Source organism: Roseospira visakhapatnamensis (assembly GCF_014197915.1).
GTDB classification, from domain to species: Bacteria; Pseudomonadota; Alphaproteobacteria; order Rhodospirillales; family Rhodospirillaceae; genus Rhodospira; species Rhodospira visakhapatnamensis.
Genome location: NZ_JACIGK010000031.1, coordinates 1 through 51,701, shown reverse-complemented (window position 1 = coordinate 51,701; position 51,701 = coordinate 1). Strand labels below are relative to the sequence as shown.

Sequence of the window (51,701 nt, the reverse complement as noted above, 5' to 3'; positions counted from 1 at the left end):
GCGGACCGACCTCCTAACGGTCAGTCCGTTGAATCATAAAATCGATCCCATGGGAATCCCTGGCGACTCAACCCGACCCCAGAGCACTCTAGCAGCGCCGCCACCACGGCCTCGGGGGCATCCTCCAGGATCATGTGCCCGGCGCCGGGTACGCGGGCGGGGCGGTCCACGCCGAGCATGTCCGCGAGGTGGTCTCCCTGGGCGACGGGGATGAAGGTGTCGTCCTCTCCCCACAGCAGGTCCACCGGGCATCCAAGAGGCCCGTAGCGCAATTGCGCCTCGGCGATGGCGCGCTCGCTGGCCTGGGCGATCTGGCGGTAGAAGGCGGCCTGGCCGAGCGTGCCGCGCCAGGGCTGACCGTAGATCGCCACCGCCTCGTCGGACAGTGGCCGGGCCGCCGCCTGGCCGATGTAGGCGCGGAACAGCGCCTCGTGGGCATAGGGCGGCAGGCCGGCGAAGGCGGCCTCGTGGTGGCGCACGTGGGCGAAAAAGGGCGATCCCGACGGCAACACAGCCACGGCGTCCATCAGGGTCAGGCGGCCATAGCGCGCGCCGTCCATGACGTATCCGCGCAGGGCGGCCAGACCGCCGAAGTCGTGACCCACCACATGGGGGTGTTCCAATCCCCAATGCCGCAGCAGCGCCGTCAGCAGGGTGCTCTGCACGGCCGGGGAGACGTCCTGGCCGTCGTGCTTGTCCGACCGGCCGCAGCCGATCATGTCGAACCAGTAGACGGTGTGCCGGGTGGCCAGGGCGGGGGCCACGCGCCGCCATGCCTGGGCCGACCAGGGGAACCCATGCACCAGAACCAGCGGGTCTCCGTCGCCCATGCATCCCCAGGCGACGGCCTGCCCCTTGTGAACAAAGGTCTCTGTCATCGGCAGCATGGCACGCTCTCTCCATAACCGTTATTGACGATTTATAGGTTATAACCGGGAGATCTGGCCGACAACCGTTTTTTTGGGTAGAAAAGGTTGCAGCGGACGCGGGAGGGCCGTTTCGACATGCATGCCTGGCAACGCACGGGGTTTTTCGGGGGGCACGTGGCCCTGGACTTCGTGAATACGGTCAATGACGAGGGCAAGACGCGGGACCGCGACGCCTTGCCGGACTGGCCGATTGCCGTGGCCTGGGCGGTCGAAGCCGAGGTGATCACCACGACCGAGGCCGAGGCCCTGGCGGAGGTCTCCGACGCGGACCGGGCGCTCGGCGACCTGGTGGCCTTCCGCGAGGCCGTGTGGCGCCTGCTCAGCGCCGTGGCCGGGGACGCCGCTCCGGCGCCCGAGGATGCGCGGGCCGTCTCGGCGGTCATCGCCGGGGCCCATGGCCTGGCGGCGCTCGGCATCGAGTCGCGGGTCGCGCGCTGGCGGATCGGGCTGGACCGCGCCGGCGCCGACCTGATTCGCGCCCGTCTGGCGCTGACCCTGGCGGCCCTGCTGGCGAGCCCGGAACTGGCCCGCGTGCGGGAATGCGGGCGGTGCACCGGGCTCTACCTGGATCATGGGCGCGGTCGGGGCCGGCGCTGGTGCCGCATGAGCGGGTGCGGCAACCGGGCCAAGGCGGAGCGCTTCCGGGCGCGGGCGTAGCGGGCCGCCAGGACGATAGGGCGGCAATTCCGTTACGGATGCGACCGATGTACAGTCGCCGCCATCCAGCAGCGAGAGGGAGGGTCCGGTCATGACCGGCGCCCCGGTGTTCGCCAGGGACGGCGGCAAGGGCGACGTGCCCGCCTGAGAGCCTGGCGCCGGCCGTGCTCAGGTGTCTTCGGCGCGGGGCCGGCCATGGGTCTCGCGGGTCAGCAGGGCGGCGGTCACGGCGACGCCCTGCATGAGCACCAGCACCCAGACCGCGTCCTGGAAGGCCGCGGCCGAATAGACCCGCCGCCCGGCTTCCATCACCCCATCCCAGCCCTGGTCCAGCAGCCACCCCAGCAGCGGCTGGAAGATGGCGCCGCTCGACATGGCGAGCATGTTGACCACGCCCAGCGCGGCACCGGCCGCCCAGGCGGGATTGTGCTCGCGCCCGGCGGCGAAACACAACACCATGCCGCCGCCGAACACGCCATTGGCGACCAGCAGCACCGCCACCGCCTCGAACGGCAGGCCCGGCGCGTACAGGGCGGCGGCCAGGGTCAGAAGGGATCCGCTGGAGGCCAGCAGCATGACGCGCCGCCGCCGGCGCAGGCGGTCGGACAGCCAGCCCATCAGCGGCGCGCCGATGGCCCAGCCGATCATCATGGCCGAGGTGGCCAGCGCGGCGACCTCGCGCTCGACGCCATGGAGCCGTTCCAGGTAGGGCACGCCCCACAGGCCGGCGAAGGCCAGCATGGGAGAGGTAAGGGCCGCCCCATAGAGGCCGACGGTATAGGTTTGCGGATTGCGCAACACCCGGGCCAGTCCGGCCACCAGCCCCTTTCTGGGGGCTTCGGGCGTGGCCGGGTCCGGGCGCGCCAGGAAAGGCCCGTGGTCGCGCACGACCAGCGCGATCAGCGCCGCCAGCACCAGGGCCAGCGCGGCGGCGATCCCCAGGGCGCCGCGCCAGCCGACCTCGGCGATCAGCAACGCCAGGGGGGCCTGGCCGCCGACGCCACCGGCCATGCCCAGGGCCAGGGTCAGGCCGGAGATCATGGCGAAGCGCCCCGACGGGAACCAGCGCGAGATGATCAGAAGCGCCCCCACCCAGGTGAAGGCCACCGCGCCACCGATCATCAGGCGTCCGGCATAGGCCATCATCAGGCTGTCGGCCAGGGCGAACAGCGCGCTCCCGGCGCCGGCCAGGGCGCAACTGACCGCCAGCACCCGGCGCGGGCCGAATCGATCCAGGATCAGGCCCACCGGGATCTGGAGCCCCGCGTAGGTATAGAAGTACAGGCCCGACAGGGTGCCGGCCAGGGTCGCGCCCACGGCGAACTCGCGCATCAGCTCGTCCACCATGACGCTTGGGGACGTGCGCTGAAAGAACCCGTAGCAATAGAACAGGGCGCCGAGGCCCCACATGATCCAGGGTAGGGCGGGCGGCACCGGAGGCGAGCCCCGCCGGCTAGGCTGAGTTGTATCCATTGCCGTATAGTTGCCAGATTGGGGAGATCGGTCAAGCACCGGTAAGCGGGCGGGCCTCGGGCGTGAGCGCGCCCTGTGCCGGATCGGCGCCACCGGCCACCACCGCCCGCACGGGCGGCGGGACCGCCGTTCCGCTGGCAAGGCACTCGGCGCGCAGATCGCCGAGCAGGCGATCGACATCCTGCGGCGTCTGCTTGGCGTCACGCAGCAGCAGCGCCCCCAGTTGCAGGCTCGATTCCAGGGCCTCGGAGACACTGGCCGTGACCCCGTGGCGGGCCAGTTCGGCGGCGTGGACGGGATCGCGGGCGCGGGCGAACACCGGCACGTTGGGGCGAATACGACGCACCGCTGCGGCGGCGCGTTCGGCATGATCCGGCTGGTCCAGGGTGATGACCACGGCGCGGGCATCGTCCAGGCCGGCGCCCCGCAGCACATCGCCCCGGCTGGCGTCGCCGTAGTAGACGCGCTGACCGTCCCGGCGCGCGCGCGAGACACGGTCGGCCTGGAGGTCGAGGGCGTGGTAGGGGATGTCGGCGGCCTCCATCAGGCGGGCCACGGTCTGCCCGACGCGGCCGTACCCGGCGATGATGACCGGTCCCCCCGGCCCGGACGCCTCACCGGACGCGCCCCCTTGCGGCGCCAGCGCGCGCATGGCCCGGTCCGGCCGGCGCGGGATCAGCAGCGGCAGGGCCTTCACCATGAGCGGGGTCAACGCCATGGTGATCGACACGGTCAGGATCAGAATCTGCGCGGTGGCGCGGTCCAGCAGGCCGGTCGACGCCGCCAGGGTGAACAGCACGAATCCGAACTCGCCGCCCTGGCACAGCAGCACCGAGGCCCGGATGGCGTCGTCCCGGCCCAGGCCGAAGCGGCGTGTCAGTCCGTAGAGCAGGGTCACCTTGATCAGCAGCAGGCCGAGCACCAGCATGATCACCATCGGCCCCGCTGCCATGGCGGTGCCGAAGTCCATGCTCATGCCCACGGCCATGAAGAACAGGCCCAGCAGGAATCCGCGAAACGGCTCGATATCGGCGCGCACCTGGTGGCGGAATTCGGACTCGGCCAGCAGCAGGCCCGCCATGAAGGCGCCCATGGCCATGGACAGCCCCACCGCCTGCATCAGGTAGGCGACGCCGAGCACGATCAGCAGGCTCAGCGCGGCGAAGACCTCGTGGTTGCGTGCCCCGGCCACGGCGCGGAACAGGCCGCGCAACAGGAACCGGCCGCCCAGGATGACGCCTAGGATGGCGGCCACCGCCAGACCCACGTCGAGGGCGACCGCCTCCCAGCCCTCGCCGGCGTCGGAACTGGTCGACAGGATGGAGACCAGGGCCAGCAGCGGGACGACGGCCAGATCCTGCAACAGCAGAATGGAAAAAACGCTGCGGCCGTGGCGGGTGCCCAGCTCATTCCGGTCGGCGAGGATTTGCAGCACGATGGCGGTGGACGACAGCGCCAGACCGAAGCCGACGATCACCGCCGCTCCCGGGGCCAGCCCCCAGGTCCAGGCGATGCCGCCAAGCACCAGACCGGAGAGCATGACCTGGGCCGAGCCCAGGCCGAACACGTCCCGCCGCAACATCCACAGGCGCGCCGGCCGCAACTCGATCCCGATCAGGAACAGCAGGAAGACCACGCCCAGTTCGGCGAAGTGCAACAGGCCCTCGCCCTCGACGATCAGGCCCACGCCCCAGGGTCCGATCAACAACCCCGCCGTGAGGTAGCCCAGAACCGAGCCCAGGCCGAGGCGCTGGAAGATCGTGACGAACACGATGGCGCAGGCCAGCAAGGCCAGGATGTCGATCGCCGTGACATGAAGCACCCGTGTCGTCCTCCCGTTTCCGCGCCACCGGTCCGGTGAGCCCGGCGAACCCGCGTCGTCGTTCCCCCGAGTCTAACCGGCCGAGCAGAGCGGGACCAGACGGTTGACACGTCACGCGTGCTGCCGGCGTTCGGACGCACCGGGGGGCACCGCGCCCGAACCGGGTCGATCACCACGCCCTGGGCATGCCCATTGGCCGCGCCATGCACCCGCACGGCCGTCTTGGTGGCCGCCGTCCCATGATCCGCGACGGGGTGCGCGCCGCCCCTGGCCCATGGCACAGTGGGGACGCGCGCCGATCGTGTTACCGGATTCGGGAGGGCCTCGTGCGGACCAACACCTACATCGCCACCCTGTTCCCTTGGAACAAGCCGTCGCGCAAGGTCGCCCTGGCCAACCGCCTGCTGGAGACGCTGGGGGTGCGGGCGCGCCTCGTGGAGCCGCTGGACTCCTGGCACGACATGACCAACCAGGACCAGCGCATCAACATCTATCATCTGGTCAGCCAGGTGTTGCGCGCCGGCGTGCCGGGGGCGTTCGTGGAACTGGGCTGCTTCGTGGGCGAGACGGCGGCCATGATCCAGACGATCAATCAGGACGAGGGGCAGCCCCCCCGGCCGATGCATCTGTATGACAGCTTCGCGGTGCCGTTCTATCTGGACCGGCCGGTGCGCGCGGTCCTGGAGGAGAACTTCCGGGCGCGCCACCTGCCCGTGCCAGAGGTGCACGCGGGGGCCTTCGACGAGACGCTGCCCGACGCCCTGCCGGACACCATCGCCTTCGCCCACATCGATTGCGGCTTCGGTGGCGATCCGGACGATCATGCCCGTGTCGTCCGCCGATGCCTGGAGCATGTCTATCCCCGCCTGGCGTCCGGCGCGGCGCTGCTGCTGATGGACTACGCGGCGCCGGAGATCTGGCCGTGCGTGGACGTGAATCCGGGCGTGCGCCGGGCGGCCGACCCGTTCTTCGCCGACCGGCCCGAAACCGTGCGGATCCTCTACGCCGGCGAGGCCGCGCAGGGCGTGGTATTCAAGGTCTGAGGGGTGGCGGCGCGGTGCGTCAATCGTCGCCCGATCCGGCCGGACCGGGCTGGGCCGCGCGGCCGACGCGACGAACGCGCCAGGACAACGCGCGGCCGGCTTTCATGGTCCGCACGGCCAGGGCCGTGGCCAGGATCACAAGGGCGATACTCAGGATGTCGAAGACAAGGAGATACAGAAGGAAGACCCAATTGACGTCCAGGTCCGCCAGCGCCTGGACCCAAGGGTGTTCATGAAACGCAAGCCCCCCGCGCACGACCTTCAGATAGTACACGATCACGATCTGTAGGCTGAAAGCGATCAGGCTGTTCTGCCCGATCATCACAAGGACCTTCCTGCACCGCAACCACGGCCGCAGTGTCGGCAGGATCAGCGAAAACAGCAGAAAGACACAGAGGATGTTCAGCAGGCGGCCGATCTCCAGCCGGTCCCGATGGAACAGCGCGTGGCGGAGGGAGACGCTGCCGACATCGATCACGTTCCAGCGGATACAGAAGAACAGAACGGCCAGCACGGCCGCCAGGCCGTACACCCACGCCGGCAGGGACACCACGCGCCCCTGCATGTGAAACAGGCCGAGCGACAGACCCAGGGTGAACACGGCCTGCCAGTAGAGGGGCTTCAACAGCGCGCTTTCGCCCCAGGGGTGAAGCTCTTGCGGAATGATGTCGGACGCCAGCCAGACGGACAGGCCGATCAGCGCCACCAGACCCGGTGACTTCAAACAAAAGATCAAAAGGAAACCGGCCATCACCAGAAATAATATGTATAATGGGATGATATTGAAATATACGCTTAATTCAGTCAGAAGTGCAGCCGACAGAAATGTTTCCAGGTTGGCTATGCCTTCGTGAAGATGTTCGACATACGGCAATAAAAATATAGTGCCGCCAATTACGACCGTGACCGAAGCGATGTGCCAGATGTATATTTGTATGACTCGATAGAATATTCGTCGAATCCCGACCAGTATCCCATGCTTCAGGATCGCGCCGCCGTATGCCCTCGCGACAATGTACCCGGAAATGAAAAGAAACCCCGGGAGCACGGTCACGAAGCCGAACGTCTGCCACGTGAGCTTCACGATAAGCCCATGCATGTGGTCGACCGTCAGAATGACAATGAAGATGCCCCTGATGGCGTCCAGCGCGAGATCCCGACGCGTCGTGTCCGAGGGGTTCGCGTGCGGAGAAGGCTGTCCGGACCATCGCGACGAGCGCAGCACCATGTCGTGTTTCGCTTCCGATCAAGCATGCCGCATGGGGTGTGACCAGCGCTTTCCAGACAAGCGCTCGGACCGGTTTGGTCCCCCTGGTTCCGGCGGCCGTATGATGGTGGTGTTCCTTGGACAAGGCACGCGCCCCAGGACGCGCCAGCCCGAAACAGGGGGGTAACCCTTCGCTCGGATCGAGGTCGCGTACACGCGCCTCGCGACAAAGACCACAGATATCCTTCGTCTTGATGATCCTGTCGAGTCCGATCGTCATGCGATCGGGCCGTTTCGCCGGATCGCATGACGATGTCGTGGAGAACCTTCCGTGGTGTCCGCGCGGGCACGGACGGGGCCCCGTCGCCCCGTCCGCCGGCGCCACCGGTCTAGACGGCCACCTTGGGAAGCGTGGCCAGCGACGCGTCGAGCGCCGCCTGATCGAACGGCGTGTCGGTCATCTTGCCGCCGAAGTAGTCGGTGTACGCCTGCATGTCGAAATGCCCGTGGCCGGACAGATTGAACAGGATGGTATCGGCCTTGCCCTCGGCCTTGCAGCGCAGGGCCTCGTCCATGACCGCCTTGATGGCGTGCGAGGATTCCGGCGCGGGCACGATGCCCTCGTTGCGGGCGAACGTCACGGCGGCGGCGAAGCACTCGGTCTGCTGGTAGGAGCGGGCCTCCATCAGCCCCTTTTCCATGGCCAGGCTGACCATGGGCGCCATGCCGTGATAGCGCAGGCCGCCCGCGTGCGTGCCCGGCGGCATGAAGCCGGAGCCGAGGGTATGCATCCGCACCAGCGGGGTCAGCTTGCCGGTGTCGCCGAAGTCATAGGCCACCGCGCCCTTGGTGAGCGTCGGGCAAGACGTGGGCTCGACACCGATGCAGCGGACCGCCTTGCCTTTCAGTTTCTCGCGCATGTAGGGGAAGGCCAGGCCGGCGAAGTTGGAGCCACCACCCACACACCCGATGACGATGTCCGGGTCGGCGTCGGCCATCTCCATCTGCATCATGGCCTCTTCGCCGATGATGGTCTGGTGCAGGCAGACGTGGTTCATCACGCTGCCCAAGGCGTACTTGGTGTCGTCGCGGCTGGCGGCGATTTCCACGGCCTCGGAGATGGCGATACCCAGGGAGCCGTTGGAGTCGGGGTTGGCCTCCAGGATGGCGCGGCCGGCGGCGGTCTCGGAGGACGGGCTGGCGATGCAGGTGGCGCCATAGGTCTCCATCAGCGCCCGGCGGTAGGGCTTCTGATTGAAGGAGATCTTCACCATGTAGACCCGCACGTCGAGATCGAACAGGTCACCGGCGAAGGCGAGCGAACTGCCCCACTGCCCCGCGCCGGTCTCGGTCACCAGCCGTTTCACACCGTCCTGCTGGTTGTAGAACGCCTGGGCGATGGCCGAGTTGGGCTTGTGGCTGCCGGCGGGGCTGACGCCCTCGTACTTGAAGAAGATGCGCGCGGGGGTATCCAGGGCCTTTTCCAGCCGTCGGGCGCGGATCAACGGCGACGGTCGCCACAGGCGGTAGACCTCGCGGACCGGTTGGGGGATGTCGATCCAGCGCTCGGTGCTCATTTCCTGCTCGACGACGCCCGTCGCGAACAACCGCGTCAGGTCGTCCGGCCCCATCGGCTGGCCCGTGCCGGGGTTGACCGGTGGGGCGGGTGCCTCCAGGTCGGCGGCCAGATTGTACCAGGCCTTGGGCAGGTGCTCTTCATCAAGCAGGTACTTGGTGCTCTCACTCATCTTGGCGGCTCCCCCTGGTGCTCTGATCCAGACAAACAATGCCGTCTGCACGCGTTTGTCTGGATCAGGGCCCTCAATTCAAGATCATGTGCAACGACCCAGGCCATCAGGGATGAGCCCTTGGCGGCGTCGCCGCACCGGGTGCGGTTCATGGCCGGTGGCGTGGCCTGTGACGGGCGCAGGGACCGGCCGCGCCGTTCTACTCCCCGGATCGGGGCCATGCCAAGGGGGAGCGGACGAGGCGAGGCCCGGGGCGGCCTACCGGCGGCCGGTTCCTCACGGGAGCGCGGCGGGGGGCATACGATCCGGATCACGGCACGATCAGAATATCGTGCGTCTTGGTCATGAGGGCGTAGCCGGGCAGATCCTCGCCGAAGAAGAAGGACCGGTTGCGATGGGGTCGGCCGAACAGCAGCAGGTCCGGCGCCTTGTCCCGGCAGAGGCGGTCCAGCGCCTCGGGACCGGAGCCGATCACGCCCTGCACCCGGCCGCGGTCCCGGAAGCCGGGCAGGGCCTCCAGGCGACGCAGGAAGGGTGCGAACCAGTCCGTCATGTGGTCGTGCACACCGCTGTCGTCGTCGACGGTGGTGTCCTCGGACCGCGCGCCGGACGTGGGCAAGTCGATCGCGTGAAACGCCACGACCCTCGCTTCCGGACAGGTCGTCAGGGCGAAGGCCAGGGCCCGCATGGCCTCGGGGTGCTCATCAAGGCCGGCCAGGGCGAGGCCATAGGGCCCCCTGTAGGGTGTCTTGACGACCAGGACCGGGACGGAGGCGCCACGAACGACGCGCTGGACTGTTGACGAGAGCACATAGTCCTGAAGCTTGGGCTCCCGGCGTCCCCCCAGAACGATCATGTCATGATTAACGGATCTCTCGTTGATGATATCACAGTCATGCCCGGACATCACTTCTATCCGGTAGTAGATGCCCTGTGACTCTGGCATGTACATGATCTGTTGTCGCAGGTGGATATGGACGTCTTCCTTTATCCTCTTGAGGATATCTTTTGGATACGTGTCCTCCACGACGTGAAGAATCGTCACCAGCCCTTGCCCTCTGGAGACCAGGCGGAACGCGCGCACCAGGGCCCGGTCGCCACGCGCGGACAGGTCCGTGGCCACGAGGCAGCGCAGATAGGGTTCGGGATCGTCGTACAGCGGGTCGGGTGTGGTCATCGCTCGGCCTCCGGGACACCCCCCATGTCCAGGAAACGGAATGCATCGTCCCTGGTGTCCCGTGTCAGCTTGGCCACCGCGTGACGCGCGGCGTCGGCGAACGGCAACAGCACCAGATCAGCGCCGTGACCCCTGTATGTGATGACTTCCGAGGGTTGTTGAGCGGTGACCGCGATCTGTCCGGGGTATCCCTGATCCTTCAGGGTCTTCAACAGGGTCAGCACGGTGTTGGTGCCGGCCGCGCCCTCCTGGCGGACCCGGAAGGCGCTGATGATCCATTGCTTCGGACGCAGGGGCAGGTCCCGGATGAACTCCGGATCGGTGACGTCTCCGAACAGGACCGGGTGTCCCTGCTTGCGGGCCTGCCGGACCATCTGGGGATCGAAGTCGATGCTCAACACGGTCCACCCCTCCTGACGCAGCCCCCGCGCGATGTTGCTGCCGAACCGGCCAAGCCCGATGACGATGGCGTCGAAGGTCTGGTTTTCGGACAGCCGGTCCTCAAGGGCCTGTTCCTGCACCGGATTGTGTCGCTCGAACAGCCCCAGCAGGGGGTCGAGGCGCGCGTACAGGGCCTGGGAATAGATGATCATGTAGGTGGACAGGCCGATGGTGATCAGGCCGACCAGGGTGATGAGCCCCACGTGCTCCAGCCCGATGTGTCCCAGCGACAGGCCCAGGGCGGCGAAGATCAGGGAAAACTCGCTGATCTGCGCCACGGTCAGCCCGGCCAGGAACCCGGTCCGCTTGCGATAGCCCATCACCCCCATCAGGATCAGCACGATCACAGGATTGCCGATCAGGACGAACAGGGACAGCCACACGGCCGGCCACATCTGGGCTCCGATCAGGCCCATCTCCAGGCCGCTTCCCAGGTGAATGAAGAAGAACAGCAACAGGAAGTCCCGCAGGCTGACCAGACGCGCGCCAATCGCCTCGCGATAATGCGTGGAGGCCAGGCTGACCCCGGCCAGGAAGGCGCCCATTTCCTTGCTGAAGCCCATCGTCTCGCTCAATGACGCCAGGGTGACGGCCCAGGTCACCGCGAACAGCACGAGCAACTCCGGGGAGTGGGCCAGCCGGCGCAGCACCCGGTCGGCCAGGAGACGCATGAACACGGCGATGCCGGCCAGGAACAGCCCCCCTTTCAGCACCACCAGGACCCAGGCCAGGATCACGGAGCGGTCCCCGTCGCCGTCGCCAACGCCCATCGACGACAGGCCGATCATGACCAGCACCACGACGATGTCCTGCACGATCAGGAAGCCGAGCGCGACCCGGCCGTGCAGGGCATCGATCTCGCCCTTGTCGGATAACAGCTTGACGACGATGATGGTGGACGAGAACGTCAGGGCCACGGCGATGTAGGCGCTGGGCAGGGGCTCGAATCCCAGGCCCAGGCACATCACGAAGCCGATCACGGAGGTGAACAGCACCTGGCCGAGCCCGGTGACCAGGGCGACCCGCCCTACGGTTCGGATGAGGCCGAGATCCAGCTTCAGGCCGACGACGAAGAGAAGAAGGGCGATGCCGAATTCGGCCAGGACGGCGATTTGTTCCTCGGAATGCACCAGCCCGAACACCGAATGCCCGGCGAGGATACCGGCGGCCAGGAACGAGACGATCAGGGGCTGGTGAAGAAACAGGCCGACGGCGGCAATGACCGTTGAAAACAAGAGGATGACCGCCAGTTCAATGAAGACATTCTCTGCAAAAAGAGACTCGATCATTGGATGGCACCTCTCTTGGTCGAAAAGGGTGTCGGCATTCCCCCTGCCTCTGCGCCCCATGGTTGGCGCGCGAGTCCCTGCCCGCGTCAAAGTCGCATGACCCGGACGTTGGGCATGCGACGTGACCGTTCGATCCATCTTGGATCGCGGTGGACCCCCTGACAACTGAAGCCGGTCCTTCCGCGCCCGAAATCGGTCGAACCCATGACGCAAGCGCGCGGAAACCCAACACCCGCCGCGCGGGTGACGGGTGTTGCACGTTTCAGGCCCTTGCGCAGCGACGCCTTCAAGGGAGTCCCCCTTGAAGGCGTCGCTGCGCAAGACGTTGTTTTTAGTGCACTTTCGATCCAAACAAGAGAATGCGGACTGCATCTTTCGTCTGGATCAGTGCCTTAGTCGCTGTCCGCCAGCGCGTCCCTGGGATCGGCCCGGCGGACATCGCTGGGGAACAGCTTCATCATCCACAGCAGCAGCACCAGCCCGGGCACGGCTGCGAGCGTGGTGATCAGGAAGTAGCTGACCCAGTCCACGTGATCCGCCAGCCAGCCGCCGCCCGCCGAGAAGAAGGTGCGCGCGAAGCTCATCAGGCTGGAGACCAGGGCGTATTGCGTGGCCGTGTAGGCGATGTTGCACAGCGACGACAGATAGGCGACGAAGGCCGCCGTGCCCATGCCGCCGGTCAGGTTCTCGACGCTGATGGTGACCACCAGCCAGCCCACGTCCGCGCCCACATAGGCCTGCCATGCGAACACCAGGTTGGAGGCCGCCTGCGCGATGCCGCAGATCAGCAGCGCCTTGAGGAGCCCGGCACGGGCCACCAGTACCCCCCCGGCCAGACCGCCGATGATGGTCATGACCACGCCGTAGCCCTTGGAGATCACGCCCACCTCGGTCTTGGTGAAGCCGATGTCCTCGTAGAACGGCATGGCCATGATACCCAACAGCGCGTCGCCGTACTTGTAGAGCGCGATGAACACGAGGATCAGGATCCAGTGGCGTCGCGTCATGAAGTCCACGAACGGGCAGACCACCGCGCCGTACAGGAATCCCAGGGTGTCGCGGGCCCACGCGGGCATGTGAGCGCGCCGCGCCAGGAAGGCATCGACCCGCGTCTCTTCCCGCCGCGCGGAGGCGGTGGCGGCGGCGCGGTCGGGCTCGGGGCTCAGAAGGACGGTGGTCATGCCCACGGCCATGAGCCCACCCATGGCCGCATAGGCCCAGAACCAGCCGGCCATGTCGGCGATGATCAGCGCCCCGCCGCTGGCCGCCACCATGCCGATGCGATAGCCCAGCACGATGGTCCCGGCGCCGGCGCCCAGTTGGTGTTCCTCCAGGCTTTCCACGCGGTAAGCGTCAATGACGATGTCCTGCGTGGCCGAGGCGAAGGCCAGCAGCACCGCCCACACCGCGGTCCACCACAGGTCGGTGGTCGGGTCGGTGGCCCCCAGCCCCAGCATGCAGCCGATGACCAGCGCCTGCGCGGCGATCAGCCAGCCCCGCCGCTGCCCCAGCCAGGTCGTCAGCGGCGGCAGCGCCAGCCGGTCCACCAGCGGCGACCACAGGAACTTGAAGCCGTAGGCGGTGCTGGCGAAGGCGAACAGACCGATGGCGGTCTTGGAGACCTCGGCCTCCGCCAGCCAGTAGGAGAGGGTGGAGAACACCAGCAGCAGGGGGAGGCCACTGGAGAAGCCCAGGAACAGCACCCGAATGACGCGGATGTCGCGGTAGACGGCGAGGCTGCTCCACCAGTCGCGGACGGCGGCGGTCGTGGGAGGGGTCACGGTCGGGCGTCTCTCAGCCAGAAGGATCGGCCGGCGCGCAGGCGCCGGCGCCGCGAAAGCGACGACACGCCGTGACCCGGGACGTCACGGGGCACGGGGGACAGATCAAAACACCAGGGGCCATCATCCGGGGCGAGGCGGCGCGTGGCAAGCGGAGCTTCGGCGGTGCGACCGTGACGGGCTCCGGCCAACCCCGGCCACGGGGCGGTGTTTCGGGGGAGAGTCGTCGCCCCCCTCAGGGACTCAGGATGAGGGGTGCCGATTGTGACCTTGCGTGATCCTGACGGCGCGAGGCCCCCGACGGATCTCCATCTCCGGGTCCCTCGCCCCCGGTCAACCGGCGCCCGTTGCCCCGCGCCCCGCCCTTGCCCCGGCGACTCGCTGTGTTACAAAGGCGGCGTCCCGTCGCGGGGGCGCGAACAAGAGCCCAACGCCATGTGCCGCGCCGCCTCGCCCCGTGGCGGGACGCCCGGCTTGCGTCTCCGTCGATCCGGGTCGGTTCCGCATCGTATGCTGTCGTTCGTTCCAAGGAGAGGATCCGCCATGTTCCAGGGCTCGTTGACCGCCCTCATCACGCCGTTCGCCGCCGATGGGTCGGTGGACGCCGACGCGTTCCAGGCGTTCGTGGACTGGCAGATCAAAGAGGGCTCGAACGGCGTGATCCCCGTGGGCACGACGGGCGAGTCCCCGACCCTGACCCACGAGGAGCACAAGCGGGTCGTGGAGTTGTGCGTGGAGGCGGTGGGCGGCCGCGTGCCGGTGATCGCCGGGGCGGGGTCCAACGCCACCCATGAGGCCATGGACTTCGCCCGCCATGCCAAGAGCGCCGGGGCGGACGCCGCCCTGGTGGTCACGCCCTACTACAACAAGCCCAGTCAGGAGGGCCTGTACCAGCACTACAAGGCCATCCACGACGCCGCCGACATTCCCATCATCATCTACAACATCCCCGGCCGGTCCGTGGTGGACATGTCGGTCGCGACCATGGCGCGTCTGGCCAAGCTGCCCAATATCGTCGGCGTCAAGGACTCCACCAACGATCTGGCGCGTCCGCTGGCGACACGCCTGGAGATCGGCCCGGACTTCTGCCTGCTGTCGGGCGAGGACGCCACGGCGGCCGCTTTCCTGGCCCAGGGCGGGCACGGCTGTATCTCGGTGACCTCGAACGTGGCGCCGGCCCTGTGCGCGCAGATGCACGCGGCCTGGCGGGCCGGGGACCTGGCGACCTTCGCCACCGTGCGGGATCGCCTGATGCCCCTGCATCAGGTCCTGTTCACCGATACCAGCCCGGGGCCGGTGAAGGCGGCCGCCGCGCTGCTGGGCAAGTGCGCGCCCACCACGCGCCTGCCGCTGGTGCCGATCTCGGACGCCACCCGGGACTCCGTGGAAGCGGTGCTCCGCCGGGTGGGGGTGCTGGGCTGACGCCAGTGACCGGTCGGGGCCCGCGGGCGGGACGATGGGGGCGGGCCGCGCTGGCGGCTTGCGCCCGCGTGGCCTCGCGGCCTATACCAGCGCGACCATGAGCAAGGACAAGACACCACGCGGCTCCGGCATGATCGCCACCGGACGGGTCGCCGAGAACCGACGGGCACGGCACGAGTATGCCGTCCATGAGACCTTCGAGGCCGGCATGATCTTGCACGGCACCGAGGTCAAGTCGTTGCGCCTGGGCCGCGCCAACATCAGCGAGTCCTATGCCGGCGGCAAGCAGGACGAGTTGTTTCTGTTCAATTGCCATATCCCCGAGTACGGCAACGCCCGGCACTTCACTCACGAACCCCGACGGCCCCGCAAGCTGTTGATGCACAAGCGCGAGGTGCGCCGGCTGCTGGGCGCGGTCAGCCGCGAGGGGATGACGCTGGTGCCGCTGTCGCTGTACTTCAACAGCCGGGGCATCGCCAAGTTGCAACTCGGCCTGGCCAAGGGCAAGAAGACGGTCGACAAGCGCGAAAGCGTCAAGCAACGCGACTGGAACCGCCAGAAGGCGCGGATTCTCAGGGACAAGGGGTAGGTGGGAGGGCGCCGGGGCGGACGTCCAGGCTGATCCGGACGGGGCGGTTGTCCGTAAGACCGGTCAACCAAGACTGACCGGCGTGTCCCGAGAGGGGGCGGCCGGTCGCCGCCACGGAGGAACCGACTCATGTCCCATCCGTCCCTCGGCCGTCGCCTCGGGGGGCTGGCGTCCGCCGCCCTGACCGCCGTCGGCCTCGGCGCCGCCCAGCCGGATACGGCGAGCGCCGCCGGGCAGACCGCCCACGACTTCAGCTTCACCAGCATCGACGGCGAGGATCTGCCCTTCCGCCAGTTTGCCGGCAAGGCGGTGCTGGTCGTCAACACCGCGTCGTTCTGTGGCCTGACGCGGCAATACGACGGCTTGCAGGCGATTTGGGAGCGTTATGAGGCGCGCGGCCTGGTGGTGCTGGGGGTGCCGTCGAACGACTTCGGCAGCCAGGAACCGAACACCGAGGACCGCATCAAGACGTTCTGCTCGACCAAGTTCAACGTCTCGTTTCCCATGACGTCCAAGGTGCGGGTCATCGGGGCCGCCGCCCATCCCTTCTATGCCTGGGCGCGGGAGCAGGTGGGCGTCGTGGGGTCGCCGAAGTGGAACTTCCACAAGTATCTGGTCGGCCCGGACGGTCGCCTGCTGGACTGGTTCTCGTCCACGACGGGGCCGGAGTCCGGCAAGCTGACCAAGGCCATCGAGGAGGCGCTTCCGCGGCCGGCGACCGACTGAGGCGACGCCAGATCATGCCGTGCCGGCCATGGCCTCGACGCAGGTGTCCAGCACGGCCCGGAACATGGCCGGCGTGAGCCGTCCCGTGTTCTGGTTGTAGCGAGAGCAATGGTAGCTGTCGATCAGGACCCGCCCGTCGGGCAGTGCGTGACGGGTGCCATGGGCAAAGGGGTGGGCGGCCAGACGCAGGCCCAGGGTGCGCAGCACGGCATCGTGGGCCAGCCGCCCCAGCGCCAGCAGAACCACCAGCCGGGGCATGGCCGCCAGTTCCGCCACCAGGAACGGGCGGCAGGTGGCCTGCTCCTTTGGAGTCGGTTTGTTCTCCGGCGGCACGCAGCGGACCGCGTTGGTGATGCGCGTGTCCACCATGGTCAGGCCGTCGTCCGGCCGGGCCTCGTAGGTGCCCGAGGCGAGACCGTGGTCGAGCAGGGTCCGGTACAGCAGGTCCCCGGCGAAGTCCCCCGTGAAGGGACGTCCCGTGCGATTGGCGCCCCGCAGGCCCGGGGCCAGACCCACCACCAGCAACCGCGCCGACCCCGGCCCGAAGGATGGCACCGGGGCGTTGAACCAGTCGGGATGGTCGGCGGCGGCGGCGCGCCGGAACGCGGCCAGCCGGGGGCACAGCGCGCAGTCGGACGCCGGCATCGGGGCGTCGGGCGAACCTTGGTGGATGGGCATGGTCACGCGGCCCCGCCCGCCGTCAGCGTCATCGCGGGGTGGTGTCCACGTCCTGGCTGCTCAGAACCTGTTGCGAGCCGGTGTCCCGCGGCTCGCGGCGCTCGCCACGCGGCTCCCTGGGTTCCCGGGGCTCCCGCTGGACCCGGCAGATGCTGGGCTCCAGGTCCTGCAATTCCTGGAAGTTGTCGGCCTGGCGGCGCAGTTCGTCGGCCACCATGGGGGGCTGGGACCGAACCGTACTGACGACGGTCACGCGGACACCCTTGCGCTGTACCGCCTCCACCAGGCGGCGGAAGTCGCCATCGCCCGAGAACAGAACGATGTGGTCCAGGTGCTGGGCCATCTCCATGACATCGATGGCCAGTTCGATGTCCATGTTGCCCTTGATCTTGCGGCGACCCATGGCATCGGTGAACTCCTTGGTCGGCTTGGTGACCATGGTGTAGCCATTGTAATCCAGCCAGTCGACCAGGGGGCGAATCGGAGAATACTCCTGGTCCTCGACCAGGGCCGTGTAGTAAAAGGCGCGGATCAGTCGGCCTTTCGCCGCGAACAGGTCGAGCAGACGTTTATAATCGATGTCGAAACCCAACGCGCGTGCGGCTGCATACAGATTGGCCCCGTCGATGAAGAGACCGATCCGCTCCTGAGGATAGAAAATCATGCGATGATGTCCCTATATCGCGATCCGCCGGTAATGCTGATGTGGACCATCTTGGTACAGTCAATGCATACACGGACAATGATCGAGAAATACTCGTGAGAAAAGTGCCGGTTGCTCGCTGAATGACCAGCCCGACATATTTGAAGCTAGGGCTTTCCCAGCCGTTGCGCAAGCGCGAAAGCCGCGCGGTTACACAGGGAGCGGATGACGGTGACGCGTCCCTCGCGTGGCGCAGGCCCGCGTGTCCGCCCGTTCCGTCCGTTCCATCCGGGAGTGCGCCATGATCCTCGTCGCCCTTGGCGCCAACCTGCCCGGCCCGGCCGGCCCGCCCCGCGACACGCTGGCCGCCGCCCTGGCGCGCCTGCCGGCCATGGGCGTGACGGTGGCGCGCCGCTCGCCCTGGTACCGAAGCGCTCCGGTGCCCCCCTCGGACCAGCCCTGGTTCGTGAACGGCGTGGCCGAGGTGCGTTTCGACGGACCGCCGGAGGCCCTCATGGACCGCCTGCACATGGTTGAGGCCGACTTCGGACGGCGCCGCGACGGTACCCTGAATGCCGCCCGCGCCCTGGACCTGGACCTGCTGGACGTCGACGGCATGACGCGCGCCGCCGGTCCGGTGTTGCCCCATCCCCGCCTGCACCAGCGTGCGTTCGTGCTGCTGCCGCTGGCGGACGTGGCGCCCGCGTGGCGCCACCCCATCCTGGGCCAGTCGGTGACCGCGTTGATCGCCGCCCTGGGCCCGCTCGACGGCATCATGCGGGACCCGGACGATACGGGGGGGGCCGTTGCGCCACCGCCTATCCCACCGTCACCGGCACCTTGACCCCGGTTTCCAGGGCGAGGTCGATCAGCCGCAACAGCACGTCCGGCTCCTGGGCGCCAGCCACGGCATAGGCGTGGTCGAAGATGAAGGTCGGCACCCCGGCCACACCCATGGCATGGGCGCGGCTGTTGGCCGCCATCACCTCGACGACACCGCTGGATGTTCCCAGTTCGGCCTCCAGCCGCTCGGCGCACAAACCGGCCTCGGAAGCCAGGCGCCGCAGGATCCGGCGATCGCCGATGTCCTCGCCATGCTGGAAGTAGGCCCGGAACACCGTATCCAGCAGGCGTCCCGCCAACGGTCCCTGTCCGGCGGCCAGCAGCAGCCGATGGCTGTCCACCGAGTTGGGCATGCGGCGGATGGCCTCGAAATTGAAGGCGATTCCGGCCGAGCGTCCGGCCAGGGTCACCGCGTCCAGCACCCGCCGCGCCCGATGGGCGCCGCCGAACTTGCGGTCCAGGTACAGGCGCCGGTCGATGCCCCCCGCCGGCATGTCGGGATTGAGCAGGAAGGGATGGTGGCGCACCTCGACCGCCAGACCCGGGCGCTGGGCGAGCGCCTGGTCAAGCCGACGCTGACCGACGAAGCACCAGGGGCACACGGTGTCGAAGACGATGTCTATGCGCATGGTGTCCATCCGCTGACACGATCATTACGGGCGATCAAAATGAAACACCCGCGCGTCCATCCTGACGCAAACCAAGCGTGTCCGGGAGCACAAATACTGTCGCGCGGCCGACGTGGGTCCGGAGCAACATGCCCCGCTCCGGTCGACTCGCGGTGGTCCTCGTGCAGAGACGCATTCAAGGGAGTCCCCCTTGAATGCAAACGTCGCTGCACAAAACGTTGTTTCTAGGGCACTTCCGATCCAGACAAAAGAATGCGGACTGCATCTATTGTCTGGATCAGTGCACTAGCGCTGCCCGGGACCGTTCAGGAGGCGGGCCACCTCCACCGCCGCGTACGTGAAGATGGCGCAGGCGCCCGCCCGCTTGAACGCCAACAGGCTTTCCAGGAGCGCTTTGTCATTGTCCAGCCAGCCGTTGGCCGCCGCCGCCTTGATCATCGCATACTCGCCGCTGACCTGGTAGACGAGTGTCGGCACGGCAAAGGTCTCCTGCACCCGCTGCACGATGTCCAGGTAGGGCAGGCCGGGCTTGACCATGATGGAGTCGGCGCCTTCCTCCAGATCCATGGCGACCTCGCGCAGGGCTTCGTCGCTGTTGGCCGGATCCATCTGGTAGGTCTTCTTGTCTCCCTTCAGCGCGCCGTCGGATCCCAGGGCATCCCGGAACGGGCCGTAGAAGGCGGAGGCATATTTGGGGCCGTAACTCATGATCTGGACGATGTCATGACCCGCGGCTTCCAGCGCGTCGCGGATGATGCCGATGCGTCCGTCCATCATGTCCGACGGCGCGATCACGTCGGCGCCCGCCTCGGCCTGCACCAGGCTCTGGCGGACCAGCATGTCCACGGTCTCGTCGTTGACGATGACGCCATCGCGGACGATGCCGTCATGACCGTCGGAATTGTAGGGATCCAGGGCCACGTCGCAGAACAGGCCGACGTCCGGATGCGCGGTCTTCAGCGCCCGGATGGTCCGGCACATCAGGTTGTCCGGATTGGCGGCCTCGCGCCCGTCCGGGGTCTTCAGCGCCGGGTCGACGCACGGGAACACGGCCAGGGCCTTGACGCCGAGCGCCGACGCTTCCCCCGCCGCGTCCACCAGACGGTCGATGCTCAGCCGCTCGACCCCTGGCATCGAGGGCACGTCCTGACAGCATCCCTTGCCGTCCACCACGAACACCGGCCAGATCAGGTCGGTGACACTCAGGGTGTTTTCGGCGACCAGGTTACGCGACCAGGCGGCGCCCCGCAGGCGCCGCATCCGGGTTCTGGGGAACCGTCCGGTTCCATTCACGACCGCTAGTCCACTCACGACGTCTCCAATGCCTGGCTAAGGTCGGCGATAATGTCGTCGGGATGCTCGATTCCAATCGACAAACGGACATAGCCCGGTGAGACGCCAGATGCAAGCTGGTCTTCTGGCGACAATTGCGAGTGTGTCGTGGTCGCCGGATGTATCGCCAAGGTGCGGGCGTCGCCAATGTTGGCGACGTGATAAATCATCTTCAATGCTTCTATGAAGCGACGCCCGGCGTCGGCCCCGCCGTCGATCTCGAATCCCACCAGCGCGCCGTAGCCCCCCTTGAGCACCGAGTCGGCGCGGCGCCGTGCCTCGCCGTCCTGGAGGCTGGGATGGATCACGCGGGCGGCCTTCGGATGGTCGCGCAGGAAGCGACTGACGATGGTGGCGTTCTCGCAGTGCTGGCGCATGCGCAGGGGCAGGGTCTCCAGGCCCTGGATGATCTGGAAGGCATTGAACGGGCTGAGCGCCGCGCCGATGTCGCGCAGCAGGACGACGCGCATGCGCAGCAGGAAGGCGACGGGCCCCAGCGGCTTGGCCGCCTGGCTCCAGACCGCGCCGTGGTAGCTGTCATCGGGCTGGTTCAAGGTGGGGAAGCGTTCGCCCCAGGCCTCCCAGTCGAAGGTGCCGCCGTCGACGACCACGCCGCCGATGCTGGTGCCGTGGCCTCCCAGGTACTTGGTGGCCGAGTACATGACCACCGCCGCGCCATGATCCAGCGGTCGGCAGAGCACCGGCGCGGCGGTGTTGTCCATGATCAGCGGAATGCCCAGCTCGCGGCCGATGGCCGCCACCTCGGCGATGGGAAACACGTTCAGCTTCGGGTTGGGCAGGGTCTCGGCGTAGAACAGGCGCGTGCGATCGTCCACGGCGCGGCGGAACGCCTCCGGATCGGTCGGATCGACGAAGCGGGCCTCGATTCCCATCTGCCGCAGGGTGTTGGCGAACAGATTCCAGGTGCCGCCGTACAGGTCGGTCGAGGTGACGATGTTGTCGCCCGCCTTGCACAGGTTGAGAACACAGTAGGTGCTGGCCGCCTGCCCGGAGGCGAGCGCCAGGGCCGCCGCGCCCCCGTCCAGCGCCGCCACCCGCCGCTCGAACACGTCCCAGGTGGGATTCATCATGCGTGTGTAGATGTTTCCCAGGTCCTTCAACGCGAACAGGTTGGCCGCGTGTTCGGTGCTGTCGAACTGATAGGACGTGGTCTGGTGGATGGGCACGGTCACGCCGTGGCTGCCCGGGTCGGTGCGGAATCCGGCGTGCACCGCCAGGGTTTCGGGATGGTGCGAGGACAGGACCAAAGGACGCCTCCGTCGGATAGGGATCGTGAGTCACGGAACGGGCAGGATCAAACCATCGTGGAGTCGATGACTCGAACGCAGGTCAAATACGCCTTCATTTTGGTAAAATGTCAAATTATGCAGATTCAATTCGTGAAAATACCCCGCCGCCATCAACTCGGAGTTTGGTGACGGTGACGCCATCGGTTCCAACGGTCAAGGGCCGGCGCCAGGACGCTTTCATAGACCAGCCCGGCCGCCGGCCGGATCCCGGGCCGCGTGACCAGCCAGGCCAGCCACCGATACCGGGGCAGGCGGCGCCACACCTGGACGAAGGCGTCCACCCCGGCGTGCAGGTGGCCGGTCTCGTCGATGGCGTACAGCCGGCGGGTGGCGGCCCGGGCATTGATCCCGTGCGCCGACAGGGCGCCCCGTCCCGCGCTGACATCATGCCAGCCGAGCCCGAGGCCGGCGCGCGCGTCGATGCGCCGGTAGTGGTTGATCTCGGTACGGCAGACCGGGCAGGCGCCGTTGTAGAAAACGGTGAGGTCGGCGCCGGAGCCGGGATCGGCCGCGACGCCGGGCGGCGTGTCGCGCGCGGGCGTGGTCGTCGTCATGGGGCGCATATGGGCGCGCGGGGGTCCCTCGGAAAGGGACCCCCGGGGGACCTCCCCGGGGGTCCTCCATGCTCCGGCCCGGATGTCAAACGCCGTTCAGGAAGTCCCCGTGACGGGCGACGATCTCCGCCACCGCCGTTTGCACGAACCGCTCGCCATCCCGGGGCGTGGCCAGCGAGGGATCGGAGCCCATGCGCCCGTCGGGAAACCGGGTTCGGAAATCGCGCCAGTCGCTGAAGGACGACGACGTGCCGGGATGCGGGTCGAGGGGCGCGATCTTGATGCGGGTGGGATGGATGTACTGGGTGACGGCCACTTCGCTGGGCGTGGCGTGCAGGCCCTCGCGCTCGCCATACAGCTCCTGCTGCAACGCGGCCACCGCCGGCATCAGGAACCAGTTGCACAGCTCGCAGCGCAGGGGCGGGGTGGTGTCCCGCCCGGCGAGCCGCATCTCCTCGTAGATCTCGTAGAACGCCGCCGTCACAGAGGCGATGTTGCCGCCGTGACCGTTGATCACCAGGACCTCCCGGAAGCCATGGGCCGACAGCGACATCACGTAGTCGCGTAGCAGCTGGACCAGGGTGCTTGGGCGCAACGTCATGCTGCCCGGGAAGGCCATGTGGTGATGCGCCATGCCCACCGGAATGCCGGGTCCCACCAGGGTGTCGGTGCGTTGTCCGACCTCCTCGGCGATGGCCTGGGCGGTGATGATGTCGGTGCCGATGAGGCCGGTGGGGCCATGCTGTTCGGTCGATCCGATGGGCAGGATAATGGCACGACGGTGCGTCAGGTAGCGTTCGACCTCGGGCCAGGTGGACAGGTGGAGGAGCACGGTGCGAGACCTTCCGGAAGGGTGATATGGATCGCCCCCCGTCTAGATCGAATGGTTCGACGCGGGCAAGGGCTGATCGGCCGGTTCACACCAGGCCCTGTCCGGCGTGCCGCCGCCCGACGGATGGTCCCGCGCGGACCCCTCGGTGCCCCCGGAAGATCGTTGCCCGCAGAAGGAGCGTTCATGAGCAGTATCGAGTTCCGTTTCGCCCGTGCGCGCCTGTCTCGCGCGGACGACCCTCCCGGTTGTGGGCCGAGTCCACGCCCCCAGCCGGAGTCTCGCGACTCCGGTGGCCGCCTGCGCGCCAGCTATCGGTTCTGGACCCGGGATCTGGTGCGCTTCCAGGATTTGGACCGCCTGGGGCACGTCAACAACGTTTCCTTCGCCATCTATCTGGAGTCGGGACGCGTGGACCTCCTGGAAACCCTCAAGCCCGGCTCGACGGTGGGGCGAGGGATCGGCTGGGTGATCGCGCGCCTGGAACTGGACTTCGTTGGCGAGGCGCACTACCCGGCCGAGGTGGATATTGGCTCGCGCATTCTGCGACTCGGGCGATCCTCTTGCGTCATTGGTCAGGGGTTGTTTATCGGCTCGCGCTGTTTTGGCGAGGCGCAAAACGTGTGCGTGTGGTTCGACACGACCAAGGGAAAGTCCTTGCCCATGCCCATGGATGTGCGCGACGCTCTTGGGGCATACATGCAAGAAGATCCGGTTGGGTTGTGAAACCCTTTCGGCGTCATGCTGACGGACCGGGTGCCCATGGAGGGTCGGAACGACCGTCATGCGGGGGAGAGACGATGATCCTGGTGGTCGAGGACGACCGCGCGCTGGCCCGACATTATGCCACCATCCTGGAGGAGGTGGGCTACCCGGTGACGATCGCCGAAACCGGGCGCGAGGCCCTGCGACAGATGGACGCCGCCTCACCACCACGCGGGATGTTGCTGGATATCCGCCTGCCGGACATCGACGGGCTGGAGGTTCTGACCGAGGTTCGGCATCGTGCCCTGCCCATGGCGGTGGTGGTGGCCACGGCGCATGGCTCGGTGAACACGGCGGTGTCCGCGATGCGGGCCGGCGCCGACGATTTCCTGGTGAAGCCGTTTGATCGGGACCGGTTGCTGTTCACCTTGCGGCACGCGCTGGAGCGGCTGTCGCTGCGAGGCGAGGTGCGGCGCCTGCGGACCGAGACCGGGCGCCCCGCCTTCCACCGCTTCATCGGCGCGTCGCTGGCGATGCAAGGCGTCTATCGGCTGATCGAGGCCGCCGCCGACAGCGGGGCCACGGTGTTCATCACCGGTGAAAGCGGCACCGGCAAGGAACTCTGCGCCGAGGCCCTGCATCGCCAAGGCAACCGCGCCAAGCACGCCTTCGTGGCCATCAACTGTGGCGCCATTCCCCGCGACCTGATGGAAAGCGAGATCTTCGGGCATGTGAAGGGCGCGTTCACGGGGGCGGTTCAGGCGCGCGCCGGTGCCGCCAGCCGGGCCGATGGTGGAACCCTGTTCCTGGACGAGGTGGGGGAACTGCCGCCGGACCTTCAGACCAAGCTGCTGCGGTTCCTTCAGACGGGACGGGTAAGGCCGGTCGGCGCGGACGTGGACCAGGCGGTCTCCTGCCGCATCGTCTGCGCCACCAATCGCGACCCGTGGGCCGAGGTCCGGGCCGGCCGGTTTCGCGAGGATCTCTATTACCGCCTGCATGTGATTCCCATCCACCTGCCGCCGCTGCGCGAGCGGGGCGACGACGCCCTGGAGATCGCCCGCGCCCTGCTGGTTCATTTCGCGGCGGAGGAGGGCAAGCGGTTCTCGGGATTCACGGCGGCGGCCGAAGCCCGCCTGCTGGCCTGCCTGTGGCCGGGCAACGTACGCCAGTTGGAAAACGTGATCCGAACCGTGGTGGTGCTCAACGACGGCGAACTGGTCGAGGAAGGCATGCTGGTCGCGGCCATGGGCGAGGGGCAGGGGGCCCCTGTCGACCCGCCCGGCCCGACGCTTGACGGCGCCGGCCAACAGCACGCTTCAGGATCGTCGGCCGGCATCGCGCCCGGCACCGGCAGCACCGCCGCCATTCGTCCCCTGTGGCAGGTGGAACGGGAGGCCATCGAACGGGCCATTGCCGCCTGTGACGGGAACATTCCGCGTGCCGCCGCGCATCTTGAGGTCAGCGCCTCGACGATTTACCGAAAACGCCAAGTTTGGGCTGAACGCGATGGCGCGGCGGAGTAGGCTGATCGTCACGGTCGTCGTCCGGCCATCCAGGCCCGGAGGGATCACGGTCACGACCGGGGCGGACCATCGGTCAGATCAAGACAGAGGACATCATGAACAGCGCGGACGGGACGGGCGGCGGTGGCGGCGGCGTGCACATGGACGGCCGCGCGGCCCCCTTGCCGCGGGCCGATATCGACGGCATGAAGCGGCGCCTGCACAATCACCTGCGGCACTCCCTGGGGCGCGGGCCGGTGGGCAGCGGCGCCATGGACTGGTACCTCGCGCTCGCTCTGTGTACCCGCGACCTGATGGTCGAGTCCTGGATGGACAGTTCGCACCGCGCCTATCGCAGCGACGCCAAGCGGGTCTACTACCTGTCCATGGAGTTCCTCATCGGCCGGTCGCTGGTGGCCAACCTGCTGGCCAGCGGATCGCTGGAACTCGCCCGCCAGACGCTGACGGACATGGGGCTCGACTTCCAGGCCATCTGCGATTGCGAGCCGGAGGCCGCCCTGGGCAACGGCGGCCTGGGCCGTCTCGCCGCCTGCCTGATGGAGAGCATGGCCACCCTGGGCATTCCGGCCCGGGGGTACGGCATCTACTATGATTACGGCATGTTCTCGCAGTACATTGAGGACGGCCAGCAGGTGGAACTGCCGGAACGCTGGCTGCGCAATGGCAACGTCTGGGCCTTCGAACGCCAGGACCGCACGGTGCCGGTGCGCTTCTTCGGGTACACGCGCGCGGGCGTCGACGCGCACGGCCACGAATCCCATCAGTGGATCGGCAATGACGAGGTGCTGGCCCAGGCCAACGACCTGCTGGTGGCCGGGCATGGCTGCTGGACCGTGAACGCCATCCGCTTGTGGTCGGCGCGGGCGTCGCGGGAGTTCGACCTGAGGCGCTTCAACCAGGGCGACTACATCAACGCCGTGGCCGAGCAGAGCTTTTCCGAGAGCCTGTCCAACGTGCTCTATCCCGATGATTCGACCAGCGTGGGCAAGGCGCTCCGCCTGAAGCAGGAGTACTTTTTCGTCGCCGCCTCGCTGCACGACATCGTGCGGCGCTTCCGCCGCAACCACACCGACTTCACCAAGTTCCCCGAAAAGGTGGCCATCCAGCTCAACGATACCCATCCGGCCCTGGCCGTGCCCGAACTGATGCGCCTGTTCGTGGACGAGCACGGGCTGGACTGGCAGGACGCCTGGGCGCTGTGCACCGGCACCTTCGCCTACACCAACCATACGCTCCTGCCCGAGGCGCTGGAGACATGGCCCGTCGGCCTGCTGGGGGACATGCTGCCGCGTCACCTGGAGATCATTTACGAGATCAACCATCGGTTCCTGGAACGGGTGCGCCGTCGCTCCACCGTTCCCGACGACGCCCGTGTCGCCCGCCTGTCGATGATCCAGGAAGGCGGCGAGCGCCGCGTGCGCATGGCGCATCTGGCCTTCGTCGGCAGCCATCGGGTCAATGGCGTGGCCGCCTTGCACACCCAGTTGATGCGCGCCGGCATCTTCGCCGATCTGCACCACGAGTTTCCCGAGCGCATCGTCAACAAGACCAACGGCATCACGCCGCGCCGCTGGCTGCATGAGGCCAACCGGCCGCTGGCGGGGCTGATCGGCCGCCATGTGGGCGACGGCTGGGTGGCCAACCTGGAGGACCTGCGCGGCCTGCTGCCCCTGGCCGAGGACGCCGGCTTCCAGACCGATTTCCGCGCCGTCAAGCGGCTCAACAAGGAGGCGCTCAGCGCCTACATCAAGCAGTCCGTGGGCGTCGAGGTGGATCCCGACAGCCTGTTCGATGTGCAGGTCAAGCGCATCCACGAGTACAAGCGCCAGCTTCTGAACGTGCTGCACGTGGTCACCCTGTACAACCGCATTCGGGACGGGGACGCCGGCGCCGACGATCAGCCGCCGCGCACCGTCATCCTCGCGGGCAAGGCGGCGCCGGCCTACTACATGGCCAAGCTGATCGTTCGCCTGATCCACGACGTCGCCCGGGTGATCAACGCCGACCCGGTGGTGGCCGGCCGGCTGCGCCTGGTGTTCGTGCCCAACTACAACGTGTCGGTGGCCGAGCGCATCATTCCGGCGGCCGACCTGTCCGAGCAGATCTCCACCGCCGGCACCGAGGCGTCCGGGACCGGCAACATGAAGCTGGCGCTGAACGGCGCCCTGACCATCGGTACCCGCGACGGCGCCAATATCGAGATCGGCGACGAAGTGGGCGAGGACAACATCTTCTTCTTCGGGCTGGAGGCCGCGCAGGCGGAGGCGCTGCGCCACAACGGCGGGCACGACCCGTGGCGCTACTACACCGGTGATCCGGAGTTGCACCGGGTGCTGGACATGATCGGCCGGGGGGCGTTCTGCCACGATGACCCCGACCGCTACCGGCCCATCGTCGACAGCCTGACCCGGCATGGGGATCACTATCTGCTGATGGCCGATTACGCGGACTACATTGCCACCCAGGAGCGTGTGGGGACGGCATGGCGTGACCAGGACACCTGGACCCGCAAGGCCATCCTCAACGTCGCCCGCATGGGGCGGTTTTCCAGCGATGTCACGGTCATGGACTACGCCCAGGACATCTGGAAGGTTTCCGCCCGCCTGGAAGAGGGCGAAACCGTCGGATGATGGCGCCCGCCGCGCGATGAGTCCGGCGCCCTGGTCGGCGCCGGACTCAGAACAGCCGCAGGGTGGCGTTCGTGTGGGGAACCGCGACGGGCGCGGGGGCGGCGGGCGGCGACGCGGCGCGGACCGGCCGGGCGACGACGCGCGCCGGTGCCGCCGGCCGGGGTCGCGGGGGGCTCGCCCGGGCGATCCGCACGTTCGGATCCTTGGGCGAATAGATGAAGCCCAGCGCCGGATAGACGCGGCCATAGGCCCCCACGGCGGGGTGCTTGAAGCGCACGGCCGTCCAGTCGTTGCCCGATGAGACGTCGATCACGGGCATGTGCGTGTACACGCGTCCCCGGGTTGCGCCGGTCCAGCCCCAATTGGCATGACTGACGCGGATTTCACGCGGTCCGACCAGACCCGTGACCACACCGATATGGCCGTCCGACAAACGCCGGGTGGGTTTCAGGGCCAGCACGGCATAAGGGGCCGGGCGGTTGCCACGCGCGTAGCGGCCGGACGCCTGCCCCCACCAGGTGTCGGCATCGCCCCGGATGGAGATGCCCGAGATCTGCCGCGCATAGGGCACGCACCAGACGAAGCGCTCGCCGCCGGTATAGGTGGGCACGGGGTAGAGCCCGGCCTCATGCCCCACGTCCGGGCCACCGGCGCAGGCGCTCAACGCCATCCCCAGGCACACGATCGCTCCCGCCCGCACGGCCCGGCGGGGCAGGGGGGGCATCGCGACGTTGCCAAGGCGTCTCTTTGCACGGGAGAACAAGGCCATAGGGCACCTCATTCACATTGTGAACGAGGATACCCCTGTAATCTTTTGAAAGTCAACGGTTTTTTGGCTCTGTCACGGCGGCGTGGGTCGCGACGGACGCGACTACCGCCCCGTCCACGTCGGCGGACGCTTGCCCAGGAAGGCGTCGATGCCCTCCTCGGCGTCGCGGGCCATCATGTTGGTGGTCATCACCTCGCTGGCATAGGCGTAGGCCTCGGCCAGGGGCATGTCGCGTTGGCGATAAAAGGCGTCCTTGCCGATGGCCAGGGTCAGCGGCGACTTGCCCACCAGCCCCTCGGCCATCTCGCGCACCGTGGCGTCCAGGTCGGCGGCGGGCACCACCCGGTTGACCAGCCCGAAGGCTTGCGCCTCGTCGGCATCGATGGGACGGCCGGTCAACAGCATCTCCATGGCCTGCTTGCGGCCCACGTTGCGAGACAGGGCGACCATGGGGGTGGAGCAGAACAGGCCGATGTTGACGCCGGGTGTGGCGAAGCGGGCGCCCTCGGCGGCCACCGCCAGGTCGCAGGTGGCCACGAGCTGGCAGCCGGCGGCCGTGGCCATGGCGTGCACCCGGGCGATCACCGGCTTGGGCAGGCGCACGATGGCCAGCATCAGGTCGGAGCACTGGCGGAACAGCGCTTCGTAGGTCTCGCGGCCCGGGTTGGCGCGCACCTCTTTCAGGTCGTGGCCGGCGCAGAAGGCCGGGCCATTGGCCGCCAGGATCACCACTTTCACGGAGTCATCGGCGGCGATGTCGGCGACGGCCTTCCGAAGGGCGGCCATCAGGCCCACCGAGAGGGCATTGCGCGCCGCCGGCCGGTTGAGGGTCAGCGTCGCCACGCCGTCCCGATCGTCGCGCAGGAGAAGGGGCTCGTCGGGCTGATCGGACGCGGAGGTCGATGGGGCGGTCGATGGGGCGGTCGACGGGGCGGCGGGGGCGGTCATCACGGTCCTCCCTGTGGTCTGGCGGCCCTGTGGTCTGGCGCCGGCGGGGCGCCGGGGTCAGGGTTCGGTGATGGAGAACGGAACGTCCCGCGTCACGGATCCCCCGCCGATGGTGTCCCGCACCGTCAGTTGCAGCAGATAGTCGGCCGGTGGCAGGCCCTCGGTCTGGAACGACGCGGTCATGTAGACCGCCGTCGACGGGACGTGGAAGGTGAACGGGAAGTCGGCGAAGTTGCGTTGGCCCCCCAGTATCGTCCCCTCGCCGTTCAGCACCAGGAAGTCGGCGGCCAGACCCATGGAGTACACGCCCTCGGCGAACTCGTACTGAAGGCCGATGGGCTCGATGTACAGGTGCAGGGGTTCCCCGGCGGGGTAGGGGCCTTGCTCGCGGGGCTCGTAGTCGCGATAGCCCTCGGCCTGTCCGGTGGCCTGCGACACCATCACCAGGTCCAGGGGCGCGGCGCTCCACACCGCCAGCGTGGCCTCGCGCAGGGCGTCCACGGCCTCGGCCGGCTGACCGGCCGTGATCCGTTCGGCGGCGCGGGCCACGGCCGCGCGCGCGTCCCCTGGGGCCACCGCCGCCGGGCCGGCCGCGACCTCCGATCCGACCGCCACCGTGGCGGCGCTCAACGCCAGTCCCAGCCCCATCCCCCGGGCCATGCCCCGAGGCGCCGTGATGCCCAGCCAACGGCTGGCGGCGCGGGTCTTGTCTGCTGCTTCCATGCCGTGCTGTCCCCCTCTGATGGACCGCGCCCCTTGTTCAGGGGTCGATCCGTGATCGCGGTGGCGCGGGACCGGTTCGGCGGTGTGCACGCACAGCGTCATTCCGTGTTCCATACGGTGCCGTCTAGATCTATGCTGACTGTCCACGCGCCCTCTCATCGAGACTATAGACGCCCATGTCCCGAATTTCATTGCCAGAGTTCACCGCCATCCTGGACCGGGAACTGCCGATCACGCGGCTTCTGGGCATCCATACCGAGGCCATCACGCACGGACAGGGGCGGTTGCGCATGATCTACAACCCGGATTTGGTGCGTCCCGGCGGCACCGTGGCCGGACCGGCGATGATGGCGCTTGCGGACGTGGCCATGTACGCGGTGGTGCTCAGCCTTTTGGGTCCGGTGGAACTGGCGGTGACCACCAACCTGCACATTAACTTCCTGCGCAAGCCGGCCCCGGGCGACATCCTGGCCGAGGCGCGCGCGCTGAAAGGGGGAAAACGGCTGACCGTGGTGGAGGTGGAACTCTACTCGGGGACCGCGCCCGGTGATGCGGACCGCGCGCTGGTGGCGCATGTGACCGGCACCTATTCGGCGCCGCCCAATCCCGACGCGGCGGCGGTGTCCCGGGCCATCGAGGCCGGGTCCTGGGAATAGGGTATCCAGATACCTTACGCGCCAATCATCTGAGTTCGCCTGCTTTTCGCGGTTGACAGCGGGGATGTCGATGACTTAGACAGCCTCTCCACGCGGCGACCCCCGTCCATCGGGCGCCCCGCGACCCGTTTCCTTCCCAGTCCCAGCAACAGTCGCCAGCGGCGCGGACGGAGAGCCGAATGAAGACCTATTCCGCCAAGCCGAGCGAGGTGGAGCGCAAGTGGTACCTGATCGACGCCGAGGGCGTCGTTTTGGGCCGCCTGGCCGCCACCGTCGCCACCCTCCTGCGGGGCAAGCACAAGCCCATGTACACCCCGCACATCGATACCGGGGACCACGTGGTGGTCATCAATGCCGACAAGGTGCGCCTGACCGGCCGCAAGCTGACCCAGAAGCGGTTCTATTGGCACACCGGCTATCCCGGCGGCATCAAGAGCAAGACCATGGAGCAGATCCTGGACGGCAAGCACCCGCAGCGGGTGGTCGAAAAGGCCATCGAGCGCATGGTGCCGCGTGGTCCCCTGGGTCGTGCCCAGCTCCGCAAGCTGCGGGTCTACACCGGCGGCGAGCACCCCCATACGGCCCAGCAGCCCGAACCGCTGGACCTGGCCGCCCGCAACCCGAAGAACAAGAGGAGTCACTGATCCATGGCCGATGAACGCGTGGGCCTGGACGGCCTCAAGGACGCCCTGCGGGACGGTGCCGCCGCGGCGGCCGCCGTGGCCGCGACGCCGGGCGTCGTGTCTCCGGAGGGCGCGCCCCAGCGCGAGCCGCAGCGCGACGCGATGGGTCGCGCCTATGCCACCGGTCGCCGCAAGAACGCGGTGGCGCGGGTGTGGGTGAAGGCCGGGAGTGGCCGCATCACCGTCAACGGTCGCCAGCTGGAGACCTACTTTCCGCGCCCGGTGCTGCGCATGGTGATCAACCAGCCCTTCGTGGTGACCGCCACCATGGGGCAGTTCGACGTCGTCTGCACCGTCAAGGGCGGCGGCCTGTCGGGTCAGGCGGGCGCCCTGCGCCATGGCCTGAGCCATGCCATGAGCCGCTGGGATCCGACCCTGCGGCCGTCCCTGAAGGCCCAGGGCTTCCTGACCCGGGACTCGCGTGTGGTGGAGCGCAAGAAGTACGGTCGCCGCAAGGCCCGCCGCAGCTTCCAGTTCTCCAAGCGCTGACCCTGGGGCCGGTGCCCTGCCGGCCACCTGGACGACCGAGGGGGGCGTGCCCGGGCACGCCCCCCTTTTCGTGGTGTCCGGCATGGTCGGGGGGTGGACGCCGGTCGCCTCCGGCCGTCTCCTGTGTTGACTCCGCGCCTGTGCCCGCGAACGCTGATGCGCGCGCCGCCCGAATCATGCGACGACAGGTCCCGTCATGAACCGTCGCCCGATGACCCGGCCCCCGACGAGACACCCCCGGACTTGAACGTGAAACACCGACTCGCGCCGTCAAGGGAGAAGCCATCCATGTCGTTCCACCGCCGCGGCCTCGGCCGCACCGTTGCCGCCGCCGCGCTGGCCTGCGGCCTGTCACTGGGCCTGACCAGCCTGGCTGATCAGGCGCGGGCCGAGACCTTGCGCATCACCTTGCAACTGCCGATGAAGCATCATCTCGGCCAGAACATGCGGGTGTTCAAGGACCTGGTCGAGGAGAAGAGCGGTGGCGACCTGACCGTCGAGATCTATGATTCGGCGCAGCTCTACAAGGACAAGGAGGTACCGCAGGCCGTCTCCTCCGGCGCCATCGAGATGGGCGTGGCCTCCTTGACCCGGTTCGCCGGCACCATCCCGGCCGTGGATCTCTTCTACGTGCCCTTCACCTTCCCCACCTATGACAGCCTGTTCAAGGCCACCGCCAAGGACGGCCCGGTGCGGGGACCCATCGACGCCGCCATCCTGGAGACCGGCGCCCGCGTGCTGTGGTGGCAGGCCTATGGCAGCGCCGTGATGCTGTCCAAGGACACGCCGCTGCGCACACCGGCCGACATGCAGGACCTCAAGGTCCGGGTGTTCGGCAAGACCCTCGGCGATTTCGTCGAGGCCGTGGGCGGCGTGCCGACCCTGATCTCCGGGTCCGAGCAGTACATGGCCTACCAGCGCGGCACCGTCGACGCCGGCTTGACCGGCATCACCGCCGTGACCGGCCGCAAGCTGTGGGAGGTGATGGACACCGTGACCGTGGCCAACGTGGCGGCCATCGAGTTCGTGGTGCTGATCAACGAGGATGTGTGGCAGGGCCTGAGCGATGAGCACAGGGCCATCATCACCGAGTCCGCCGCCGCCGCCGAGACCTGGATCAACGAGCGGATCCAGGTGATCGAGGCCGAGGCCATCAAGGAAACCCGCGAGCACGCCAACGTCGTGGAACTGACCGACGCGGATCTGGCCGCCTGGGACGGGGCCGTGGAACCGGTACGCGACAGTTACCTCGCGGCCACCGGCGACCTCGGCCGGCAGCTTCTGGACGCCGCCCGCGACCTGCGCCCCTAGGGCACTGATCCAGACAAAAGATGCCGTCCGCGTTCTTTTGTCTGGATCGAAAGTGCACTGGAAACAATGTGTTGTGCGCCGCCGTCGGGCCGCGTCCGAACGCGGTCCCCGAGGGCGGGCGGGGACCGTGGCGGGTTCTGAGCGATGATCCATCCGAACGCGGGTCCCGCCCCGCGTCGAGGCCCCACGGCCCCGCCCTCTCGGTGAGGTCGGTGTGTCCGGGTTCGCCGTCATGGCGCCCCGCTCCCTTGCTTGCAGGTGCTCTCCGCCGATGCGCGCCCTCGACCAAACCAGTCACGTCCTGGGCCAACTGGCCGCCTGGCTGTTCGTGGCCATTGGCCTGATGGTCTCCTACGATGTGTTCCTGCGCTACGTGTTCAACGCCCCCACCAAATGGGCGCTGGAGATCTCCGAGTTCCTGTTGCTGTGGGCCACGTATCTGGCCGCCGCCTCGGTGTTGCGGCAGCGCCAGAACATCCGCATCACGCTGCTGTACGACAAGCTGGGCGCCACCGGACGGCGGCTCTGCGATAGCCTGGCGCTGGTGATCATCGCGGTCTTCAGCGGCGTGGTGGTGGCGCATGGCATCGACATCGTCGGTGATTCGATCGCGCAGGGACGGCGGACCTCCACCATGTTGCAGGTGCCGAAGTGGATGACGGAGGTCGCCATCCCGGTGGGCTTCGGCCTGCTGCTGGCGCAGGCCCTGGTGGAGCTTGGCCGCCTCTGGACGGGGACCGCGCGGGATCGCGACGGTGCCGGTGACGGCCACGGCCGGGGGGAGGGGCGCTCATGACCGCCGTGGCGATCCTGGCCGCGCTGCTGGCCCTGCTGGCGCTGGGCGTGCCCATCGCCTTCACGCTGGGCATGCTGGGGCTGTCGCTGCTGTACCTGGCGGACTTCAACCTCGTCATGGTGCCCCAGGCGCTCTACAGCTCCATGGACAGCTTCATCCTGGTGGCCGTGCCGCTGTTCCTGCTGATGTCCAACGTGCTGCTGAAGTGCGGCGTGGGGCGCGACCTGTTCGCCGCCGTGCAAAGCTGGGTCGGTCACTGGCCCGGCGGGCTGGGGGTGGCGACCATTCTGTCCTGCGCCATCTTCTCGGCCATTTCGGGCTCGTCGGTGGCCACGGCCGCGACCATCGGCACCGTGGCCATCCCGGAGATGATCGAGCGCGGCTACAACCGCCGCTTCGTCTACGGCCTGCTGGCCGCCGGCGGCACCCTGGGGATCCTGATCCCGCCGTCGATTCCGCTGATCATCTACGGCGTCATCACCGAAGAGAGCATCGGCGACCTGTTCCTGGCCGGTGTCGGGCCGGGGCTGGCGCTGGCCGGCATCTTCATCGTCTATTCCATGCTGCTGGCCCGGTTCGGGCGCGGCTTCACGCGCGTCCCCCGGGCCTCCGCCACCGAGCGCGGCGTCGCCACCCTGCGGGCGCTGCCGAGCGTCGCCCTCGCGGCCTTCATTTTGCTGGGGATTTATCTGGGCATCTTCACGCCCACCGAGGCGGCCGGGGCGGGCTTCGCGCTGTCGCTGGTGATCGTCGCCGCCATGGGGCGGCTGACCTGGGCACGCCTGCGCCAGGCGGTCACCGAGTCCATGAACACCACGGTGAGCATCCTGCTGATCCTGGCCGGGGCCAAGCTGTTCGGCAAGGCGATCACGCTGTACCGCATCCCTCAGGACATCTCCACCTTCCTGACCACCAACATCTCCGAGCCGGCGCTCTTCGTGGCCGTGGTGGCCGGCGTGCTGCTGGTGATGGGGCTGTTCCTGGAAAGCCTGTCCATGCTGCTGGTCATGGTGCCGGTGCTCTATCCGGCGCTGATGCCCATGGGACTGGATCCGGTGTGGTTCGGCATCTTCTTCGTGGTGCTGATCGAATGCGCCCTGATCACGCCGCCCGTCGGCTTGAACCTGTTCGTCATCCAGGCGGTGGCCCGCGCCCGCATCACCGACGTGGCGGCGGGGGTCTGGCCCTTCGTGCTGTTCATGCTGGGTATCGCGGCGGTGTTGTACCTGGTGCCGGACCTGGCCCTGTACCTGCCGTTCCGGCTTTAGGGTCCGTTGATGGGCGGGGCGGGCCGCCGGCGATGTGGACCTTGACCGCGACCGGCGGCTGCGCCACTGTCCCGGGCTCCCGGGGCGCGCCAAGTCACGCCGCGCCGCCGTCTGGCGGTCCGGCCGAGGGCGCGTTCCGGAGTAATCCTTAGTGCCACCCCGAGGGGCTCCGCCCGCCATGCAAAGCGACTTCTACCGCGTCAAGCGGCTGCCACCCTATGTCTTCGCCGAGGTCAACGCCATGAAGGCGCGCGCCCGCGCCGAGGGCGAGGACATCATCGACCTGGGCATGGGCAATCCCGACCAGCCCACCCCCGCGCACATCGTCGAGAAGCTGACCGAGGCCGCCGCCAACCCGCGCGCCCATCGCTACTCGGCCTCGCGCGGCATTCCCGGGTTGCGGCGGGCCCTGGCGGCCTACTATGACCGGCGCTTCAACGTGGCCGTGGATCCGGACACGGAAGTGATCGTCACCCTGGGGTCCAAGGAGGGGCTGGCCAACCTGGCCCAGGCCATCACCAGCCCGGGCGACATCGTGCTGGCCCCCAATCCGAGTTATCCGATCCACGCCTTCGGCTTCATCATCGCCGGCGGCTCGGTGCGGCATATCCCCTGCGAGCCCGACGCCACCTTCCTGGAGGCGCTGGAACGCGGTGTCCAGCATTCGGTGCCCAAGCCGATCGCCGTGCTGCTGAACTATCCGTCCAATCCGACGGCGCTGGTGGCCAACCTGGACTTCTATGGGCAGGTGGTGGACTTCTGCCGCCATCACGGCATCTGGATCCTGTCCGATCTGGCCTATTCGGAGATCTACTTCAACGATCAGCCGCCGCCGTCGATCCTGCAGGTGCCCGGCGCCCGCGAGGTGGCCGTGGAGTTCACCTCGCTCTCCAAGAGCTACAGCATGCCGGGCTGGCGGATCGGCTTCGCGGCCGGCAACCGTGCCCTGATCGGGGCGCTGACGCGCATCAAGTCCTACCTGGACTATGGCGCCTTCACGCCGATCCAGGTGGCGGCCACGGCGGCGCTGAACGGCCCCCAGGAGTGCGTGAGCGAGATCCGCGCCCTGTACAAGGACCGCCGCGACACCATGGTGGAGTCACTGGCCCAGGCCGGCTGGGAGATCCCGTCGCCGCCGGCGACCATGTTCGCCTGGGCGCCGCTGCCGCCGGCCTTCGCTCACATGGGGTCGCTGGAGTTTTCCAAGCTTCTGCTTCAGGAAGCCAAGGTGGCCGTCTCGCCGGGCATCGGGTTCGGCGAGCACGGCGACCAGCACATCCGTATCGCGCTCGTCGAAAACCGTCAGCGCATCCGGCAAGCGGCCAGGAATATCAAACTGTTCCTTTCGAACTATGACAAAGTCCTTGAGGACTCGGAACGCAAACGCGCGGAGGCTTGAGATCCCCCATGGCGATGCCCCCCAGGATCGTTCCCCATAGCAACGCCCCCCTTCGGGTGGCCATCGCCGGCCTGGGAACGGTCGGCGCGGGCACCGTCCGGCTGTTACAGGACCACGCCGACCTGATCACCGCGCGCTGCGGCCGGCCTGTCGAGATCACGGCCGTGTGCGCGCGCGACCGGACCCGGGATCGCGGCTGCGACCTGTCGGGCATCGCCTGGTTCGATGATCCCGTGGCCATGGCCCGCGAGGGCGGGGCCGACGTGGTGGTGGAAGTGATCGGCGGCACCAGTGGCGCCGCCCGGGACACGGTCGAGGCGGCGCTGGCCAGCGGGTGCTCGGTGGTCACGGCTAACAAGGCGCTGCTGGCGGTGCACGGGCTGGATCTCGCGCGCGCGGCCGAGCAGGCCGGCGCCCATCTGGCCTACGAGGCGGCCGTGGCCGGCGGCATCCCGATCATCAAGGCCCTGCGCGAGGGGCTGGCGGGCAACCGCGTGCGGCGCATCTACGGCATCCTCAACGGCACCTGCAACTACATCCTGACCACCATGCAGGAGACGGGACGCGGCTTCGACGACGTGCTGGGCGAGGCGCAACGCCTCGGGTACGCCGAGGCCGACCCCAGCTTCGACGTGGATGGCGTGGACGCCGCGCACAAGCTGGCCATCCTGACCAGCCTCGCCTTCGGCCGACCGGTGGATTTCCCGGCCGTGTCCATCGAGGGCATCCGCCGCGTCGATGCCATGGACATCGCCTTCGCCGATGCCCTGGGCTACCGCATCAAGCTGCTCGGCGTGGCCGAGGACACCGAGCACGGGGTGTTGCAGCGGGTGCACCCCTGCCTGGTGCCGAAGGGAGGCTCGATCGCCTCCGTCGACGGTGTCTACAACGCCGTGGTGATGGAAGGGGACCATGCCGGCCGCTCCATGCTGGAGGGGCGCGGCGCCGGGGCGGGGCCGACCGCCTCGGCGGTGGTGGCCGACATCATGGACCTGACGTGCGGCCGGACGGCGCCGGCCTTCGGTGTGTCGGTGGACGACCTGAGGCAAGGTCCGTCGGCGCCGATCGAGACGCATGTGGGCGCCTACTATGTCCGGTTGATGGTGGTGGATCGGCCGGGGGTCTTCGCCGACATCGCCACGGCGTTGCGTGACGCGCAGGTCTCCATGGAGTCCATCCTGCAGCGGGGCCACGATCCGGGCGAGACGGTGCCGGTCGTCATGACGCTGCACAAGACGGTGGAAGCCGCCGCCATCCGCGCGCTGACCCATATCAGCCGCATTGAGGCGGTCGTCGAGCCGCCCTGCCTGATCCGCATTGAGGACGTATAACCTCTGCGCGCTGTGCATGCATCGGTCCGCCGCGTTGTGTTACACTCTCGAAACCGTTCGTCCCGTGGTGTGAGTCCAGGCGGGATTTATAGTACCAGCGGAGGATGAGTGTGACTCATCCTCCGCTGGGCGCCTTGCAGGCGCCCGAATGGTCAAGATCCTGGCACCGCAAGGCGGTGCCAGGGCGGCACCGGCCCGCTCCCCCACCCGGCCACCCCAAGTATACTGCCGTGGGTGGCCGGGTGGGGGAGCGGGCCGGCCACGGACTGCAACGGTCATTCTCAATGACCGTTGGTATAAGGGACAGTCTTGCGTGCCTTTCCTCGACCCGCCGAGAGTCCAATGATCGCCGATGCCTCGCTTCATGTTCTCAACCGCAATCTAGTTTTGGAAATGGCCCGGGTGACCGAGGCGGCCGCCCTGGCCGCCGCCCGCCACCTGGGACGCGGCGATGATCGCGCCGCCTTCCGCGCCGCCAGTCACGCCATGTGGGTGACGCTGAATGGGGTGGACATCACCGGCCGGGTGATCATCGGGGATGATCACCCCGTGGAATCCGGCGAGAACGAGTCCACGGCCGGCGTCAGCGAGGGAACCACGGTGGGCACCAGCGGAGGCCCGGCGGTGGAGGTCGCGGCGCAACCCCTGGAAGGCGCGACCATCTGCGCCACGGGCGCCCCCAACTCGCTGGCGTTGCTGGTCATCGCCGAGCCGGGGGGCATCACCCCGGCGCCCCCCGGCACCTACATGGAAAAGATCGTGGTCGGTCCGGGCGTGCCCGATGGCGTGCTCAGCCTCGACCAGCCGCCCGGCGACAACGTGCGCGCGCTCGCCAGGGTCAAGGGCCTGGAGCCGGCCGACCTGGTGGTGTGCGTCCTCGATCGTCCCCGCAACGAGGCCGTGGTCGCCGCCGTCCGCAAGGCGGGCGCCCGCGTGCAACTGATCCAGGACGGCGACGTCTCGGGCAGCCTGGCCACCGCCGATCCCTTCAGTGGGGTGGACATGCTGATGGGCAGTGGTGGCGCGCGCGAGGGCATCCTGTCGGCCGCCGCCATGCTGTCCCTGGGGGGATGGATGCAGGGCCGACCGCTGGTGCGCGACGCCGCCGACCGCAAGGCGTTGCGGGCCGCCGGCCTGACCGACGTGGACCGCACCATGGACCTGGCCGACATGGTGCACGGCGAGGTCATGTTCGCCGCCACCGGCGTGACCGATGGCGGCGTGTTGCGGGGGGTTCGCTTCCACAGTGGAACCGGCATCACCCACTCTCTGGTGGCACGCACCACCTCGGGCACCGTGCGCCGGATCGAGGCCCATCACGACCTGGGCCGCAAGGGGCCGGAGATCCGGTCGTCGTGACCGGCGGCGCGCCGCCCGCGACCGTCGCGGCCACCCGGGAGACCGAGTCCGGGGCGCCGGAGCCGTGGCGACGCCGCTCCGTGCTGGGGCGGCGCTGGCGCGCCCGTCCGGTCGACGAGCGGCTCGCGGAGGCCCTGTCGCAGCGGCTTGGCCTGCCCGAGGTGGTGGGACGTCTGCTGGCCGGCCGGGGAGTCGACCTGGATGATGCCCCGACGTTCCTCGACCCCAGCATGCGCGCGCAACTGCCCGACCCGTCGTCCTTTCGCGACATGGACGCGGCGGTGGCCCGCCTGGGCCGCGCGGTGCGGGACGGCGAGACGATTGCCGTGTTCGGCGACTACGATGTGGACGGCGCGACGTCCAGCGCGGTGTTGCGGCGGTTCCTGGAGGCCGTTGGCGCCCGGGTCCTGGTTCATATTCCCGACCGACTGACGGAGGGCTATGGTCCCAACGGGCCGGCCCTGAGGTCCCTGCGCGACAAGGGCGCGGGCGTGGCGGTGACCGTGGACTGCGGCATCACCGCCTTCACCGCCCTGACCGAGGCACGCGCCGCCGGCCTGGACGTGATCGTGATTGATCATCATAGCCCGGGGGACCGCCTGCCCGAGGCGATCGCGGTGGTCAATCCCAAGCGGCACGACGAGACCACGCCTCATACGGATCTGGCCGCCGTGGGTGTGGCCTTCCTGCTGGTGGTCGGGCTCAACCGGCATCTGCGCGAGGCCGGCTGGTATGCCGGGGACGCCGGGCGGACCGCGCCGGACCTGATGGCCTTGCTGGATCTGGTGGCCCTGGGCACGGTGTGCGACGTGGTGCCACTGGTGGGGCTGAACCGCGCCTATGTGGTCCAGGGGCTGCGGGTGATGGCCCGGCGCGGCAACGCCGGCCTGGCCGCCCTGGCCGACGTGGCCGGCGTGACGGAGGCGCCCACGGCCTACCACCTCGGCTACGTCCTGGGACCGCGCGTCAACGCCGGCGGCCGGGTGGGCGAGGCGCCCATGGGCATGCGGTTGCTGTCCACGGCCGATCCGACGGAGGCTCGGCGGCTGGCCGAGGCCCTGGACGGATTCAATCGCGATCGCAAGGAGATCGAGGCCCAGGTGCTGCTGGAGGCCATCGAGCAGGTGGAGGGTCGCCCGGCCGCCCACGACGGCCCGCTGGTGATGGCGGCGGGGGAGGGGTGGCACCCCGGCGTGATCGGCATCGTCGCCAGCCGCCTCAGGGAGCGGTTCGGGCTGCCCGCCTGCGTGGTGGCCATCGAGGGCAACCATGCCAAGGGCTCCGGCCGCTCGGTTCCGGGGCTGGACCTGGGACGCGCCGTCATCGCCGCGCGCGAAGCCGGGGTGCTGACCCTGGGAGGCGGGCACCCCATGGCCGCCGGATTCAGCCTGGACCCGGATCGACTCGATGCCCTCCACGCCGCCCTGGCGACTCACCTGGCCGATCAGATGGGGCCGGACGGCGCGCTGCTGGACGCGCCGATGGACCTGGACGGCGTGCTGACGGTGGAGGGCGCCAACGCCGACCTGCTGGCGCGCCTGGATCAGGTGGCCCCCTTCGGTCCGGGCAACCCCGAACCGGTGTTCGCCATCACCGACGCGCGCATCGTCCATGCCGACGTGGTGGGCATGGGGCATGTGCGCTGCGCCCTGGAGGGCCGGGCCGGTGGCCGACTCAAGGCGATTGCCTTCAAGGCCGCCGACGAGGACCTTGGTCAGGCGTTGCTGTGCGGCCGTGGCACCGTGGTCCACATGGCGGGCACGCTGCGGCTCGACCGCTGGCAGGGCCGGGTGCAACCGCAACTCGTCGTCAGCGACATGATGGCGGCGATGGAGCGCCCGACGGCCCGGACCATCGCCGTTTCCGCCGACATCCAAACCGCGTGAGAATCGCCGACCGTGACTATCGGTCGGGGCAGGGATGCAGTATCGTGAACCCGCCCGGCCCCGGATCGACCCCGCGTCGCTCGGAGAGCCCGGGCTCTCGACGAGGAGGCCAGCGCGCGCCATGGCACGCACACCGGCATCGCCACCCCGACCACCGCCACCGGCCGCCAACCGCAACCGATCCGGCGAAGCGGCCAAGAAGGGGGGTGCGCGGGACAAGGCCGGACAGGACAAGCGGGCGAGCCACAAGGGCGGACAGGAGAGGGCCGGACAGGCCCACGTCATTCAGACCATCAATGAAACCCTGCGGGGGCCGGTGCTGGAGATCTACCGGTCGCTGTTGCCGCCGCTGCGCACCATGGACTACGAGGGGATCCTGGCCACCCCGACGCTGGTGGACGGCTGTCTGAGGCTGTTCGAGAAACGGCGCGACCTGTTCGCCGCCCTGCTGGTCACGGAGACCGGCGCGCCGGTGACCGATGACGATACGCCGCTGCGCTGCGGCCGGTCGGTCACCGATATCCGGACCCTGGTGGTCCGCACGGCGGCGAAGAAGTACTTCCGGGCTCACGGGGACCGCATCCACAACGCCGATGAGACCAAGGCCCGCGCGGGCGGTACGGTGAGTGCCTCGCTCGTGGCGCGTCTGTTCGACCTGGTGGCCCGCTTGTGGCCGAGCCGGGACGGACGCAAGCCGGCCTCGGATCCGGCGCGGAAGCCCACCGACAAGGGTGGCGCGGACCGGCTGTACGAGGCCATGGCGCCCTACCTGCGCCATCCGTGGCAGGTCCCGCTGATACCCTACTATGTGGCCTTGCCGCGTACGCTGGTCGCCGAGATGGGCGAGGGGCTGTTGAGCCTCCGTCGACCCGATGACCTGGAATCCCTGCTGCGCATCGGGCGCGCCGACTTCAACGAGGCCCAGGCCATCTGCGGCGATCTGTCGCGCGAGATGCTGGACACCAATCCCCGCGCGGCCCAGGGCGTGACCCGCGCCGGCGGCAAGGAGTACGAACGCCTGCGGAGCGGCCTGCACGCGCACATGGGGCCGCGGTTCTGGACGGTGTTCGCCGAGCTCGATGTGCTGGACAGTCTTCGCACCAAGAGCACCGCCGACATCGTCGAGATGGCCACCCACCTGGATCGGATCGGATCCAACAGCGTGGACTCCCTGGTCAAGTTCTTGCAGCGGCCCCAGATCGCACCGTTCCTGCGTGTCGCCGACGCGGTGCTGGGTCGCGAGGTGTTCGATACCGTGTTTGGCGTTCCGGGAAACCCGAAGCTGGCGCGCGCGTTCGCCCAGAAGGCCGCGCAACTGCGCGTGGATCGCGACGATCCGGAAGACTTCGACCGCAAGCTGACCTTTGTTTTCCAGGCCTATCGGACGGCGCCGGACGAGTTCGCCAAGGCCCTGTAGTCAGGGCGGTAGCGGACACGTGTGGTCGCCGTAGCTGATGAGTGTGACTCATCCGCCCCCGGGCGCCTTGCAGGCGCCCGGATGTTTCAGATCTTGGCACCGCAAAGCGGTGCCAGGGCGACCCCGGCCCGCTCCCCCTGCGGGTCGGTGTCCGGGGGGGGCGGTCGCCAACCAGACCGGCGGCGTCCTCGACGAGTTCCCGCGACTCGTGTCGCGCTGCCGGGCCGCGCCGCGCCCGCATGGCCGGCTTGACCCCCGGGATGGACGGACGCCGGGTGCCCCCTCGGTCCGGATCCCTCGTGGATCCGTTCGGAACCGTGTCGGGCGTGCCGTGTTCAGTCCAGCTTGACCTCGCCATGACGAAAGGGAATCCAGTCCATGTATTCGGTTCGGAACTGAAGCCCATACGGAGATTTCAGGAAGACCTTGGCTAGGGGTGAGCCTCCCTCGCTTTTGGTGCGGTCCAAGTCAACCAAGTCGGATTGGGCGAACAACGGATCCCAGTACTCGTCCGGTTGCAGGTCCTTTCCGGCCTCTTCCTTCAGCTTCACCGCCTCGTCGATGAGGCCCCAGGCTTCCTCGACCTGCTCGTAACTCATGGCGATCCTCCACGTGTACCCTCACCGTATGGCCATCCGGAGCCCCACGTCCGAGCGCGGCGCGACGCATGCCACCTCATCTTTAGAGTTTCCTGCAGTCCTGGTAAAGATGCGGCGGGGGGGCCCGTCGGCCTCCAACCCCGGTTCCGCTTCCCATGAGGTGCATGGTGTCACAGACGCCGGACATGTATAATGAAATCAATGTATTGTTTGGGACCCTCGCGAAGGCGCTGGATGTCCCGGAGGACACCCTCGCCCGTCTTCTGGAGGACGGCGCGATTACCCTGGAGACGGGGCGCGACGATCGGGGCGCCCCGTTTGTCCTGGCCGCCCATGGCACGGGCGAGGCCCGGCGGGCGGCCCGCGTCTACAAGGACCGCATCCTGCACCTGGGCGAACCGCCCGAAGGATCGGTCCCCGGATCGGTCCCGTCGAACCCGTGACTGATGCCCCTCGACCCTTCTGAGTGGCTCCCGCCGTCCGAACGGGGCCGCTGACACGCGAACGGGATACCCCATGGCCGCACCCAAGCCCACGGTTGAACGCTACGAGAACGGAGACATCATCTTCCGTGAGGGCGAGTCCAGCGACACGCTCTATCTCGTGGCGTCGGGCGAGGTCGCCTTGTTCAAGGAGGGGAACGCCGGACTCGTGCACCTGGCCACCATCGGCCGGGGAGACCTGGTCGGCGACCTTCCCGCCGTGGACCAGGACCCGCGCGGGGTCATGGCCGTGGCCCGGGGTGAGGTGACCTTGCATGTCTTCCCGCGCAAGGCCGGCCTGCGGCGCCTGGGCGAGGATCCCGATCTAACCTTGCGTCTGCTGGTTCGTCTGTCCCGCCGGCTGGCCAGCGCCCATGACCGCATCGTCAGCCTGGAGCCGCACGCCGACGTTCCGGCCGCCGACCTCCAGGCGGAGGCGGGGGGCGGGGAGGGGGCCGGAACCGCCCTGGTGCCCGCCGGCGGCGAGGCCATGGCGCGATACGCGACGTCGTCCCCGTCGGGACGGAGCGGCGGCGCCTCGCGGAGCCTGTTCCGCCGCGTGTTCAACGTCCTGCGCGGCGCCAGCGACCCGCCCCGGGCGGCGGACGACGCGCTTGCCGCCGTGGCGCGTGGGCGTCAACAGGTCCTGGTGGTGGCCGGGTTCTCCGGGGCCGGCGCCGACGAGCAACGGAGCCGCGTGGTCGCGGGCCTGGAAGCGCTGCCGGGCGTGCGGTTGATCAAGCTGGACCGCTCCGTGCCTTACTCCGGCGACCTGGATTCCTACACCGCCGTGGCAGGCGCGGTGGTCGCCGGGCGCCAGATGCTGCTGGAGGCACGCGGCGATCTGATGATCTGGGGGGGACCCGACCCCAGCGGCCGGTTGCTGGAGCTGCGTTTCCTGAATCCCTGGAGTAGCAAGGAACCGGAGCGCGTGGGCATGATGTCGCCCCAGAACGCACTGTTCCTGCCCCTGGACTTCGAGGAGAAGTGGTCGGTTCTGCTGCGGGCGGTGGCCCAGGCGGCGCTGGAACCGCGCACCGAGCAGCAGGGCCACGCCATGCTGGAGGTCCTGCCCGGCCTGGCCGAGGAGGCGGGCGGCCTGCTGTCGGACCTGCCCTACGGCCTGAGCGGCCTGGAGACCGCGCAGATCGTGGCCTGCTATGGCAATGTCCTGGCGGTGGTGGGCGCCTGGGCCAATGAACTCGCCTGGCTGGAACATGCCGCCGCCGCCCACGAGGAGGCCATCCGCCACCTGCCGCGTGATGCGGAGGCCGAGTGGGGCGTGTTCCACCGATCGCTGGGCCTGGTGCAACAGGCCATGGCGGATCGGGCCAGCACCGCCGTCGGGCCGCGTCAGGCCATGGACTCCTTCAAGGCGGCGCTGGAGTCGTTCCACCGCGACCTCTACCCGCATGAGTGGGCCAGCCTGAAGAACCGCATCGGCGTGCTGGCCTACAAGGTCCACATGGCCGAGGGTGATCCGGCCGCCGTGCGGGAGTCCATCGCCGCCTTCCAGGCCGCGCTCCAGGTGTTCGGGCGGGCCGAGGCGCCGGACCGGTGGGGCGAGATCATGAACGACCTGGCCCAGGTCCTTCAGGTTTACGGGGGTCAGGAACGCAACGCCGAGGTGCTGCGGCGGGCGGCCGAGGCCGCCACGGCGGCGCTGGACGTGCGGCCGCGCGATCAGGTTCCGCTTCTGTGGGCGGCGACCCAGAACAACCTGGGATCGGCCCTGTTCCTGCTGTTCCGTGTCGACCGCGACGTGGGCGCCCTGCACCAGGCGCGGGAAGCCTTCCACCAGGCGGCAAGCACCTATGAACTCAATGGCGCCAAGCGGCAAGCCGACGTGGTCACGCGCAACCTCAGTCGGGTCGAGAACCTGATCGACCGGCAGTCGTCCACCCGCCCGACGGCGGACCCCACCTGGGCCGGTCGCCGCCCCGGCGTCGACCCGGCCGGATCCGGTGACGCGGGGGGCGATATTCCGGAAGCCCTACCGATGGAAGAGAACCTGCGCTGATGGACCAGGACCATCGATCCGCCGGGCCGGAATCGGGGATGCGGATGGATTCGGTCGACGGGTCCTTCCCGACCCGGAAAGACTCCGGGTTGCCAACATGGGGGCTCGGACACTCGGCGCGGCGCCCCCCTCCACCTTCAGCGGGGACAATGCCTCATGCCGGTCATTGATCCGTGTTTTCAATCAACGTGTTGGGCGCCGGGATGCGGCGCGCCGACCGCCTTTGTCGCCACCGACGGCGGCGGATTGCCTGGGGTGTGGGCGGAAAATTTCGAACCGTCATGCGAAGAACAATTGGCGACTCTGCGATTTTCGGGTATGCCTTCCGCGTTAGGTTCCAATTTTGCAAGGCTCTCCCTACGCTATGCAGTCTCGGTCCACAGCCACCGTCAAGTGGTTCAATGCTACCAAGGGTTTCGGATTCGTTGCCCTTTCGGATGGTACTCCAGACGCGTTCCTCCACATTTCCGTGCTGCAGCGCGCGGGATACAGGGACGTTCCCGAGGGCGCGACCCTCATCTGCGATCTGTCGATGGGTCAGAAGGGACCGCAGGTGTCCTTCATCCATGAGATCGACGCGTCCGCCGTGGAGGTCAGCCACGACGGCGGCGGGTATGACAGTGGCGACCCGGATGGTGAAACCATTGACGGCGTGGTGAAGTTCTTCAGCGTCGACAAGGGGTTCGGGTTCGTGACCCCGGACGGCGGCGGCAAGGACGTGTATGTGGGCAGCCGCGCGCTGGAAAGCTCGGGCCTGTCCGTGCTCGATCCCGGGCAGCGGGTGCGCATGCTCTGTCGCATGGGCAAGAAGGGTCCGATGGCCGGCAAGGTCGAACTGATCTGAGCCGAACCACGCGCATCCCCTTTGTCATGTCGTCTCCTGGCCGCCTGGAACCGGACAGGGGGCGGCATGGCGTTTGGGCTACTCTCTTAAGGCGACTGGCCCGCCAGCGTCGCCGCAAGGGGTGTGACGCGTCTCGCTCGTCGTTCCGTTTCCCGACCTGCCCGGCTCCATGACCGTCTCCGGCCGAGCGACCGGCGGATCCGCGTGTCTGCACCCGGTCCGGGCTATCCTGCCCATGCGCGGCCAAAGTCAGCGCGTGCCCGGCAAGAACCGGCGCCCGCTTGGGGGGCGTCCGCTCTTCCACCATATTCTCGGGACCCTGACCGCCGTGCCGGACATCGGCACCGTGGTGGTCAACAGCGACGACCCGGGTCTGCTCGACGACGTCCAGGCGGCCTTTCCCGGGATCGTTCCCCAGAACCGCCCCGTGGCCCTGTCGGCGCCGGACACCCCCATGAACGCCGTGCTGATGGATGCGGTGGCCCGGCTACCGGACGCCGATGGCCTGATCCTGCAGACCCACGCCACCAGTCCGTTCCTGTCGGCCGGGACCATCACGGCGGGGATCGCCGCCCTGCGGGCCGCCTGGCCGGGTTACGACAGCCTGATGGCCGTCACGCGCCGCCAGATCCGGCTGTGGGATGATCGCGGGCGGCCGCTGAACCACGATCCCGATCGCCTTCTGCCGACTCAGGATCTGGCGCCGGTGTTCGAGGAGAACTCCTGCCTCTATCTGTTCACCGCCGAGACCCTGCGGACCCGCGCGAACCGCATCGGCGCCCGGCCGCTCCTGTGGGCCACGCCGACACTGGACTCACTGGACATCGACGACGAGGACGACTTCGTCCTGGCCGAGGCGCTGTGCGGCCACAAGAGGCGGGCGGGACCTGGATTGGCGGAATGATCCTGGTTCCCGACCCCGGGCTGTGCGACGCTGGTCGCGCCCGCTTCATTCCCGCCGCGCCATGTGGTCCCCCATCATGACTCTGACTCCTCCGCCTTCCTGTGGCTTGCCGCATCTGGTCAGCTGGGTCTTCGACCTGGACAACACTCTCTATCCCGCGTCGACCGATGTGTTCCGACAGATCGACAAGCGCATGAAACGCTTCATTGCCCGGTTTCTCGACGTGTCCGAGGAAGAAGCCTTCGTCGTCCAGAAACACTACTACCACCTCTACGGTACCTCCATGCGCGGCCTGATGATCGAGCATGGCATGGATCCGCATGACTTCATGGATGCCGTGCACGACATCGACCACTCCGTCATCCCATCGCTGCCCGACCTCGACCGGGCCCTGGCGGGGCTGGACGGTCGCAAGGTGGTGTTCACCAATGGCTCGCTGCGCCATGCCGAGATGGTGCTGGAGCGGGTCGGCATCGCCCACCACTTCGAGGCCATCTTCGACATCGAGGCCGGCGCGTTCATCCCCAAGCCCTCGCCGGAGACCTATCGGGCGATGCTGGACCGGTTCGGCCTGCGGCCCCAGGATTCGGCCATGTTCGAGGACAGCCTGAAGAACCTTGTCCCGGCCGCCGCCATGGGCATGACCACGGTCCTGGTGCGTGACCGGTGGCACTGGGCGTTCGACGCCGATGCCGACACCAGCCATTGCCACCATATCACCGAGGACCTGGTGCAATGGCTGGGCGACCTGGTGGCGGCGCGAACCGCCGCCCGGCCGGTCTCCAGGAGCGCCGGTTGACTTGCCCCATCCGCCGGCTATGGTCGGGCGCGCCGGCATCGCGGGACGGATGCTTCCGGATGCCGCCGGCTCGTGACAGGACAGGAACCACGCCGCATGACCCCTGAGGCCCTTGAACCGATCATCGAAGACGCCTGGGATGCCCGCGACACCCTCGGCGCGACCACCACCGGCCCGGTCCGCGACGCCGTGACCACGGTTCTGGATGCCCTGGACAGCGGTGTCTACCGGGTGGCCGAGAAGGTCGGCGGCGCCTGGCGGGTCAATCAATGGCTGAAGAAGGCGGTGTTGCTGAGCTTCCGCCTCAACGACATGGCGACCATCGGCGGCGGTGTCGGCCACGCCCCGTGGTGGGACAAGGTGCCGTCCAAGTTCGCCGGCTGGGACGAGACCCGCTTTCGCGCCGCCGGGTTCCGCGCCGTGCCCCCCTGTGCCGTGCGTCATTCCGCCTACATCGCCCCGGGCGTCGTGCTGATGCCTTCGTTCGTCAACCTGGGCGCCTATGTGGACAGCGGCACGATGATCGACACGTGGTCCACCGTGGGCTCCTGCGCCCAGGTGGGCAAGAACGTGCATATCTCCGGCGGGGTCGGCCTGGGTGGCGTGCTGGAGCCGTTGCAGGCGGGGCCGGTCATCATCGAGGACAACTGCTTCATCGGCGCCCGCGCCGAGGTGGCCGAGGGCGTGATCGTCGAGGAAGGCGCGGTGCTGTCCATGGGGGTGTACATCGGCGCCTCCACCAAGATCATCGACCGGGCCACCGGCGAGATCTTCATGGGCCGCGTGCCGGCTTACGCCGTGGTGGTGCCGGGCACGCTGCCCGGCAAGCCGTTGCCCGATGGTTCGCCCGGTCCGGGCCTGTCCTGCGCCGTGATCGTCAAGCGCGTGGACGAACGCACGCGCGCCAAGGTCTCGATCAACGACCTGCTGCGTGACTGACTCCGGCCACCACGACACGCCGCCGCCGCGTCTGGAGTGGACGCCCACGGCGCTCACCGACCCGCTGCCGCTGGCACGGGCCCTGATTCAGCGCGCCAGCGTCACGCCCACCGACAACGGCGCCCTGGACGTGCTGCAAGCCGCCCTGGAGGCCCTGGGGTTTCGCTGTCGCCGGATGCCGTTCTCGGCGCCGGGTACCGATCCGGTGGACAATCTTTATGCGCGCCTGGACCTGGATGCGGCCGGCGCCGGTCCGGTGCTGTGTTTCGCCGGCCATACCGACGTGGTGCCGGTGGGCACCGGCTGGACCCGTGATCCGTTCGCCGCCGAGGTGATCGACGGCGTGCTCTATGGTCGCGGGGCCGTCGACATGAAGGGGGCGATCGCCGCCTTCGTCGCCGCCATCGCCCGGGTGCGGCGGGAGACCCGGGATCGGGCGCTCCAGGGCGGCATCGCGCTGCTTATCACGGGCGACGAGGAGGGGCCGGCCGTCAATGGCACGACGCGGATGGTGGACACCCTGGCCGCCGAGGGGGAGCGCCTGGACCACTGCATCGTTGGCGAGCCTTCCAACCCGCAGGCGTTGGGCGATATGATCAAGGTGGGGCGGCGCGGCAGCCTCAACGCCACCCTGACGGTCATCGGGCGCCAGGGTCATGCGGCCTATCCCCATCTGGCGGACAACCCCATTCCCCGTCTGATGGCCATGCTGGATGCGCTGTGCGCCGCGCCCCTGGACGACGGCAGTGACCACTTCGATCCCTCCACCCTGACCCTGACCAGCGTGGATGTGGGCAATCCGGCCACCAATGTGATTCCCGGGCGGGCGGTGGCGCGCTTCAACATCCGCTTCAACGACCGGCACGACGGCGCCGGCCTGGCCGCCCATCTCCGCTCGGTGTGCGAGGGGGTGCAGGCCGGCCAGCCGGGCCGCTTCGATCTGGACGTCCAGGTGTCGGGCGAGAGCTTCCTGACGCCGCCCGGGATGCTCTCCGATCTGCTGGTGGAGGCCGTGGAGGCGGTCACCGGACGTCGGCCGGCCCTGTCCACATCGGGCGGCACGTCGGATGCCCGGTTCATCAAGGCGATCGCCCCGGTGATCGAGTTCGGCCTGGTGAACCGCACGATTCACCAAGCCGACGAGTGCACGGCTTGTGCGGATTTGGAAGGATTGACAGAGATTTACCGCCATTTCCTGATACGTTACACAAACGGAGTGGACGGGTAAGTCACCCACCCGGAGTGGCCCGGAACGCGCGTCCGCGTTTCGGACCTCGCCTCAGAGCACGGATACGACCATGCCGCTCCTCAGTCCCGCGGACATTGCCGGCGCGCTGCACGGGGTGGCTCGCGTGCTGCGGTTTGACTGGACGGGCCTGGACTACTTCGAGACCTCCGCGTCGGGACTCCTCAAGTCGTTCTGGGGTCCGGTCGTCTTGCTGCCCCTGTTCCTGGTGACCGTGGCGGTCAGCCTGATGGCCGGTGCCATCCTGGACCCGGCGCCGCACCCGGTTCGGTTCGTCGCCATCCAGCTGATCGCCTACGTGATCGACTGGGTGGCCTTTCCGCTGGTCATCCTGACGCTGGGCGATTTCCTCGGCTTCGGCGGCCGCGCGTTCCATTTCCTGGTGCCGTTCAACTGGTTCCAGATTGTGGCCGGGCTGGCCATCATGACGCTGGACCTGGGCGCGCGCCTGGGCATCGTGCCCACCGGCCTGGTCCTGATGATCATCGCCATGACGCTGATCTATACCGCCGTCCTGGCGCGCCATGGCCTGCGGGTGCCCTGGTGGTCCGTGGTCGGGGTCACCGTCCTGCAACTGACCATCAGCGTGTTCAACCACGTCTTCGCCTACAGTCTGCTGACCTCCTGAACCTAGTGCACTGATCCAGACAAAAGATGCAGTTCGCAGTCTATTGTCTGGATCAGTGCACTAATAACAATATTTTGTGCAGCGACGCTTGCATTCAAGGGGGAATCCCTTGAATGCGTCGCTGCACTAGGGCCTGTTGACAATTAGGGGATTCCGAGCCGGGCGGAAACGTGATTCAAGATTCCTTTTGCAGGGGGTCTTGGATGGATCACGAGCGTTTCA

General features: G+C 68.3%; 47 protein-coding genes and 1 pseudogene. 29 read left to right on the top strand and 19 right to left on the bottom strand.

Translation table 11 applies throughout. The features are described from left to right. Positions 1-20: 20 nt before the first annotated feature. The gene (locus GGD89_RS16495) at positions 21-887 is read right to left on the bottom strand and encodes an alpha/beta fold hydrolase (protein WP_184047491.1); all 867 of its coding nucleotides are present in this window, start codon (positions 885-887) and stop codon (positions 21-23) included. 117 nt (positions 888-1,004) lie between these two features. Here GGD89_RS16495 and GGD89_RS16490 point away from each other — a divergent pair, with 117 nt between their 5' ends. Then, on the top strand, positions 1,005-1,586 hold the full coding sequence (locus tag GGD89_RS16490) for a CGNR zinc finger domain-containing protein (protein ID WP_184047488.1): 582 nt from the start codon (positions 1,005-1,007) through the stop codon (positions 1,584-1,586). Positions 1,587-1,754: 168 nt separating this feature from the next. On the opposite strand, the gene GGD89_RS16485 is transcribed toward GGD89_RS16490, so the two are convergent. Together GGD89_RS16485 and GGD89_RS16480 are read right to left on the bottom strand one after the other, a co-directional pair. Then, positions 1,755-3,020 (bottom strand): MFS transporter, encoded by a 1,266-nt coding sequence (locus GGD89_RS16485; protein WP_184047486.1) that lies wholly within the window; start codon positions 3,018-3,020, stop codon positions 1,755-1,757. Between the two features lie 70 nt (positions 3,021-3,090). After that, positions 3,091-4,881, bottom strand: a complete 1,791-nt coding sequence (locus GGD89_RS16480; RefSeq protein WP_184047483.1) for a monovalent cation:proton antiporter-2 (CPA2) family protein — start codon at positions 4,879-4,881, stop codon at positions 3,091-3,093. A gap of 326 nt (positions 4,882-5,207) precedes the next feature. Between GGD89_RS16480 and GGD89_RS16475 the strand changes: the two genes are divergently transcribed. Beyond that, on the top strand, positions 5,208-5,924 hold the full coding sequence (locus GGD89_RS16475; protein ID WP_184047480.1) for a TylF/MycF/NovP-related O-methyltransferase: 717 nt from the start codon (positions 5,208-5,210) through the stop codon (positions 5,922-5,924). Between the two features lie 19 nt (positions 5,925-5,943). Here GGD89_RS16475 and opgC read toward each other — a convergent pair whose 3' ends face one another. The 5 genes from opgC to GGD89_RS16450 form a co-directional block, all read right to left on the bottom strand. Beyond that, a complete protein-coding gene (gene opgC / locus GGD89_RS16470) occupies positions 5,944-7,152 on the bottom strand; it encodes an OpgC domain-containing protein (RefSeq protein WP_184047477.1) in 1,209 nt (402 codons plus the stop codon). Between the two features lie 368 nt (positions 7,153-7,520). Further along, positions 7,521-8,879: a TrpB-like pyridoxal phosphate-dependent enzyme gene (locus GGD89_RS16465; RefSeq protein ID WP_184047474.1), complete on the bottom strand. Its 1,359-nt coding sequence runs from the start codon at positions 8,877-8,879 to the stop codon at positions 7,521-7,523. A 310-nt stretch (positions 8,880-9,189) separates the two neighbouring features. Further along, positions 9,190-10,056, bottom strand: a complete 867-nt coding sequence (locus GGD89_RS16460; RefSeq protein WP_184047471.1) for a universal stress protein — start codon at positions 10,054-10,056, stop codon at positions 9,190-9,192. Beyond that, positions 10,053-11,786, bottom strand: coding sequence for a cation:proton antiporter (locus tag GGD89_RS16455; protein ID WP_184047468.1), 1,734 nt, complete (start codon positions 11,784-11,786; stop codon positions 10,053-10,055). Before GGD89_RS16455 ends, GGD89_RS16460 begins: the two co-directional genes overlap by 4 nt. Positions 11,787-12,178: 392 nt before the next feature. Beyond that, positions 12,179-13,567, bottom strand: coding sequence for an AmpG family muropeptide MFS transporter (locus tag GGD89_RS16450; RefSeq protein WP_184047465.1), 1,389 nt, complete (start codon positions 13,565-13,567; stop codon positions 12,179-12,181). Positions 13,568-14,110: 543 nt separating this feature from the next. On the opposite strand from GGD89_RS16450, the gene dapA reads away from it, so the two are divergent. The 3 genes from dapA (at position 14,111) to GGD89_RS16435 (ending at position 16,304) form a co-directional block, all read left to right on the top strand. Next, entirely contained in the window at positions 14,111-14,989 is an 879-nt protein-coding gene (gene dapA / locus GGD89_RS16445; protein ID WP_184047462.1) for a 4-hydroxy-tetrahydrodipicolinate synthase, read from the top strand. A gap of 97 nt (positions 14,990-15,086) precedes the next feature. Continuing rightward, the gene (smpB, locus tag GGD89_RS16440) at positions 15,087-15,578 is read left to right on the top strand and encodes an SsrA-binding protein SmpB (protein WP_246423178.1); all 492 of its coding nucleotides are present in this window, start codon (positions 15,087-15,089) and stop codon (positions 15,576-15,578) included. Between the two features lie 129 nt (positions 15,579-15,707). Then, complete coding sequence (locus GGD89_RS16435) at positions 15,708-16,304, top strand: glutathione peroxidase (protein ID WP_184047459.1); 597 nt, start codon at positions 15,708-15,710, stop codon at positions 16,302-16,304. A 12-nt stretch (positions 16,305-16,316) separates the two neighbouring features. On the opposite strand, the gene GGD89_RS16430 is transcribed toward GGD89_RS16435, so the two are convergent. Together GGD89_RS16430 and GGD89_RS16425 are read right to left on the bottom strand one after the other, a co-directional pair. Continuing rightward, positions 16,317-16,982, bottom strand: a complete 666-nt coding sequence (locus tag GGD89_RS16430) for a uracil-DNA glycosylase (protein WP_184047456.1) — start codon at positions 16,980-16,982, stop codon at positions 16,317-16,319. Positions 16,983-17,010: 28 nt separating this feature from the next. After that, complete coding sequence (locus GGD89_RS16425; protein ID WP_184047452.1) at positions 17,011-17,646, bottom strand: LabA-like NYN domain-containing protein; 636 nt, start codon at positions 17,644-17,646, stop codon at positions 17,011-17,013. Positions 17,647-17,926: 280 nt separating this feature from the next. Between GGD89_RS16425 and folK the strand changes: the two genes are divergently transcribed. Next, positions 17,927-18,469 (top strand): 2-amino-4-hydroxy-6-hydroxymethyldihydropteridine diphosphokinase, encoded by a 543-nt coding sequence (folK, locus tag GGD89_RS16420; RefSeq protein WP_184047449.1) that lies wholly within the window; start codon positions 17,927-17,929, stop codon positions 18,467-18,469. Here the strand turns inward: folK and GGD89_RS16415 are convergent. The 5 genes from GGD89_RS16415 to GGD89_RS16395 all read right to left on the bottom strand — a co-directional run bounded on the left by GGD89_RS16415 (position 18,444) and on the right by GGD89_RS16395 (position 23,125). Then, positions 18,444-19,097, bottom strand: a complete 654-nt coding sequence (locus GGD89_RS16415; protein WP_184047446.1) for a DsbA family oxidoreductase — start codon at positions 19,095-19,097, stop codon at positions 18,444-18,446. The genes folK and GGD89_RS16415 overlap by 26 nt on opposite strands. Positions 19,098-19,382: 285 nt before the next feature. Next, positions 19,383-20,390 (bottom strand): porphobilinogen synthase, encoded by a 1,008-nt coding sequence (gene hemB, locus GGD89_RS16410; RefSeq protein ID WP_343058632.1) that lies wholly within the window; start codon positions 20,388-20,390, stop codon positions 19,383-19,385. Positions 20,391-20,404: 14 nt separating this feature from the next. Beyond that, entirely contained in the window at positions 20,405-21,691 is a 1,287-nt protein-coding gene (locus GGD89_RS16405) for an O-acetylhomoserine aminocarboxypropyltransferase/cysteine synthase family protein (protein WP_425503050.1), read from the bottom strand. Between the two features lie 158 nt (positions 21,692-21,849). Next, complete coding sequence (locus tag GGD89_RS16400) at positions 21,850-22,293, bottom strand: thiol-disulfide oxidoreductase DCC family protein (protein WP_184047440.1); 444 nt, start codon at positions 22,291-22,293, stop codon at positions 21,850-21,852. 85 nt (positions 22,294-22,378) lie between these two features. Continuing rightward, a complete protein-coding gene (locus GGD89_RS16395) occupies positions 22,379-23,125 on the bottom strand; it encodes a creatininase family protein (protein ID WP_184047437.1) in 747 nt (248 codons plus the stop codon). A gap of 183 nt (positions 23,126-23,308) precedes the next feature. Here GGD89_RS16395 and GGD89_RS16390 point away from each other — a divergent pair, with 183 nt between their 5' ends. The 3 genes from GGD89_RS16390 to GGD89_RS16380 all read left to right on the top strand — a co-directional run bounded on the left by GGD89_RS16390 (position 23,309) and on the right by GGD89_RS16380 (position 27,983). Next, positions 23,309-23,848 (top strand): acyl-CoA thioesterase, encoded by a 540-nt coding sequence (locus GGD89_RS16390; protein WP_184047434.1) that lies wholly within the window; start codon positions 23,309-23,311, stop codon positions 23,846-23,848. A 74-nt stretch (positions 23,849-23,922) separates the two neighbouring features. Next, a complete protein-coding gene (locus tag GGD89_RS16385) occupies positions 23,923-25,353 on the top strand; it encodes a sigma-54-dependent transcriptional regulator (RefSeq protein ID WP_184047432.1) in 1,431 nt (476 codons plus the stop codon). Between the two features lie 95 nt (positions 25,354-25,448). After that, complete coding sequence (locus tag GGD89_RS16380) at positions 25,449-27,983, top strand: glycogen/starch/alpha-glucan phosphorylase (protein ID WP_246423177.1); 2,535 nt, start codon at positions 25,449-25,451, stop codon at positions 27,981-27,983. A 46-nt stretch (positions 27,984-28,029) separates the two neighbouring features. On the opposite strand, the gene GGD89_RS16375 is transcribed toward GGD89_RS16380, so the two are convergent. The 3 genes from GGD89_RS16375 to GGD89_RS16365 all read right to left on the bottom strand — a co-directional run bounded on the left by GGD89_RS16375 (position 28,030) and on the right by GGD89_RS16365 (position 30,423). Further along, positions 28,030-28,707, bottom strand: coding sequence for a CHAP domain-containing protein (locus GGD89_RS16375; RefSeq protein WP_184047429.1), 678 nt, complete (start codon positions 28,705-28,707; stop codon positions 28,030-28,032). A 147-nt stretch (positions 28,708-28,854) separates the two neighbouring features. Further along, complete coding sequence (locus GGD89_RS16370) at positions 28,855-29,700, bottom strand: enoyl-CoA hydratase (RefSeq protein WP_184047426.1); 846 nt, start codon at positions 29,698-29,700, stop codon at positions 28,855-28,857. A gap of 57 nt (positions 29,701-29,757) precedes the next feature. Then, positions 29,758-30,423 (bottom strand): hypothetical protein, encoded by a 666-nt coding sequence (locus GGD89_RS16365; protein ID WP_184047422.1) that lies wholly within the window; start codon positions 30,421-30,423, stop codon positions 29,758-29,760. A gap of 176 nt (positions 30,424-30,599) precedes the next feature. On the opposite strand from GGD89_RS16365, the gene GGD89_RS16360 reads away from it, so the two are divergent. The 11 genes from GGD89_RS16360 (at position 30,600) to GGD89_RS16310 (ending at position 43,018) form a co-directional block, all read left to right on the top strand. Further along, complete coding sequence (locus tag GGD89_RS16360; protein ID WP_184047419.1) at positions 30,600-31,079, top strand: PaaI family thioesterase; 480 nt, start codon at positions 30,600-30,602, stop codon at positions 31,077-31,079. Positions 31,080-31,258: 179 nt separating this feature from the next. Then, the gene (gene rplM, locus GGD89_RS16355) at positions 31,259-31,723 is read left to right on the top strand and encodes a 50S ribosomal protein L13 (RefSeq protein ID WP_184047416.1); all 465 of its coding nucleotides are present in this window, start codon (positions 31,259-31,261) and stop codon (positions 31,721-31,723) included. A 3-nt stretch (positions 31,724-31,726) separates the two neighbouring features. Continuing rightward, positions 31,727-32,251, top strand: coding sequence for a 30S ribosomal protein S9 (gene rpsI / locus GGD89_RS16350; RefSeq protein WP_184047413.1), 525 nt, complete (start codon positions 31,727-31,729; stop codon positions 32,249-32,251). Between the two features lie 288 nt (positions 32,252-32,539). After that, the gene (locus GGD89_RS16345) at positions 32,540-33,562 is read left to right on the top strand and encodes a TRAP transporter substrate-binding protein (RefSeq protein ID WP_184047410.1); all 1,023 of its coding nucleotides are present in this window, start codon (positions 32,540-32,542) and stop codon (positions 33,560-33,562) included. Positions 33,563-33,833: 271 nt separating this feature from the next. Beyond that, entirely contained in the window at positions 33,834-34,358 is a 525-nt protein-coding gene (locus tag GGD89_RS16340; protein ID WP_184047407.1) for a TRAP transporter small permease, read from the top strand. Further along, the gene (locus GGD89_RS16335) at positions 34,355-35,626 is read left to right on the top strand and encodes a TRAP transporter large permease (protein ID WP_184047404.1); all 1,272 of its coding nucleotides are present in this window, start codon (positions 34,355-34,357) and stop codon (positions 35,624-35,626) included. The genes GGD89_RS16340 and GGD89_RS16335 overlap by 4 nt, the downstream gene beginning before the upstream one ends. Positions 35,627-35,804: 178 nt before the next feature. Beyond that, positions 35,805-37,025, top strand: a complete 1,221-nt coding sequence (locus tag GGD89_RS16330) for an LL-diaminopimelate aminotransferase (protein ID WP_184047400.1) — start codon at positions 35,805-35,807, stop codon at positions 37,023-37,025. Between the two features lie 8 nt (positions 37,026-37,033). Next, positions 37,034-38,356: a homoserine dehydrogenase gene (locus tag GGD89_RS16325; RefSeq protein WP_246423176.1), complete on the top strand. Its 1,323-nt coding sequence runs from the start codon at positions 37,034-37,036 to the stop codon at positions 38,354-38,356. A 342-nt stretch (positions 38,357-38,698) separates the two neighbouring features. Then, the gene (locus GGD89_RS16320; protein ID WP_184047397.1) at positions 38,699-39,715 is read left to right on the top strand and encodes a fructose-bisphosphatase class II family protein; all 1,017 of its coding nucleotides are present in this window, start codon (positions 38,699-38,701) and stop codon (positions 39,713-39,715) included. Continuing rightward, complete coding sequence (gene recJ / locus GGD89_RS16315) at positions 39,712-41,601, top strand: single-stranded-DNA-specific exonuclease RecJ (RefSeq protein WP_184047393.1); 1,890 nt, start codon at positions 39,712-39,714, stop codon at positions 41,599-41,601. The genes GGD89_RS16320 and recJ overlap by 4 nt, the downstream gene beginning before the upstream one ends. A gap of 121 nt (positions 41,602-41,722) precedes the next feature. Then, positions 41,723-43,018, top strand: coding sequence for a hypothetical protein (locus tag GGD89_RS16310; RefSeq protein ID WP_184047390.1), 1,296 nt, complete (start codon positions 41,723-41,725; stop codon positions 43,016-43,018). Between the two features lie 335 nt (positions 43,019-43,353). On the opposite strand, the gene GGD89_RS16305 is transcribed toward GGD89_RS16310, so the two are convergent. Continuing rightward, positions 43,354-43,617, bottom strand: a complete 264-nt coding sequence (locus GGD89_RS16305) for a hypothetical protein (protein WP_184047387.1) — start codon at positions 43,615-43,617, stop codon at positions 43,354-43,356. A gap of 164 nt (positions 43,618-43,781) precedes the next feature. Here GGD89_RS16305 and GGD89_RS16300 point away from each other — a divergent pair, with 164 nt between their 5' ends. From GGD89_RS16300 to GGD89_RS16265, 9 genes and pseudogenes are all read left to right on the top strand, one after another. Beyond that, a complete protein-coding gene (locus tag GGD89_RS16300) occupies positions 43,782-44,060 on the top strand; it encodes a hypothetical protein (protein WP_221238522.1) in 279 nt (92 codons plus the stop codon). A gap of 73 nt (positions 44,061-44,133) precedes the next feature. Continuing rightward, positions 44,134-46,119, top strand: a complete 1,986-nt coding sequence (locus GGD89_RS16295; RefSeq protein WP_184047384.1) for a cyclic nucleotide-binding domain-containing protein — start codon at positions 44,134-44,136, stop codon at positions 46,117-46,119. Between the two features lie 364 nt (positions 46,120-46,483). Then, positions 46,484-46,660: pseudogene (locus GGD89_RS20580) on the top strand (cold-shock protein); the annotation flags it as partial. A 12-nt stretch (positions 46,661-46,672) separates the two neighbouring features. Next, positions 46,673-46,963 (top strand): cold-shock protein, encoded by a 291-nt coding sequence (locus GGD89_RS20575; protein ID WP_343058633.1) that lies wholly within the window; start codon positions 46,673-46,675, stop codon positions 46,961-46,963. A 235-nt stretch (positions 46,964-47,198) separates the two neighbouring features. Then, complete coding sequence (locus tag GGD89_RS16285) at positions 47,199-47,867, top strand: cytidylyltransferase domain-containing protein (protein WP_184047378.1); 669 nt, start codon at positions 47,199-47,201, stop codon at positions 47,865-47,867. 76 nt (positions 47,868-47,943) lie between these two features. Continuing rightward, positions 47,944-48,666 (top strand): pyrimidine 5'-nucleotidase, encoded by a 723-nt coding sequence (locus GGD89_RS16280; RefSeq protein ID WP_246423175.1) that lies wholly within the window; start codon positions 47,944-47,946, stop codon positions 48,664-48,666. Positions 48,667-48,762: 96 nt separating this feature from the next. Continuing rightward, positions 48,763-49,605 (top strand): 2,3,4,5-tetrahydropyridine-2,6-dicarboxylate N-succinyltransferase, encoded by an 843-nt coding sequence (dapD, locus tag GGD89_RS16275; RefSeq protein ID WP_184047372.1) that lies wholly within the window; start codon positions 48,763-48,765, stop codon positions 49,603-49,605. A gap of 31 nt (positions 49,606-49,636) precedes the next feature. Continuing rightward, on the top strand, positions 49,637-50,833 hold the full coding sequence (dapE, locus tag GGD89_RS16270; RefSeq protein WP_184047494.1) for a succinyl-diaminopimelate desuccinylase: 1,197 nt from the start codon (positions 49,637-49,639) through the stop codon (positions 50,831-50,833). Positions 50,834-50,903: 70 nt separating this feature from the next. Further along, positions 50,904-51,479: a hypothetical protein gene (locus GGD89_RS16265; RefSeq protein ID WP_184047369.1), complete on the top strand. Its 576-nt coding sequence runs from the start codon at positions 50,904-50,906 to the stop codon at positions 51,477-51,479. The last annotated feature ends 222 nt before the right edge of the window (positions 51,480-51,701 follow it).

What these genes read in the sequence shown, in the direction of transcription:
- GGD89_RS16495 (WP_184047491.1), bottom strand. Translation starts at nt 887, where the DNA reads ATGCTGCCGATGACAGAGACCTTTGTTCACAAGGGGCAGGCCGTCGCC.
- GGD89_RS16490 (WP_184047488.1), top strand. Translation starts at nt 1,005, where the DNA reads ATGCATGCCTGGCAACGCACGGGGTTTTTCGGGGGGCACGTGGCCCTG.
- opgC (WP_184047477.1), bottom strand. Translation starts at nt 7,152, where the DNA reads ATGGTGCTGCGCTCGTCGCGATGGTCCGGACAGCCTTCTCCGCACGCG.
- GGD89_RS16465 (WP_184047474.1), bottom strand. Translation starts at nt 8,879, where the DNA reads ATGAGTGAGAGCACCAAGTACCTGCTTGATGAAGAGCACCTGCCCAAG.
- GGD89_RS16460 (WP_184047471.1), bottom strand. Translation starts at nt 10,056, where the DNA reads ATGACCACACCCGACCCGCTGTACGACGATCCCGAACCCTATCTGCGC.
- GGD89_RS16455 (WP_184047468.1), bottom strand. Translation starts at nt 11,786, where the DNA reads ATGATCGAGTCTCTTTTTGCAGAGAATGTCTTCATTGAACTGGCGGTC.
- dapA (WP_184047462.1), top strand. Translation starts at nt 14,111, where the DNA reads ATGTTCCAGGGCTCGTTGACCGCCCTCATCACGCCGTTCGCCGCCGAT.
- smpB (WP_246423178.1), top strand. Translation starts at nt 15,087, where the DNA reads ATGAGCAAGGACAAGACACCACGCGGCTCCGGCATGATCGCCACCGGA.
- GGD89_RS16435 (WP_184047459.1), top strand. Translation starts at nt 15,708, where the DNA reads ATGTCCCATCCGTCCCTCGGCCGTCGCCTCGGGGGGCTGGCGTCCGCC.
- GGD89_RS16430 (WP_184047456.1), bottom strand. Translation starts at nt 16,982, where the DNA reads ATGCCCATCCACCAAGGTTCGCCCGACGCCCCGATGCCGGCGTCCGAC.
- GGD89_RS16425 (WP_184047452.1), bottom strand. Translation starts at nt 17,646, where the DNA reads ATGATTTTCTATCCTCAGGAGCGGATCGGTCTCTTCATCGACGGGGCC.
- folK (WP_184047449.1), top strand. Translation starts at nt 17,927, where the DNA reads ATGATCCTCGTCGCCCTTGGCGCCAACCTGCCCGGCCCGGCCGGCCCG.
- GGD89_RS16415 (WP_184047446.1), bottom strand. Translation starts at nt 19,097, where the DNA reads ATGCGCATAGACATCGTCTTCGACACCGTGTGCCCCTGGTGCTTCGTC.
- GGD89_RS16400 (WP_184047440.1), bottom strand. Translation starts at nt 22,293, where the DNA reads ATGACGACGACCACGCCCGCGCGCGACACGCCGCCCGGCGTCGCGGCC.
- GGD89_RS16390 (WP_184047434.1), top strand. Translation starts at nt 23,309, where the DNA reads ATGAGCAGTATCGAGTTCCGTTTCGCCCGTGCGCGCCTGTCTCGCGCG.
- GGD89_RS16385 (WP_184047432.1), top strand. Translation starts at nt 23,923, where the DNA reads ATGATCCTGGTGGTCGAGGACGACCGCGCGCTGGCCCGACATTATGCC.
- GGD89_RS16380 (WP_246423177.1), top strand. Translation starts at nt 25,449, where the DNA reads ATGAACAGCGCGGACGGGACGGGCGGCGGTGGCGGCGGCGTGCACATG.
- GGD89_RS16375 (WP_184047429.1), bottom strand. Translation starts at nt 28,707, where the DNA reads ATGCCCCCCCTGCCCCGCCGGGCCGTGCGGGCGGGAGCGATCGTGTGC.
- GGD89_RS16370 (WP_184047426.1), bottom strand. Translation starts at nt 29,700, where the DNA reads ATGACCGCCCCCGCCGCCCCGTCGACCGCCCCATCGACCGCCCCATCG.
- GGD89_RS16365 (WP_184047422.1), bottom strand. Translation starts at nt 30,423, where the DNA reads ATGGAAGCAGCAGACAAGACCCGCGCCGCCAGCCGTTGGCTGGGCATC.
- GGD89_RS16360 (WP_184047419.1), top strand. Translation starts at nt 30,600, where the DNA reads ATGTCCCGAATTTCATTGCCAGAGTTCACCGCCATCCTGGACCGGGAA.
- rplM (WP_184047416.1), top strand. Translation starts at nt 31,259, where the DNA reads ATGAAGACCTATTCCGCCAAGCCGAGCGAGGTGGAGCGCAAGTGGTAC.
- rpsI (WP_184047413.1), top strand. Translation starts at nt 31,727, where the DNA reads ATGGCCGATGAACGCGTGGGCCTGGACGGCCTCAAGGACGCCCTGCGG.
- GGD89_RS16345 (WP_184047410.1), top strand. Translation starts at nt 32,540, where the DNA reads ATGTCGTTCCACCGCCGCGGCCTCGGCCGCACCGTTGCCGCCGCCGCG.
- GGD89_RS16340 (WP_184047407.1), top strand. Translation starts at nt 33,834, where the DNA reads ATGCGCGCCCTCGACCAAACCAGTCACGTCCTGGGCCAACTGGCCGCC.
- GGD89_RS16335 (WP_184047404.1), top strand. Translation starts at nt 34,355, where the DNA reads ATGACCGCCGTGGCGATCCTGGCCGCGCTGCTGGCCCTGCTGGCGCTG.
- GGD89_RS16330 (WP_184047400.1), top strand. Translation starts at nt 35,805, where the DNA reads ATGCAAAGCGACTTCTACCGCGTCAAGCGGCTGCCACCCTATGTCTTC.
- GGD89_RS16325 (WP_246423176.1), top strand. Translation starts at nt 37,034, where the DNA reads ATGGCGATGCCCCCCAGGATCGTTCCCCATAGCAACGCCCCCCTTCGG.
- GGD89_RS16320 (WP_184047397.1), top strand. Translation starts at nt 38,699, where the DNA reads ATGATCGCCGATGCCTCGCTTCATGTTCTCAACCGCAATCTAGTTTTG.
- GGD89_RS16310 (WP_184047390.1), top strand. Translation starts at nt 41,723, where the DNA reads ATGGCACGCACACCGGCATCGCCACCCCGACCACCGCCACCGGCCGCC.
- GGD89_RS16305 (WP_184047387.1), bottom strand. Translation starts at nt 43,617, where the DNA reads ATGAGTTACGAGCAGGTCGAGGAAGCCTGGGGCCTCATCGACGAGGCG.
- GGD89_RS16300 (WP_221238522.1), top strand. Translation starts at nt 43,782, where the DNA reads ATGGTGTCACAGACGCCGGACATGTATAATGAAATCAATGTATTGTTT.
- GGD89_RS16295 (WP_184047384.1), top strand. Translation starts at nt 44,134, where the DNA reads ATGGCCGCACCCAAGCCCACGGTTGAACGCTACGAGAACGGAGACATC.
- GGD89_RS16285 (WP_184047378.1), top strand. Translation starts at nt 47,199, where the DNA reads ATGCGCGGCCAAAGTCAGCGCGTGCCCGGCAAGAACCGGCGCCCGCTT.
- GGD89_RS16280 (WP_246423175.1), top strand. Translation starts at nt 47,944, where the DNA reads ATGACTCTGACTCCTCCGCCTTCCTGTGGCTTGCCGCATCTGGTCAGC.
- dapD (WP_184047372.1), top strand. Translation starts at nt 48,763, where the DNA reads ATGACCCCTGAGGCCCTTGAACCGATCATCGAAGACGCCTGGGATGCC.
- GGD89_RS16265 (WP_184047369.1), top strand. Translation starts at nt 50,904, where the DNA reads ATGCCGCTCCTCAGTCCCGCGGACATTGCCGGCGCGCTGCACGGGGTG.